General features: G+C 46.3%; 44 protein-coding genes, 2 other RNA genes and 1 pseudogene (2 of these 47 running past the window's edge). 23 read left to right on the top strand and 24 right to left on the bottom strand.

Features of this window, described 5'->3' with window-relative positions; all coding sequences use genetic code 11:
* The 3 genes in view from DW947_RS06325 to DW947_RS06315 are tightly spaced (at most 36 nt apart) and all read right to left on the bottom strand, a layout consistent with a single transcriptional unit that may run on beyond the window.
* Window positions 1–698, bottom strand: the 5' portion of a protein-coding gene (locus DW947_RS06325) for a 2-aminoethylphosphonate--pyruvate transaminase (RefSeq protein ID WP_117962754.1). It extends 391 nt beyond the left edge of the window; the window shows 698 of its 1089 coding nt (coding positions 1–698); it begins with the start codon at window positions 696–698; the stop codon falls past the left edge of the window.
* A gap of 36 nt (window positions 699–734) precedes the next feature.
* Window positions 735–1529, bottom strand: coding sequence for a phosphonoacetaldehyde hydrolase (gene phnX / locus DW947_RS06320; RefSeq protein ID WP_117878409.1), 795 nt, complete (start codon window positions 1527–1529; stop codon window positions 735–737).
* 17 nt (window positions 1530–1546) lie between these two features.
* Window positions 1547–3004: a DUF5690 family protein gene (locus DW947_RS06315; protein WP_117878407.1), complete on the bottom strand. Its 1458-nt coding sequence runs from the start codon at window positions 3002–3004 to the stop codon at window positions 1547–1549.
* Here DW947_RS06315 and DW947_RS06310 point away from each other — a divergent pair.
* The 5 genes and pseudogenes from DW947_RS06310 to DW947_RS06290 form a co-directional block, all read left to right on the top strand.
* Window positions 3005–3562: pseudogene (locus tag DW947_RS06310) on the top strand (hypothetical protein); the annotation flags it as partial. It lies immediately after the preceding gene.
* A 97-nt stretch (window positions 3563–3659) separates the two neighbouring features.
* A complete protein-coding gene (locus tag DW947_RS06305) occupies window positions 3660–5600 on the top strand; it encodes a heavy metal translocating P-type ATPase (RefSeq protein WP_117962734.1) in 1941 nt (646 codons plus the stop codon).
* Window positions 5601–5605: 5 nt separating this feature from the next.
* The gene (locus DW947_RS06300) at window positions 5606–6040 is read left to right on the top strand and encodes a Fur family transcriptional regulator (RefSeq protein WP_057089575.1); all 435 of its coding nucleotides are present in this window, start codon (window positions 5606–5608) and stop codon (window positions 6038–6040) included.
* Between the two features lie 71 nt (window positions 6041–6111).
* Window positions 6112–7752 carry a sigma-70 family RNA polymerase sigma factor gene (locus tag DW947_RS06295; RefSeq protein WP_117962732.1) on the top strand — a complete coding sequence of 547 codons (1641 nt, stop codon included), beginning with the start codon at window positions 6112–6114 and terminating at the stop codon, window positions 7750–7752.
* Window positions 7753–7833: 81 nt separating this feature from the next.
* Window positions 7834–8631 carry a class I SAM-dependent methyltransferase gene (locus DW947_RS06290; RefSeq protein ID WP_117962730.1) on the top strand — a complete coding sequence of 266 codons (798 nt, stop codon included), beginning with the start codon at window positions 7834–7836 and terminating at the stop codon, window positions 8629–8631.
* Window positions 8632–8830: 199 nt separating this feature from the next.
* On the opposite strand, the gene DW947_RS06285 is transcribed toward DW947_RS06290, so the two are convergent.
* Complete coding sequence (locus DW947_RS06285) at window positions 8831–9316, bottom strand: helix-turn-helix domain-containing protein (RefSeq protein WP_016272883.1); 486 nt, start codon at window positions 9314–9316, stop codon at window positions 8831–8833.
* 378 nt (window positions 9317–9694) lie between these two features.
* On the opposite strand from DW947_RS06285, the gene DW947_RS06280 reads away from it, so the two are divergent.
* Entirely contained in the window at window positions 9695–10987 is a 1293-nt protein-coding gene (locus DW947_RS06280; RefSeq protein ID WP_005680247.1) for a site-specific integrase, read from the top strand.
* Between the two features lie 2 nt (window positions 10988–10989).
* On the top strand, window positions 10990–12015 hold the full coding sequence (locus DW947_RS06275) for a hypothetical protein (RefSeq protein WP_005680245.1): 1026 nt from the start codon (window positions 10990–10992) through the stop codon (window positions 12013–12015).
* Between the two features lie 38 nt (window positions 12016–12053).
* On the opposite strand, the gene DW947_RS21535 is transcribed toward DW947_RS06275, so the two are convergent.
* Window positions 12054–12230, bottom strand: coding sequence for a hypothetical protein (locus DW947_RS21535; protein ID WP_005680244.1), 177 nt, complete (start codon window positions 12228–12230; stop codon window positions 12054–12056).
* Between the two features lie 6 nt (window positions 12231–12236).
* On the opposite strand from DW947_RS21535, the gene DW947_RS06270 reads away from it, so the two are divergent.
* The 8 genes from DW947_RS06270 to DW947_RS06230 all read left to right on the top strand — a co-directional run bounded on the left by DW947_RS06270 (window position 12237) and on the right by DW947_RS06230 (window position 20625).
* Window positions 12237–12545 carry a DUF3853 family protein gene (locus tag DW947_RS06270; RefSeq protein ID WP_005680243.1) on the top strand — a complete coding sequence of 103 codons (309 nt, stop codon included), beginning with the start codon at window positions 12237–12239 and terminating at the stop codon, window positions 12543–12545.
* An 11-nt stretch (window positions 12546–12556) separates the two neighbouring features.
* Entirely contained in the window at window positions 12557–13624 is a 1068-nt protein-coding gene (locus tag DW947_RS06265; RefSeq protein ID WP_005680242.1) for an AAA family ATPase, read from the top strand.
* A gap of 286 nt (window positions 13625–13910) precedes the next feature.
* Entirely contained in the window at window positions 13911–14879 is a 969-nt protein-coding gene (locus DW947_RS06260) for a toprim domain-containing protein (protein ID WP_005680241.1), read from the top strand.
* Between the two features lie 184 nt (window positions 14880–15063).
* Window positions 15064–16410 carry a MobV family relaxase gene (mobV, locus tag DW947_RS06255; RefSeq protein ID WP_005680240.1) on the top strand — a complete coding sequence of 449 codons (1347 nt, stop codon included), beginning with the start codon at window positions 15064–15066 and terminating at the stop codon, window positions 16408–16410.
* Between the two features lie 323 nt (window positions 16411–16733).
* Complete coding sequence (locus tag DW947_RS06245; RefSeq protein WP_181981452.1) at window positions 16734–17858, top strand: GIY-YIG nuclease family protein; 1125 nt, start codon at window positions 16734–16736, stop codon at window positions 17856–17858.
* A 27-nt stretch (window positions 17859–17885) separates the two neighbouring features.
* The gene (locus DW947_RS06240) at window positions 17886–18065 is read left to right on the top strand and encodes a hypothetical protein (protein WP_005680237.1); all 180 of its coding nucleotides are present in this window, start codon (window positions 17886–17888) and stop codon (window positions 18063–18065) included.
* 37 nt (window positions 18066–18102) lie between these two features.
* Window positions 18103–18717 (top strand): hypothetical protein, encoded by a 615-nt coding sequence (locus DW947_RS06235; RefSeq protein WP_117588463.1) that lies wholly within the window; start codon window positions 18103–18105, stop codon window positions 18715–18717.
* Between the two features lie 18 nt (window positions 18718–18735).
* Window positions 18736–20625, top strand: a complete 1890-nt coding sequence (locus DW947_RS06230; protein ID WP_005680235.1) for a WG repeat-containing protein — start codon at window positions 18736–18738, stop codon at window positions 20623–20625.
* 103 nt (window positions 20626–20728) lie between these two features.
* Here the strand turns inward: DW947_RS06230 and ssrA (DW947_RS06225) are convergent.
* Window positions 20729–21126: a transfer-messenger RNA gene (gene ssrA, locus DW947_RS06225) on the bottom strand.
* A 210-nt stretch (window positions 21127–21336) separates the two neighbouring features.
* Window positions 21337–21735, bottom strand: a transfer-messenger RNA (tmRNA) gene (gene ssrA, locus DW947_RS06220).
* A gap of 820 nt (window positions 21736–22555) precedes the next feature.
* On the opposite strand from ssrA (DW947_RS06220), the gene DW947_RS06215 reads away from it, so the two are divergent.
* The 3 genes from DW947_RS06215 to DW947_RS06205 all read left to right on the top strand — a co-directional run bounded on the left by DW947_RS06215 (window position 22556) and on the right by DW947_RS06205 (window position 27733).
* Window positions 22556–25384 carry a beta-glucosidase gene (locus tag DW947_RS06215; RefSeq protein ID WP_117962728.1) on the top strand — a complete coding sequence of 943 codons (2829 nt, stop codon included), beginning with the start codon at window positions 22556–22558 and terminating at the stop codon, window positions 25382–25384.
* A gap of 101 nt (window positions 25385–25485) precedes the next feature.
* Complete coding sequence (locus DW947_RS06210) at window positions 25486–26613, top strand: lactonase family protein (protein ID WP_117704017.1); 1128 nt, start codon at window positions 25486–25488, stop codon at window positions 26611–26613.
* A gap of 70 nt (window positions 26614–26683) precedes the next feature.
* Window positions 26684–27733, top strand: a complete 1050-nt coding sequence (locus DW947_RS06205) for a DUF4831 family protein (protein WP_016272886.1) — start codon at window positions 26684–26686, stop codon at window positions 27731–27733.
* A gap of 7 nt (window positions 27734–27740) precedes the next feature.
* Here the strand turns inward: DW947_RS06205 and DW947_RS06200 are convergent, their stop codons facing one another.
* The 15 genes from DW947_RS06200 to DW947_RS06130 all read right to left on the bottom strand — a co-directional run bounded on the left by DW947_RS06200 (window position 27741) and on the right by DW947_RS06130 (window position 43518).
* Window positions 27741–28094: a PqqD family protein gene (locus DW947_RS06200; RefSeq protein ID WP_005831929.1), complete on the bottom strand. Its 354-nt coding sequence runs from the start codon at window positions 28092–28094 to the stop codon at window positions 27741–27743.
* A gap of 19 nt (window positions 28095–28113) precedes the next feature.
* Window positions 28114–29505, bottom strand: a complete 1392-nt coding sequence (locus tag DW947_RS06195) for an MFS transporter (protein ID WP_005832845.1) — start codon at window positions 29503–29505, stop codon at window positions 28114–28116.
* Window positions 29506–29658: 153 nt separating this feature from the next.
* Window positions 29659–30048, bottom strand: a complete 390-nt coding sequence (secG, locus tag DW947_RS06190; protein ID WP_009038088.1) for a preprotein translocase subunit SecG — start codon at window positions 30046–30048, stop codon at window positions 29659–29661.
* Window positions 30049–30052: 4 nt separating this feature from the next.
* Complete coding sequence (locus tag DW947_RS06185; RefSeq protein ID WP_005831938.1) at window positions 30053–30826, bottom strand: hypothetical protein; 774 nt, start codon at window positions 30824–30826, stop codon at window positions 30053–30055.
* A 4-nt stretch (window positions 30827–30830) separates the two neighbouring features.
* A complete protein-coding gene (locus tag DW947_RS06180; protein WP_005831940.1) occupies window positions 30831–31355 on the bottom strand; it encodes an LptE family protein in 525 nt (174 codons plus the stop codon).
* A complete protein-coding gene (locus tag DW947_RS06175) occupies window positions 31342–32592 on the bottom strand; it encodes a sigma-54 interaction domain-containing protein (RefSeq protein WP_005831941.1) in 1251 nt (416 codons plus the stop codon). Before DW947_RS06175 ends, DW947_RS06180 begins: the two co-directional genes overlap by 14 nt.
* A gap of 1 nt (window position 32593) precedes the next feature.
* Window positions 32594–33691, bottom strand: coding sequence for a 4-hydroxythreonine-4-phosphate dehydrogenase PdxA (gene pdxA, locus DW947_RS06170; RefSeq protein WP_005831943.1), 1098 nt, complete (start codon window positions 33689–33691; stop codon window positions 32594–32596).
* Between the two features lie 5 nt (window positions 33692–33696).
* Window positions 33697–34752 (bottom strand): DUF4837 family protein, encoded by a 1056-nt coding sequence (locus tag DW947_RS06165; protein WP_016272888.1) that lies wholly within the window; start codon window positions 34750–34752, stop codon window positions 33697–33699.
* A 69-nt stretch (window positions 34753–34821) separates the two neighbouring features.
* A complete protein-coding gene (gene rlmN, locus DW947_RS06160) occupies window positions 34822–35862 on the bottom strand; it encodes a 23S rRNA (adenine(2503)-C(2))-methyltransferase RlmN (RefSeq protein ID WP_022401941.1) in 1041 nt (346 codons plus the stop codon).
* Window positions 35863–36013: 151 nt separating this feature from the next.
* Window positions 36014–38152, bottom strand: a complete 2139-nt coding sequence (locus tag DW947_RS06155; RefSeq protein WP_016272890.1) for a SurA N-terminal domain-containing protein — start codon at window positions 38150–38152, stop codon at window positions 36014–36016.
* A 122-nt stretch (window positions 38153–38274) separates the two neighbouring features.
* Entirely contained in the window at window positions 38275–39531 is a 1257-nt protein-coding gene (locus DW947_RS06150) for a hemolysin family protein (protein WP_005831951.1), read from the bottom strand.
* A gap of 4 nt (window positions 39532–39535) precedes the next feature.
* The gene (gene lptC / locus DW947_RS06145; protein ID WP_005831952.1) at window positions 39536–40162 is read right to left on the bottom strand and encodes an LPS export ABC transporter periplasmic protein LptC; all 627 of its coding nucleotides are present in this window, start codon (window positions 40160–40162) and stop codon (window positions 39536–39538) included.
* A 4-nt stretch (window positions 40163–40166) separates the two neighbouring features.
* The gene (locus DW947_RS06140) at window positions 40167–41492 is read right to left on the bottom strand and encodes a tetratricopeptide repeat protein (RefSeq protein WP_005831953.1); all 1326 of its coding nucleotides are present in this window, start codon (window positions 41490–41492) and stop codon (window positions 40167–40169) included.
* A gap of 45 nt (window positions 41493–41537) precedes the next feature.
* Entirely contained in the window at window positions 41538–42800 is a 1263-nt protein-coding gene (locus tag DW947_RS06135; protein WP_057089747.1) for a hypothetical protein, read from the bottom strand.
* Entirely contained in the window at window positions 42787–43518 is a 732-nt protein-coding gene (locus DW947_RS06130) for a type III pantothenate kinase (RefSeq protein ID WP_044468995.1), read from the bottom strand. Before DW947_RS06130 ends, DW947_RS06135 begins: the two co-directional genes overlap by 14 nt.
* Before the next feature lie 505 nt (window positions 43519–44023).
* On the opposite strand from DW947_RS06130, the gene DW947_RS06125 reads away from it, so the two are divergent.
* The 5 genes from DW947_RS06125 (at window position 44024) to DW947_RS06105 (ending at window position 52029) form a co-directional block, all read left to right on the top strand.
* Window positions 44024–45244 carry a DUF4105 domain-containing protein gene (locus DW947_RS06125; protein ID WP_044468557.1) on the top strand — a complete coding sequence of 407 codons (1221 nt, stop codon included), beginning with the start codon at window positions 44024–44026 and terminating at the stop codon, window positions 45242–45244.
* Window positions 45244–46812: an alkaline phosphatase family protein gene (locus DW947_RS06120; RefSeq protein ID WP_119958471.1), complete on the top strand. Its 1569-nt coding sequence runs from the start codon at window positions 45244–45246 to the stop codon at window positions 46810–46812. Before DW947_RS06125 ends, DW947_RS06120 begins: the two co-directional genes overlap by 1 nt.
* Window positions 46813–46909: 97 nt before the next feature.
* The gene (gene secA, locus DW947_RS06115; protein ID WP_005831963.1) at window positions 46910–50245 is read left to right on the top strand and encodes a preprotein translocase subunit SecA; all 3336 of its coding nucleotides are present in this window, start codon (window positions 46910–46912) and stop codon (window positions 50243–50245) included.
* A 170-nt stretch (window positions 50246–50415) separates the two neighbouring features.
* Entirely contained in the window at window positions 50416–51516 is a 1101-nt protein-coding gene (locus tag DW947_RS06110) for a DUF6340 family protein (protein ID WP_057089743.1), read from the top strand.
* 66 nt (window positions 51517–51582) lie between these two features.
* Complete coding sequence (locus DW947_RS06105) at window positions 51583–52029, top strand: hypothetical protein (protein ID WP_016272898.1); 447 nt, start codon at window positions 51583–51585, stop codon at window positions 52027–52029.
* Window positions 52030–52135: 106 nt separating this feature from the next.
* Here the strand turns inward: DW947_RS06105 and DW947_RS06100 are convergent, their stop codons facing one another.
* Both DW947_RS06100 and DW947_RS06095 read right to left on the bottom strand, forming a co-directional pair.
* On the bottom strand, window positions 52136–55138 hold the full coding sequence (locus DW947_RS06100) for a glycosyl hydrolase family 28-related protein (RefSeq protein WP_022401936.1): 3003 nt from the start codon (window positions 55136–55138) through the stop codon (window positions 52136–52138).
* Window positions 55139–55167: 29 nt separating this feature from the next.
* Window positions 55168–57671: the 3' portion of a glycosyl hydrolase family 28-related protein gene (locus tag DW947_RS06095; RefSeq protein WP_117962725.1), read on the bottom strand. It continues 511 nt past the right edge of the window; 2504 of the gene's 3015 nt are visible here — the last part of the coding sequence; its start codon lies beyond the right edge, outside the window; its stop codon occupies window positions 55168–55170.

The raw sequence follows: 57671 nt of genomic DNA, 5'->3' as shown, positions 1-57671 counted from the left end.
TCCATGGCTTCCCATTGGTCGTAAATGTCGAGAGAGAGTGACTTGGAGACGCCCTTGCAGTGCAACAGCTCGGAACGGCGGGCGATGATGAAGCCAAACCCCGGAACACCCTGGATGCACTTGTTGGCACTGCTGATGAGGAAGTCTATGCCCAGTTCGTGTACATCGAGGGGAACACCGCCGAAGCTGCTCATGGCGTCTACAATCAGTTTCTTGCCGTGCATCTTGACGAGGTGGGCTATCTCCTTGAGGGGATTGAGCACGCCGGTAGTGGTTTCGCAATGCACCACGGCAACGTGGGTGATTTCGGCATTGTGCGAAAGATAGTCGTCGACGTAGCTGACGGAGACTTGCTCTGTTTCGTCAAAAGCAAGCATGTCGTACGAGATGCCGTGATACTCGGCGATGTTGCCCATGCGGTCGCCGTAGGCGCCGTTGCTCAGTATGAGGAGTTTGTCGCCAGGCTTGATGACGCTACCGATGACGGCTTCCACACAATACGTGCCGCTGCCTTGCAGGAGGATGGAAGTATAGTCGCCGGTATGCTGGGTGGCGAGGGAGACGAGGGACTTGCGGATTTCTTCCACAATGTGGAGGTTGTAGTCTTCGTCCCAGGTACACCAGTCGGTCAGCATGGCTTCCTTGACGGTTTGTGAGGTAGTAAGGGGGCCGGAGGTAAGGAGAATGTAGGGTTTCATATGCATTGAGTTTTTAAGTTTATACGTTTATAAGGGTTACAAAATCTCAAGTTTACGGTTTATCTCGGCGATGACTGCGGGGAGCTCGGCAATGGTATCGACCACATAGTGGGCACCGGCGGCAAGCATGCGGCGGCGGACATCGGCCTTACGGGCTTCGAGCTCATCGGCAGGCAAGGAGGAGACTTCCTCTTGTGTCAGTCCCAGTTCGTTACTGCCGAGGACTACGCCGACGGTCCATGCTTTGGCATTGATACCCTCCTTGATGTCGGCGATGGTGTCGCCATACTTCAACACACAATCTACGGAGGGGATGGCGAAGTCTGCCATATTCTTATATATCATGTAGGGAGCAGGACGGCCTGCAGGCAACCCGTCGGGAGTGACGCAATTATCTACCGCATAGCCTTTGGCTGTGGCGGCAGGCAGCACAACATCCATCATAGAGCGGGTATAGCCGGTGGTGGAGCCAATGCGGATACCTTGCGCACGCAGTGCGGAAATCGTTTCCACCACACCGGGAATAGGGTCGGTATAATCTTCGAGCGAGGCAAACAACACCCGTTGGAATTCGGCATAACGTGCCTGCACGTCTTCCTCACCAGCGGGACGGCCGAATTTCCGTTCAAATTCCGCACGGACACGCTCTATATCGAACAGCGCACGGATTTCTTCTACTTTGGTCAGCCCCATGTGCGCACGTGTTTCGGCAGCAGTGACGGGAACGCCGATGGCCCGAAAGCTCTCGACAAAGGCGGCGACGGGAGCAAAGCAACCGTAATCGACGGCAGTTCCTGCCCAGTCCATAATGATACATTCAATTCTTTTCATACGATATATTATTATTATTATTCAGTCTCAAGAAGCAAGGAATTGCCCGGCCGGGACCAACGGCGCAAACGGAAAAGGGAAGAGCCCAACGGTCCCGAAGCATTCTCCTTGCGATAGCGCTGCACCAGGTAGACAGCCGAGCATAGGAAAGCCACGCTGCACACAATGCCGACATAGCCCGACATCAGGTTATAGAAATCCAGCCAGTTGATGTCCGGATTGAAGAATTCCTTGAATACCAATACCACCACCGTACCGGTATACCCGATAAAATCGAGTGTGACAATAAAGAACCCCACATTCCCCTTGATGCGGAAGCAGGCGATGAAACGCTCGAAGAACAACGTCTGGAAGCTGAGGTAAACAGTATAGAGCGACAAACTCTGGAGGAACAGCCACGTCATGGGTGGCAGTTGCAACCCATCGTAATTGAAGGCCACGAATCCCAAGGTCGCTGTGCCGCACGTCACAAGCACCAGCAGCAGGCACAGCACCTTTATATTACTCCTCACCGCGGACATCAGCCCGAAAAGCAACAAGATAATCAGTGTCACCACCGCATCTACCTTGGCAAATGCCCACGACGACAGCTCCGCCGCCTCCACATCCAGAATCTTCACCAGGAAGTCCTCCTTGATGTCCTGCAAGACGGTGATGAACAAGTTTGCCGCAAACAGCATCAGCAATACCGGCATGAAGCTCTTGAAGAGGTCCGCACGCGCCCTGCCGTCCAGCGTCACCCGTTCCGAGCGTAGTGCCCGGTCTGCCGCGGTAGGTTGCGGCATTCTCGTCATCAGCCAGCCCAGCAACGACAGCAGCGGGAAGGCAAAGGCACCGATAAAGGCAGGCATCCAGAACTCACTGATGTGGAGATGCTCCATCACAAACAGCCCGACGGACTTTGCCGTGCCCGAACTGATGGCAATGCTCAGCCCCATTAGGCTCGCCAGCAGGTCCGTCACCCGCCGCCCCTCGAGGAAACTGAAAATCACTCCCCACATGCATCCCAACGAAAGCCCGTTGAAGAACAGCGCAAAGACATTCAGCGGTCGGGGCAACGCTCCGAACAGCACCAGCGAAAGCTCGGCCACCGCCACCGAGAGGATGATGAACTTCAGACGGTTCTCCTTCTTCAGTTCCGAAATTACCTTGATGCCAATCAGCTTGGAAATAAAATAGCCGGAAATCTGCACGGTGCTGGTTGCCGTCTTGTAATCCATCCCGAAGAAGTCGAGCCCGTCGAAGCCCGCAGCCGTAAACGGCTTGCGCAGCGCATAGACCAGTGAATAGGAGAGCAAAGCCGCTCCACCCGCCCAAAGGATGAATAAGGCATCAGCCAGTCTCTTGCTCTGTATTATCTGTTTTTTCTCACCGTTGAACATAGTGTGTCGTTTAAGTTGGTTCTTGATTTCGGCGGCAAAGATAGAGGCGGGTGCTGACAGCAAAAATGAATTTCCATTATTAATAAACTTCATGAGATGCTCCACTCGGCGCAGGAAGTGTACAATTACAGCGGCATCTACATCAGTTACAGCCTCTCTTCCTCCTCCAATGCCTTAAAGGTAGAGCCTTACCTGATAACCCCTGCCGACAGCAACGACCACGTCAAAGTGGTGCACATGAGCGCCTACAACACCACCCACTTCGGCACTGCTGTCTTCAACAACCACCAGAATGCCTATATCTTCTTCAACGAACGCGAGGCGCCCCAACTGGCCTTGTTCACCATCTACCTGCAACTGCCCATGTACGACTTTCCCCACCTGCTCAAAGGGCTCTACCTCTGTCTGGACTACAACCGCAACCCCATAGCCCGCCGCATCCTCTTCATCAAACACTCGGACAGCACCTCCATGGACGACTTCCTGGAACTGAAAGGCCAGCTCATCCCCCAAGACCAGCTGACCGACGAGCAACGCCCCTACTACAACTACACCTGCCAGCCGGGCGACTTCATCAAAACCTGCTCCGTCCCCTCTCCCCTGCTGAACGAGAAAGACCTGGAACGGGAGAAGCGGATGCTGGAAATCTAAGACAGCCCGGACAGTCCGGGAATTTTCACTTTGCAACCAAGTTGCATCTCCTTTCCGCTACCTTTGCTGCAGAAAATAGAAAATAGGAGGAAACAATATGAGTTGCAAATGCTGCTGCACACACGGACATACAGCGATACAAGAAAAAAGAAACAGTCTGCTGAAAGATTATTGGAGAATCATCCTCTCCGCCCTATTGCTCTTCGGAGGGCTCATCCTGAATGCTACTGACACCACCTTCTTCAAGGGAGAGTATGTACCTTTTATATGGTACTTGCTTGCCTATCTCCCCGTAGGCCTCCCGGTGATGAGGGAAGCCTGGGAAAGCATCCTGCAAAAGGACGTGTTCAGCGAATTCACCCTTATGTCCATCGCCACCCTCGGCGCCTTCTATATAGGCGAATATCCCGAAGGCGTTGCCGTCATGCTCTTCTACTCCTTGGGAGAGCTCTTTCAGGACAAAGCCGTAGACAAAGCCAAGCGTAACATCAGCGCCCTGCTCGACGTACGTCCCGAAACGGCAACGGTCATCAGAAACGGCAGTACACTTGTCGAAGCTCCCCAACGTGTGCAGGTAGGCGAAACCATCGAAGTAAAAGCCGGAGAGCGCGTCCCCCTGGACGGAACGATGCTGGACGAAGTTGCCGCCTTCAACACCTCCGCACTGACGGGAGAAAGTGTTCCCCGCAACATCCGCCAGGGCGGGGAAGTGCTTGCCGGAATGATTGCGACCGACAAAGTCGTACGCATCCAAGTCACCAAACCCTTCGAGAAAAGTGCTCTTTCCCGTATATTGGAACTGGTGCAGAATGCCTCCGAGCGCAAAGCGCCGGCAGAACTTTTCATCCGTAAGTTTGCCCGTATCTATACGCCCACCGTCACCGGACTGGCGGCATTGATTGTACTGCTCCCCTTCCTCTATTCGCTGGCAGATGCACAATTCTCGTTCATCTTCAATGACTGGCTATACAGGGCATTGGTCTTTCTGGTTATCTCCTGCCCGTGCGCCCTCGTCGTAAGCATTCCGTTAGGCTACTTCGGAGGCATCGGCGCCGCCTCCCGCCTGGGTGTCCTCTTCAAAGGTAGCAACTACCTCGATGCCATCACCCAAGTCGACACGGTGGTATTCGACAAGACGGGTACGCTGACCAAAGGCACCTTCGATGTACAATCCTGCCAGGCACAACCGGGAGTTACGGAAGAGAAGTTGATACAGCTTGCCGCCTCGGCAGAGCGAAACAGTACGCACCCCATAGCCAAAGCCATCGTAAGCTATGCCAAACAAAGAGATATAGAGCTGATTGCCACAACGGACGTTACGGAGATTGCCGGCCACGGACTGCAAGCCACTATGGATGGAACGCGTGTCCTGGTGGGCAACACCCGCCTGCTGACTAAGTTCGGGATAGAATATCCCGATGAATTGTTATCAATTGTCGATACGATTGTGGTCTGCGCCATCGGAACAAGATATGCCGGTTATCTGTTATTATCAGATACATTAAAGGAAGACGCCGTCAACGCCGTCAAAGAATTAAAAGCTTTAAATATCAATAATATTCAGATATTATCGGGAGACAAACAAGCCATTGTTACTAACTTTGCAGAAAAGCTAGGCATCACCCAGGCATACGGAGACCTGCTGCCGGACGGAAAAGTGAAGCACATCGAAGCACTCCGCAGCAACCCTGCCAACCGGATAGCCTTTGTGGGTGACGGCATCAATGATGCCCCGGTTCTTGCCCTTAGTCATGTGGGCATCGCCATGGGCGGACTTGGCAGCGATGCCGCCATCGAAACCGCCGATGTAGTGATACAGACAGACCAGCCTTCGAGAGTGGCTACCGCCATTCATGCGGGCAGGCAAACCCGCCGGATTGTCTGGCAGAACATCTCGCTGGCTTTCGGAGTGAAGCTGCTTGTCCTCATCCTCGGTGCCGGTGGAATCGCCACACTTTGGGAAGCTGTCTTTGCCGACGTAGGCGTCGCCCTCATTGCGATAGTGAACGCCATACACATACAGAAACTTATTAAATAGAAAAAATGGAAGAAAAGAAATATTTGGACCTATTGGCCAAAAGGGACATACAGCCCACTGCCATCCGCATCCTGGTATTGCGCACCATGATGCAGGCAGGCCGTTCCGTCTCATTGCTCGACCTTGAAACCATGCTGGATACGGTGGACAAATCCACCATCTTCCGTACCCTTACCCTATTCCTCTCCCATCATCTGATACACAGTATAGATGACGGGACGGGGTCCTTCAAGTATGCCGTGTGCAGCGACAGTTGCTCTTGCGACGTAAGCGACCTGCACACCCATTTCCATTGCGAGAAATGCAACAAAACCTTCTGCTTCACCAACATTCCCACTCCGGTGGTGAAGCTGCCTCAAGGATTTACACTGAACAGCATCAACTATGTACTGAAAGGCATTTGTCCGGACTGTGCAGCAGAAGCCAACCGGGAGGCTTAGTTAAAAAATAAAAATCCATGCAGTCATTCATGTTCTTCTCTATCCTTAAGAAATAACATTGAGACAAACACATGGATACAAAAGCTCTTGTCACTTTATGCCAGAAGGGAAACGGGCAGGCCTTGAGCCTGCTCTACGAAAACTATTCAGAGAAAATGCTGAAAGTATGCCTACGCTATATTCCCGACCCAACGATAGCCCAAGATCTTCTTCACGACGGTTTTGTCATCATATTCACTTCCATTCATTCGCTGCGCAACCCGGAGAAACTGGAATACTGGATGAAAAAGATTATGAGAAACCTGGCACTGCAATACCTCAACCATGCCAATGCCAACCCCACCATCCCATTGACAGATATTCCGGAAGAGGAAGAGCCTGCTGAAAATCCTTTTTGTCCGGATTTCATTTCGTACGATAAGATGCTGGATATAGTGGAGAGCCTTCCGGAGGGCTACTGCAAGGTATTTAAACTGGCAGTACTGGAAGGATTGTCCCACAAAGAAATTGGAGATTTACTGGGTATAGCGCCACACTCCTCTTCCTCCCAATTGTTCCGGGCGAAAATTTTACTTAAAAAGATGCTGGCAGGATACCGTGTATTCATTGTTTTGACAGTATTGCTTCTCTTTCCAACGCTGTATGACTATCTGTACAGAGAGAAAAAGAGTATCAGGGAAAACCGTTTGTCCAAAGTTTCTTCCAGGCAAGCCGGGAGTACGCAACAAACAAAGAAAACCGATACTCCCCGAACCGACGAACAATGCCATACCAAAGAAAATCTGAACAAAAGGGAACGAATCATCCCTCCCGTTCCAGTTTCCACAGAATGGCCCCTTGCCATACCCACAATGAAAGATAGTATCCACAAATATCCCATACCTTCTCCATTCACCGGACAGACCATCACCAACCGACAGATGGCTTTCGTCTTCTCCCCTTCCCTGATGCCGCCAACCCGCAAGAAGAAATCCGGAAAATGGAAGTTGATGCTGGCAGGTTCACTCGGACCGCAACTGGCACAGAACTTATATAAGCTGATTGCCACTCCACATACCGACGGCATTTCAAGTGACTTCCCTCAACAAGTCAGCACGTGGGAAGAGTATTATTCTTATCTGCACACCCGCTATCAGCAGGGTACTCTGGGAAAAGATTCCATCGGACTCATGCAGATTGCCCAGAATAACAGCGGCAGGATTGTTGAGAACCAGCAACATCATGCCCCCATCGTCGTGGGACTCTCTCTCAGCAAGAAATTGAATGAGCGTTGGAGTCTGGAAACCGGATTGCAATATACGCTTCTCAGGTCGGAGTTCACTACCGGCGAAGCATTCCGCATTCAAGACAACCAGAAGTTGCATTATATCGGCATTCCTCTCCGGCTTTCCTACCGTTTCTGGCATTACAAACGTTTCTCCAGTTATGCCACGGCAGGCATGCAGGTGGATATCCCCATAAAAGGGACACTCCAAAGCTTCCATGTCACGGACAGTATTCCACACAAGCTCGACAGCCAGCCGGTAAGTGCTCCCTGGCAGTGGTCGGTCAACACAAGTATAGGCATACAATATCGCCTCACACCCCAGGCAGGCATCTATCTGGAGCCGACTATAAACTATTACATCCCCGACGGCAGCCAACTGCGCACCATCCGAAAGGAACATCCGTTCACATTCACCCTCCCGGTAGGTCTCCGCATTTCCTGGTAAAAAAACGATGCGCCACGCAGTCTTTTACCCGACTGATTATCTATTTATATGGATAATCAAACTCAAGAAGGAACAAAGAACATGCAGAAACGACATACCGACCGGGAAAGCTACTTTGGTGAACAGTCACAGACCAGCAAGAACTATTATATCCCCTACATAAAGGAAGTCATCGGACACATCCCCGATAAAGTGCTGGAAGTGGGCTGTGGAGAGGGAGGCAATCTGCTTCCTTTTGCCAAAGCCGGTTGCCGGGTGATGGGCGTAGACATTGATGCCATGCGAATAGAGCAAGCCAGGACCTTCTTCACCCAAAGGCATCAGCAGGGACAGTTCATTGCCACCGACATTTTCCAGCTTGAGGACAAGGCTACGAATTTTCCCCTGATTCTTCTACACGATGTGATAGAGCATATCAGAGACAAAGAACGGTTCCTCTCCGGCCTACAAAAGCATTTGTCTGCCGATGGAGCTATATTTGTAGGGTTTCCCGCCTGGCAAATGCCATTCGGAGGCCACCAGCAGATAGCACACAGCCGCATTGTTTCACACTTCCCTTTTCTCCACCTCCTTCCCCGCACTTTATACAGATGGATATTAAGACTATGCGGCGAGCAGGAACACGCAATTACGGAGCTACTGGATATAAAGAGCACCGGATGCACCATCGAACTGTTCAATCGCATCGTCCGGCAAGCCAACTATCAAATCATTGACCGGAGACTGTACCTTATAAACCCACATTATAAAATCAAATTCGGCTTGTCCCCACGAAGGCTCAACGGAGTTATTGCTGCTATCCCGTATATAAGAAACTTCTTTTGTACAAGTTGCTTTTACATATTAAAGAAAGGGACTAAAACTGTTAATCACTACTGATTTCCCAGCTTTAGAATTGATTCCGAACCATCAATTTAAGATTATATATTCAGAAGAAACCATTAATTTTTTGAATAGCTCTGATGAAAGAGTGGGTGTAGAAACCCTCATAAACTAAAAAATCCCCCTCGCTGCAGATGGTTGTAGCGAGGGGGATTTCAATAAAAGAGGAACTTGCACTTCTTCCCTTTTAATGTTTTTACATCGTTACTTGGTTCATTACAGCCTCGTCAGGTGTCGTTCCTATTTCATCGGCAAATAATATGTGGGTGATAGACCCTCTCGGGGTCGGAGTTTCGATTTTAATTCTTTGACCTTGGTACATCTCCGGAATATCAACCAGCTTACATCTATGGGCTTCGTTATTGCCAAAACTGACATAATAGTCTTTCCCTATTACCAGCTTTACAGGTTTACGTTGAGAGAAATGAGTCGGACAAACAGAGCTATCCACTTTTATATCTATCACAAAACCAAGAGCGGATGTTACCTTAGATAGTATATCAATGCTCACATTATAAGCCCCTTTCTCTATCTTGGCTATATTAACACGATTAACACCACAAAGATTAGCCAATTCCTCTTGGGTCATATTTCTCTTCTTGCGAAGAATGGCTAACCGACTACCAATCCGTTCACGTTCTTTCAAAATCTTCTCTGTACATTTTCCTTCGTGAATTTTCATAAATCTGTTGCAGAATTTAAAGTGTTGCCCCCACTTCTAATAGTTATTGGTTTTTGAACAGACAAAAGTAGATATTAATTTTGAATTGTAGCACATTTACTACAACTATTTTCTAAATGAATATAAAAGGTAGGGGGAGTAGAAGAAAAGAAAAAGCCCCTGAATTACTGGAATTCAAGGACTTACAAACTTCTTTTTACTATATCCGTGGAGCTGGAGGGTGTCTCTCGAACCTTTTTATAAAATTTCACAGGATATCAAATATCATGTAATCAGTTATTTATCTCTTTCTTTCATTAATCTAAATATCTCTTAATATCATTGTATATCTCATTTTTCGGGTGTATTTTTGGGTGTCATTTTCAAACACACCCAATTATGAATATTAAAAGAAATATCATTTTCGCACCGGAAAGCCGCAAAAAAGACGGTATTCCAGTCACAAAGAATGTGCCAATCCGTATGCGTGTTATCTTTGCCAGTCAGCGTATCGAATTTACTACGGGATATAGAATCGATGTAGAAAAATGGGACACAGACAAGCAACGGGTTAGAAACGGTTGTACCAACAAGCTAAAGCAAAGTGCATCCGAAATCAACGCCGAACTATTACGGCAATACACCGAAATACAGAATGTGTTCAAAGAATTCGAGGTGCAAGATGTAATACCCACCCCTGCACAAATTAAGGAAGCGTTCAACCTAAAGACAAAAGGGGAAAAGAAAGAAAACCATGAGGAAAAGCAAAAGGTTGAATTAGACTTCATGAAAGTTTTCAATGAATTTGTAGCAGAATGTAGCAAACAAAATGACTGGTCTTCCTCAACCCTCAAAAAGTTTGCAACAGTCAAAAAACACATTTATACATTTGACCCTAATACTACGTTTGACAGTTGGACGGAAAAACATTTCAATGACTATATAGAATTCTTGCGTACAGAAAAAAACATGCGCAACACTTCCATTGCCAAACAAATCAAATTCGTAAAATGGTTCTTACGTTGGAGTAATCGAAAAGGGTATCACCAAAACATGGCTTATGATAAATTCACGCCTAAAATGAAGAGTGCACCCAAAAAAGTGATATTCCTCACCCAAAATGAAATAAATAAACTAAGAACCTGCCCAATACCACCAACAAAGAAATACCTTGAAAGAGTAAGGGATGTATTGCTATTTTGCTGTTTCACCGGATTACGTCACTCCGATGTGTATAATTTGAAACGTAGTGATGTTAAAAACGGTCATATCGAAGTTATTACCATAAAGACGGCAGACAGTCTTATTATTGAATTAAATGACCACAGCAAGGCAATACTCGAAAAGTACAAAGGTGTGCCGTTCCCTAATGACAGGGCATTGCCAGTTGTAAGCAATCAAAGGATGAACGAATTTTTAAAAGAACTGGGACAACTGGCAGAAATAGATGAACCAATACGAGAAACATATTATAGAGGAAATGAACGAATAGACGAAGTTACACCTAAATACGCATTATTAAGTACTCACACCGGAAGACGAACATTTATCTGTAATGCTTTGGCACTTGGCATTCCAGTACAAGTAGTAATGAAATGGACGGGACACAGCGATTACAAAGCGATGAAGCCCTATATTGATATAGCGGATGAAATCAAAATCAACGCTATGACTAAATTTAATCTGATATAACTATGGACGAAAGAATAACATCAATGATACCCCACTACGGGAAACTCAACAAGATATATACCGAAATAATGTCCGGCGGCAGTTTCTCTTTTGAGAAGCAGCAATTCATTTCCGGCTTTTACGGAGAGTACGGGGACACGCAGACATTTGAAACCGCACTCATCAGCCTCATGCTTGAAATGGACGCCGCACACTTCTCCATATTGCTGAACAGCCTGAAACGTGAGATTGAAAGCAACATCTCGACTTACAACGCCTGCAGGGAGTTTTTCGACCGTCTCGATACCGAATACGTCTGCCGACGGCATGAAAGCCGTTTTGACTGGGACATCGACAGACAGATGAAAGTCACAAACGGATATTACCGGGAACTCATGGAAGCCAACGGCTCTTTGGAAGCGGTAGGCTTCAGGGAGCATGACCGTCAGGAAGAGGAACTGCTGGAAAGAAGGTACGAACGGTGCAAGCGGGAATACGACAAGGAAAAAGCCAAACTGGATGAACTGTACAAACAGAAGGAGCAGGCAAGGCGGGAAGCCCTGCAATGCCTGAAAAACCGTTGCGGGGACATTTGCAGACTGGGCGGCTCACTATTGGCAATCCTTGAAAAATACCTGACCGACCAAAAGAAAAAGGAGGGAGAGGAAAAGGAAGCCGCCACCACACCGACAAGCCAACCCGCCTACTTCCCCATGAAACTCTTGTCAGCCGTTTACGAAAGATGCAACGGCGAGCAGTTCGAAGCCGTTTCAGAACTGGACTTCTACGCCAGCATGAACCTGCAACCGTGCGAAGGCAGACTGAAAATAAGACCGAGGGAGAAAGCCCGTGTATGCTATCTCATTTTCCTTATGGGTGAAACGCTGCCCAAGCCGGACAGAGAGAAATGGAAAGAGGATATCATGAACCTGCTGGGAATAGACGATGCATACTACAAGTCCAAATACAAGGCACCCGTTCCCCGTACCGATTTAGCCAGTGACAGCAATCAGGAATTCGCAAGGGAAATGCGGTCAATATTCCGATAGTCGGTGATATGCAACGACATTCCACGACACGACCACTTTTACCACTCAAAATAATTTCCACCACCCTTTATTATCTTCTGATATTTAGTGAGATAGCGTGACACCACAATCACGCTATCCACATCCTTACCACCCGTACCCGGAACTAACTTTGCACTGTTCGAACGAGGTAAAAAGCCCATGCGCAGGGCTTGCAGTACAAACGTTAATTTCATTCTGATATGGAAATTAGAGACCTTTTATCAAAGCCCGTATGGCAGATGACGGGTGAAGAGTTCATATTCCTGAACCGGCACGCCTTACAGGGAAGCGAAACGAAGCCAACCCAACCCGCAGCCGACAAGGAAAAGAAGTACGTGTACGGGATAGGCGGCATAGCCCGGCTGTTCGGGTGCAGCATACCCACAGCAAACCGCATCAAAAAAAGCGGGAGGATAGACAGAGCCATTACGCAGATAGGACGCAAAATCATCGTCGATGCGGACATGGCGCTTGAACTGGCAGGACGCAAAAGCGGGGGACGCAGATAGGGAGGTGCGGTATGGACAACAAGGAAAGAAACATCACGCCCGAAGAGGCGGTAATCCTATGGCAAGCCTCACGGCTCGACCTTTCGGAAGACTACGAGAAGGCACCCGAAATCCTGAAAGTGCGGGGTTCCGTCATCGGCACGCTGGGGAATTTCAGCGCGTCAATCGGGAAAGCCAAGAGCAAGAAGACGTTCAACGTCTCCGCAATCGTGGCGGCTGCGCTGAAAAACGGGACGGTACTAAGCTACACGGCTGAACTGCCCGAAAACAAGCGGAAAATACTCTATGTGGACACCGAGCAAAGCACCTACCACTGCGCAAAGGTGGCAAAGCGGATATTGCGCATGGCGGGACTGCCCGCAGACAGAAACCATGAAGACCTTGAATTCCTCGTCCTAAGGAAGTACACGCCCGAAGAGCGCATAGCAATCGTGAGGGAGGCAATCTACCGCACCGAGAATATCGGGCTGGTAGTCATTGACGGAATACGGGACATGGTGCACGATATCAACAACCCCGGTGAGTCCACAACGGTAATCTCCTATCTGATGACATGGACGGGGGAAAGGGACATCCACATCCATACTGTCCTGCACCAGAACAAGGGGGACGAGAACGCAAGGGGGCACATCGGAACCGAGCTAAGCAACAAGGCGGAAACCGTGCTGCAAGTGGAGAAGGACGAGAATAACCCCGACATAAGCACGGTCAAAACCGCACACATCAGGGCGGTGGACTTCGAGCCGTTCGCATTCCGTATCAATGAGGAGGCACTGCCCGAACTGCTGGACGGCTACCGGTTCAAGGAGAAGGAGCCGGGCAAAGGGAGGAGGAAATTCGACCCCTACAAGGACATCACCGAGCAGCAGCACCGCATCGCACTGGAAGCCGCATTCACCCTGAAAAACGAATACGGCTACAAGGAACTTGCGGGAGTATTGAGGGAAACCTACGCCACTGTGGACGTCATACTTGGCGGAAACAGGGTGACAGACCTCATTACCCTATTGAAGAACAAACGGATGATAGTGCAGGAGAACGGCAGGAAATACACCTTCAAGCCCGATTTCCACTATTAGCGGTATGGCATGGGAACCACTTTACTTTAGTCCCGTACCATATATATACGGAAATAAAGTAAAGTGGATATAGCCCGTAACATATAGAGAGGTACGGGCGAAAACAAAAAAAAGATGTTCACACCGCCTGACAGGAAAAACAGCACGGGCATGACAGCCCGGAAACCGCTTTACTTTAGTCAGGGTGCATATATATAGCGAAATAAAGTAAAGCGGATGCAGCCCGCAACATGCAAAAGGCACGGGCGAAAACAAAAAAACAATATCCACTTAAACAGAAACCCACATGAATACGAATGAAGCGAAGCGGATACGCATTGAGGAATATCTGCACAGTCTTGGCTACAGCCCGGCAAGACAGCAGGGCGGCAGCCTATGGTACAAGTCACCTTTCAGGGACGAGTGCGAACCGTCCTTCAAGGTGAATACCGAACGCAACCTATGGTATGACTTTGGCGCGGGCAGGGGCGGGAACATCATCGCACTGGCGCAGGAGCTCTACGCATCAGACAGCCTGCCCTACCTCTTGGAAAGGATAGCGGAGCAGGCACCAAACGTGCGCCCGGTCTCCTTCTCTTTTGGCGGGCAACCTTTCTCCAAACCGAGCTTCCGACAGTTGGAGGTGGCGCCGCTTTCTTCCCCCGCCCTATTCTCCTATCTGCGGCAGAGGGGGATAAATACTGAACTGGCAAAAAGAGAATGTTACGAGGTGCGCTATCAAACCGACGGCAAGCCCTACTTTGCCGTCGGTTTTCCCAACCGTTCGGGAGGCTACGAGATACGCAACAAATTCTTCAAGGGGTGCATAGCACCGAAGGACATCACCCACATACGGCAGGAACAGACGAAGGAGACCTGCTATCTCTTCGAGGGCTTCATGGACTACCTCTCCTTCCTCACCCTGCGGCTGGAAAGGTGTCCCGACCGCCCCGAACTTGACGGGCAGGACTACATCGTGCTGAACTCTACTTCCAACCTTTCCAAAGCAATCCACCCACTGGGCGATTACGAACGCATCCATTGTTTCCTTGACAACGACAAGGCGGGAATGGAAGCCGTTCAGGAACTGCGGGAGGAATACGGGATGCGCATACGGGACGCATCGCACATATACGGAGGCTACAACGACCTGAACGACTTCCTTTGTAGTAAACGGTCAGGACAAGCGGAACGGTGGCAGGAGAAGCCGGAACCGGAGAAAAGGCAACGGCAGGCAAGGCAACCGGAGAGGAAAGGCAAAGGCATCGGGATGTAACCGCACATGCCAACGGAAGGCTTTAAAAAAGCCATAGCTCATTAGGGCTTTTTCTTCACGCAATGCACGCATCGCTAAAAAAGCCCCAATGAGCAAAAGGGACGCCGCCCCTTTTGAAACCCCGTGAGCCATGCGGCATGGAAGCAAGGCAGGGGAAGTATTAACCGAAAAATGTATTACAGTTATGGGATATGCAGTTTTGCATTTGGAAAAGGCAAAAGGTGCGGACGGCGCAATGTCCACGCACATAGAGCGCACCGTACACCCGAAGAATGCGGACAGAACGCGAACGCACCTGAACCGGGAACTGGTACAGTTCCCCGAAGGGGTAAGGAACCGTACGCAGGCGATAGCGCACCGGATAGAGACGGCAGGCATCAAACGCAAGATAGGTACCAACCAGGTAAGGGCAATCCGGGTGCTGCTCACCGGAAGCAACGAGGACATGAAGCGTATGGAAGAGGACGGGAGGCTTGACGGCTGGTGCAGCGACAACCTGAAATGGCTCCGGGAAACATACGGCGAGCGGAACCTCGTGTCGGCAGTCCTGCACATGGACGAGAAGACGCCGCACATACACGCCACCATTGTACCGATAGTGACCGGGGAGCGCAGGAAAGCCAGACAAGACGAACAGAACGGGAAGAAGAAGTACAGAAAGAAGAACACGCAGGATGTGCGGCTGTGCGCCGATGACGTCATGGCAAGGCACAAGCTGAAACACTATCAGGACACCTACGCACAAGCCATGAGCAAGTACGGCTTGCAGAGAGGCGTGGACGGTTCGCTGGCAAAGCACATACCGACCTCGCAATATTACAAGGAACTGGTGGAACGGCAGGACAGCCTGCAGGAGAACATCGAAAACCTGCTGGGGCTGGAAGAGGAAGCGCAGAAGAAGCTGAAAAAGGTCAAGGGGGAAATCAACGTGCAGAAGATGAAGGGTGCGGCGGTGAACGCAACCACAGCCATAGCGGACGGGGTGAGTTCTCTTTTGGGCGGCAGCAAGGTCAAGAGGCTGGAAGCGGAGAACGAAAATTTGAGGCAGGACATTGTGGCTCTGCAAAAGCAGGTACAAGCCGAACAGAGGGAGCAGACAAAAATGGAGAACCGCCACAACAGCGAGATAAACAAGATAGACCGGAGCTACCAGCAAAAAATCAGGGAATACGACAACAGACTGGAACAGATAGACACCTATTTCCCTATCGTGAAGGAATTGTTGCCCATAGCCGAACAATGCCGGGAAGTGGGGTTTACCGAGGAACTGACAAGGCGGGTTGTCAGCCTGCAACCCGTGGAGTTCAAGGGAAGGCTCTATTCGAAGGAACACAAGGAGAAGTTCAGGACGGAGCACTCGACGGCAACCGTGGAGAGGAACCCGCAGGAGAAAGGGAAATTCCGGCTGTGCATTGACGGCATGCCCATACTCGAATGGTTCAAAATGAAGTTTCAGGAACTCAAAGAAAAGCTGGGTGTAAGCCACACCCAAAAAGAAGAGAACAAACCGAAAAGAGGGTTGAGATTGTAAAACGTAATAAAAAATAGGGGCTTTGGTTTCATTTTTTTAGCTGTTTTTTGTATTTTTGTATTGGATTGAGTATGCTCTTTCCAAGACATATTAGAATTTTTAGAAGCGTTATGCTTATCTTGTAGATGAAAACGTAGGAAATTTTCAAAGAGTACAAGGATAGCATAGTGGTTCTCACGCTATAGCGTGGGCTGCTATATCCATATCTGTACTCAAGGTATTTTCCTACGACCTTCATCTAAGACGTGGCATGCAGACCCACGCTTCTTTTTGTATAACTCTGCTTAGTGGGGTCTCAGGCGGCTATATATGAAACCAACAACATGATTTCACAAGATGAATTTTCTTTATTTGACCCTCAAAAAATGAGAGCTTCAGTCTTACCTGACAAGCCCGGTAACTATATCATAGTATTACGTAGTACGTCCTCATTGCCCATAAAAGTACAAATTTCCACCACTCCTATACTAACCTTTTTTGATTACAAAAAAGAGAAATACAATGTCGTGTATGTAGGCAAAAGCAGTAAAAGTCTGCGTATTCGTGACTACAAACAACATTTCACTGGCACTGCCGGAAATTCCACAATTCGCAAATCATTAGGATGTTTATTGGGATTCAAACTGATTCCAAGAGACATAAACTCTCCCCAAAACGGAAAAACTACATTTGGTGAATTTGACGAGCGTACACTGACCGAATGGATGAAAGACAACCTGCTACTTTTTTATTATGCAAATAATGATTATGCAAATGTTGAAAAAGAATTGATTCGCATATATAATCCCCCGCTTAACTTGCAAGGAAATTTCAATAAAACTAATCTTGATTTCCGTAAGGAGCTTTCTGCGCTTCGTTCATGCACTTCGGCGAAACAAGCCCCAATACCAAATAACCAATTAAAACTAAATACCTATCCACAACAATTGCAATGCAGCAATTGTGGTATAAATCTAACAATTGATGAAGGGTTAAAAAATGAGAAGTACATTAAATGCCTTTCTTGTGGTTGTATTATTCAAAATCCCATCTACATACAAAATAAAAAAAATAAAGAACGCCGACAATGGATAGCGGTATTGATTTTTCTTGTTGTGGTTATAATTTTCAATATTTCAAATAGAGAATACAGCACTTCTTCAAAGGGTAACAATAGAATCGAAAACTACGGGAGCAACAAAGGACCATCTCAAACAAAAGCTATGGCAGGAGTAAGGGTCTATCTTAAACGGCATTATCTTAAAGACCCTGATAGTTATGAAGGAATAAGTTGGGAAGCCTTTGGTATATATAATAAAGACAATAATACTTATTTTGCTCTTCATAAATATAGGGCTAAAAACAGTTATGGCGGTTACGTGGTGGAAGAGAAACTTTTTGTATTGGATTCTGACGGGAATGTTATAAAAGTTGTAGATGACATGAATGAAGTCATTAATGGTTATTGATATAAACAATGAACAAACAATGAAGTTATGAAGGAGCAAAATGCTGAAAGACTTTCTGAATATGAGAAAGCCCAAATAGAGTTTGCAAAAGGTAAAGCGGAGTTTCTACAAGGATGTGGCGGTTGCCTGATGATCCCAATCATCATTATCATTCTACTTTGTATAGTAATTTTAATAGGTCTAATTGCTTCTCCTTTTATGGATTAATCAAAAAATTTAATTCTAACTTAAATAATATGGCATTATGAAAAAAATTATTACTTCTATTTTCATTTTGATGTTTTATCTTGGTTGTTCACCATCACAGAAGGATGTACTGTTTGCAAACGCTTCCGATGAACAAATCATAGAATGGGGTAAACAATACGTAGTCCATTCCATTGAGGATAGTTTAAAAGAAGGAGAAAGTTACAAAATAATGGAATGGATTTTGGCAGAAAAAAAGACAAGTATTCCCGTTGAGGTATGGCAAATGGATAATACATATAAAAAAGATTCAATATCAGAATGCGTCAAGCTATTAGATACACGAGGTATTTTCGATGAACTCGCATTTATAGGAAATGGTGATAGCGCATTTGTAGCCTTCGCTGTTGCATATACAATAGATGAAAAGAATGGGAATAGTTCATTCTTAGAAAAAGTTTTTACCCTCGATAAAAGTGGTAAAGTGTTGGATTGTAGCGATTACCTCAGCCCTTCTCAAAAGAGAAAACAAATAGAAGAAAATTTTAACAGAGCTTTGGAACAGATGGGGCCTATTCTGATTCAGACGGTAAAGGAAGGTGCAGCTATGGCTGGTAAAGATACAAGCAATGTAACAAGTATAACGATTAATGGAAAGACATATTCCGAATAATTTATAATATTACGTATTATGAAGACAAATGAACGTATTTTAAGAATCAACAGTGTTTTGCAAAATCATTTTATAAAACATCCTCAAAGCGGAATGGTTCTTGCAAAAGAGTTTATGCCTCTTTTCATAGAGAATGGCATTTTCAATAAAGATTATAGGGAAGGTTTGCCCATTCGAAAAGTTCTGAGAGCTTTGGATACTGAAAATTCATTGGACAAAATCCCCTATGTTCATGCCGAAAGGAAATCTAAAATAACCAATTGGTATTTTCGTCCTTTGCTTTTATCGCTTGTGATATTTATGGGTATGCTTTCGAGTTGTTCATTTAAGTCAAATACCGATTTCCCTGAAGTGACCCATGTAGCTTTCCAAAAAGAAAAACATGGGAAATGGGGCATGGTTGGAGTTAATGGAAACATCTTGTTTGAAAACAAATTTGATAAAAGACCGTCTTATGCAGTAAATGGAGTGTTTAGAATTCAGGATTATGATACAAATCAATATCTTTACTATTCCGCAACTCCAACTCCTAAATTGATAGGAACTCCAAAAGGTTATAAGCAAGGAGGCATATGTAGCGAAGGAATAATTCCTGTTGTTTCTGCAGATGAACGTATTCACTATCTAACAGAAACGGGAGAAACTGCTTTTTATTTGCTTCCGTATCAGGGGAAAGAATTCTTATGTGTATCTCCGTTCTTTACGGAGCAACGTGCTTGGTTTCGGTTAGAAAATCGTAAATGCGGATATATAGATCCACAAGGCAATGTTGTGATAGAACCTATTTATGATAACGCTTTCCCTTTCCATGAAGGAAAAGCTATTGTATATAACAAAGAAGCTGACAAATGGTTAGTTATCGACCCCAATGGAAAAGAGTTATTTGAAGCCAGTTCCAATGGGTACCAACAATATTCATACACCTTTTTTGAAAACGGATATTGTTTAATAGAAAACTTCTTACTCAATGAAAAAGGCGAAAAAGCACAGAGATTCCCTTCTAACATTTACAGTATTTCACCTTTCATTGACAATGTTGCCTTATTTCAAGACAGTAAAACTGGATTATGGGGACAACTTAACATAGAAGGAGAAAGTATCGGAGAACCTAAATATTCGCGAGCTTTAGGCATTATAGACGATTGGATATATGTTGCTGATACAATTGCCAATTTAAGAGATGAATGGGACAATCAATATATGAATGTATATGCAATAAACTCTAAAGGTGAAATTAAAAATAAAATAGAAAACGTTTCATGTTTTTATCCATTATCCCAATATGCTATAATGGCAGAAAATGAGAAATATTACTTTGCTGACAAAAAAGGGAATCCGATAGACAACAACTCTTATTACAAAATTTCAGTTCCCCCATTTACAGATGCTCCCAGTTATTCACCCTTTTGGTCTTCTTTAATAGCACCTCATTCCATGTCTGATTATGATGCTTGGGGAGTTGCTACCGATTATATAGATGAAAAGAAAACATTGGCATCAATATTCGATAAGCTAACATCCGACGGCATTGACAGCTTAAAAATTGGTCAAACTATTTCAAGAATTATGGATTTATATAATATAAAGCAAATGCCAACAAAAGGAATGGTTGACTTACATAATAGAGATTGGGGTATAAATCAAGTCTTTGCGACATATTCCGTTGGTATTCTTCATGAATGTAAGTGTGCAATTGTGATTAAAGTAAAGATTAATGTGAGTGCTTCTCCGATAGGTGATAATCCAAAGAAATTGTTTGATGCTATACCACAATATCTTACAGAAACTTTGGGATTAAAAAGGGAAGATGAAACCCTTTATCGATCTGAAGATGCTTGTTATGATATTGTTTATTATGAAGGAGAGGATTCATTCTTTTTAATGTCTAAAGCGATAACAGAGAAATAGTTAAGAAACATTCATATAAATCGAACACTTAAAAATATTCCCGTACAGAACATCAAATTCTGTACGGGAATACTTTTATACATAAAAAATAATTATCTAAGTATCGTGGACCTGGGGAGAATCGAACTCCCGTCCAAACGAGGAAACCATATGCTTTCTACATGCTTATCTTTGCCTAAAATTTTCGAACATAAGCAAGACCAAAGCCACCAACTTATGCCTTATCCTCTAAAATTTCGTAAGAGTTACGAGGAAAAACTCAAACTATTCCCGATTTTACTGTGCCACTTTATCAAACGCTTCGGAACAAGAGCTTTTGAGTGACATCTCGTTTCTACCACTTTGGCGGAAATAAAGCTAATCTACTATACTTCGATTAAGCAGCGAGAGCATAATTTTCGTTGCCAGATAAAATTTTGATAACTGATATTTAAGTGGAAATTACCGACCCACTGCATGCTTACATACCATTCCAACTCGCTGTCAATTCCAGTCAAGCCCTAATGATGTTTCAAAGATAGGAAATCGCCTTGATAAGAACAAACAAAATGATAAAAATTAAAATAGAATATCACAAATCATCACAATAGTTAATTTATTTAAGAAAGGCAGATAGCTTTTGATATAAAGAATGATAATCAGACTATCATTTTTTATTTCAGGGTGCATTTTGGGGTGCAAACAATATAAGCACCTAATTATCAATATCATTTGTGGAGCTGGAGGGAATCGAACCCTCGTCCAAACGAGGAAATCATAAGCTTTCTACATGCTTATCTTTGCCTAAATTTTCGTGCAGCGGCAGAACCAAAGCCATCAACCGTTGCCTTATCCTCTAAATTTTCACCCGCGCCACGAGGCTGACACGAACTATCCCCGATTTGACTGCACCACTTTATCGGAATGCTTCGGAGCAACAGCTTCCGAGTGATGTCACGTCCCAGCACCTGGTGCCGGGATTAAGCTTCAATCTACTATACTTCGATTAAGCAGCGAGAGCGTAACGAGTTTCGCCAGATAAAATTTTGAGGACTGAGATTAAAGTGCAAATCAACGACGCACTGCATGCTTACTTACCATTTCTGCCCGCTGTCAAATCCAGTCAACCCCATGACTTTGTAACGGTCTGAAATTTAAAAGATTGCGTAACTCATTGCTAAGTAGGGAGGGTGAAAAAGGGATAAATGCTACTTTATTTTTCATCCTCTACCGCTTTCTTTGGCCCAAAGATACATATTCTTTTATTAGCAATCACCATATATTTACAAATATTAGCTAATACTGACTTTTCGTGATAAAAACAATAATCTTCCATACATAGAATATGTGCACCCCATTGTCATCAATGTTCAAACAGCTACCAAAGCCAGTATCCGTTGACGGAATTACCCCCTGCAAGAGGGAATATCTATCTTCTGTAATGGATATTTGCACAAAAGAGATGGGAAGTTAACGGAAAAAGTCTCTGAAGTTAACTGAAAAACCGGAAAGAATTAAGGAAGCAATCTATCCCAAACTTTGGTTTTTCCATACCCAACCTTGGGATGTCTAAACCAAGGTTGGGTTTAGACATCCCAAGGTTGAAAAGAAAGTTCTTCCGTACAAGCAACAATTCCGCCAACAGATTCCTATTATATAAATACACCCTCGTTTAACAGATGTAGCCGTAATACTTGTATACACCGCGATTGCATCTACTTTTCAGGTTATTATAGTGTTCTCTCTTTCTTTTTAAAAGTGAATGATATGTTTCGTCTAATAATGATTTGAATTCCCCGGTAGCGTCTTGGAGGATATTTTTAGTAAGAGGAAGACCCTTCGGACAATAAAAGCCGATACTTCGGACTATTTTATCCCTTTATTTCACACATTAGCCGTATTTTTGTCAACAAAAGAAACAATAATAACCAAGAGATTTTTAGAACATATCATGAAGAACCTTATTGCCCTAACCCTGCTGCTTGGAGGAAACACACTGCTCTGCGCACAAAAGCCTGCCAAAACACCGGCAACCTACAAGCCGGTGAAAAGTGAAATGTACCGCAAAGGTTGGATAGACTTCAACAAAAACGGAGTGAAAGACGTGTACGAAGACCCCTCCGCCCCGCTCGAAGCACGCATCGAAAACCTGCTGCAACAGATGACGCTGGACGAAAAGACCTGCCAAATGGTCACCCTCTACGGCTACAAACGCGTACTGAAAGACGACCTCCCCACCCCCGAATGGAAAGAGCTGCTCTGGAAAGACGGCATCGGCGCCATCGACGAACACCTGAACGGCTTCCAGCAATGGGGGCTGCCTCCCTCGGACAATGCCTACGTCTGGCCCGCCTCGCGCCACGCCTGGGCACTGAACGAGGTGCAACGGTTCTTTGTGGAAGATACCCGTCTCGGCATCCCCGTAGACTTTACCAACGAAGGCATACGCGGCGTGGAAAGCTACCGCGCCACCAACTTCCCCACCCAACTGGGACTGGGACATACCTGGAACCGTGAACTGATTCGCCAAGTAGGACTCATCACCGGACGCGAAGCCCGCATGCTGGGCTACACCAACGTCTACGCCCCCATCCTCGACGTAGGACGCGACCAGCGCTGGGGACGCTACGAAGAAGTTTACGGCGAATCTCCCTACCTCGTAGCCGAACTGGGCATCGAAATGGTGCGCGGCTTGCAGCACAACCACCAAGTGGCCGCCACCGGCAAGCACTTTGCCGCTTACAGTAACAACAAAGGCGCCCGCGAAGGCATGGCACGCGTGGACCCGCAAATGTCGCCGCGCGAAGTGGAAAACATACACATCTACCCCTTCAAACGCGTCATCTGGGAAGCCGGCATGCTGGGCGTAATGAGTTCGTACAACGATTACGACGGCATCCCCGTGCAGGGCAGCTACTACTGGCTCACCACCCGCCTGCGTGGCGAAATGGGATTCCGTGGCTACGTCGTATCCGACAGTGACGCCGTAGAATACCTCTACACCAAGCACGGCACCGCCAAAGACATGAAAGAAGCCGTCCGCCAAAGCGTGGAAGCCGGGCTGAACGTACGCTGTACCTTCCGCTCGCCCGACTCCTTCGTCCTTCCCCTCCGCGAACTGGTGAAGGAAGGCGGACTGAGCGAAGAAGTCATTAACGACCGTGTGCGCGACATCCTCCGGGTAAAGTTCCTCATCGGTCTGTTCGATGCCCCCTACCAGACAGACCTTGCCGGTGCCGACCGTGAAGTGGAAAAAGAAGAGAACGAAGCCATCGCCTTGCAGGCATCCCGCGAGTCCATCGTTCTGCTGAAGAATGCCGGTGAGCTGTTGCCCTTAGACATCAACTCCACCAAGAAGATTGCCGTCTGTGGTCCCAATGCCAACGAAGAAGGCTACGCGCTGACCCATTACGGCCCCCTTGCCGTAGAGGTGACCACTGTACTGGAAGGCATTCAAGAAAAGACAAAAGGCAAGGCAGAGGTGCTCTACACCAAAGGCTGCGACCTAGTGGATGCCCACTGGCCCGAAAGTGAAATCATAGACGATCCTCTGACCGACGACGAGCAAGCCGAGATAGACAAAGCCGTAGAAAATGCCCGCCAAGCTGATGTTGCCGTCGTAGTATTGGGCGGCGGACAACGCACCTGCGGCGAAAACAAATCGCGCACCAGCCTCGACCTGCCCGGCCGGCAGTTGCAACTGCTTCAAGCCATACAAGCCACGGGCAAGCCCGTCGTACTGATACTCATCAACGGACGCCCGCTCTCCATCAACTGGGCAGACAAGTTCGTCCCCGCTATCCTCGAAGCCTGGTATCCCGGCTCCAAAGGCGGAACAGCCCTGGCCGACATCCTCTTCGGCGACTACAACCCCGGTGGAAAGCTGACGGTGACCTTCCCCAAGACCGTAGGGCAAATCCCCTTCAACTTCCCCTGCAAACCTTCTTCACAGATAGACGGCGGTAAGAATCCGGGACCTACGGGCAACATGTCACGCATCAACGGAGCACTCTACCCCTTCGGTTACGGCTTGAGCTACACCACCTTCGAGTACTCCGACCTCGACATCACCCCCCGAGTCATCACCCCGAACGAGTCTGCCACCGTCCGCCTGAAGGTGACCAACACCGGCAAACGTGCCGGAGATGAAGTAGTGCAGCTCTATATCCGCGACGTACTGAGCAGCATCACCACCTACGAAAAGAATCTTGCAGGCTTCCAGCGCATCCACCTCGAACCGGGCGAAGCCCAGGAGCTGTCCTTCACCATCGACCGCAAGCACCTGGAGCTTCTGGACGCCGACATGAAATGGGTGGTGGAACCCGGCGACTTCGTGCTCATGGCCGGCGCCTCTTCCGAAGACATCCGCCTGAACGGAACGCTGACCGTAGAAGACTACCAGACCCGTGCCAAAGCCATTGAAGCCCCAAAACCAGCAAAGCGTGTGAGTGCCAGCACCAACCCAGAGGATGCCGAAAACGTGCTCGACGAAAAAATCAATACCGCATGGCAAGGAAATAAGGGAGATTATATTACCTTTGCCTTAAAGAACGGAGCCAAGGTAGATAAAGTTGCCATTGCCTTTACACGTGACAACAACCTGCCGGCAACCTTCGAAATCCAGCTCTCGGGCGGTGGCGGACAGTTCCTCACCGTATATTCGGGCACCGTCAGCGAATACGGCAAACTGATTTCCTATCCGTTCAAAGGCACTACCGCCAGCGACCTCCGCATCGTGCTGAACGATGACCGCGTCAGTATTGCCGAAGTTAAATTTTAATGTGCTAATGTGCCAATATGCTAATGTACCAATGACCATGCAGCATATACAGCGCAGCCAATTAGCACATTAGCATATTGGCACATTAACACATTAAATTAATGAAAACACTTCTTTTCTGTATGCTCGGATTAGGTTTGACAGCATGTGGCTCTTCTCCAAAGGGCACTAACGGTGACCAGGACGAACTCGCCATGCTAATAGGTACTTACACGAATGGCTCAAGCAAGGGTATCTATACCTTCCGCTTTAATCAGGAGACGGGAACAGCCGTTCCGCTCAGTTCAGCGGCATTGCCCAATCCCTCCTACCTCGTCCCCTCGGAAGATGGCGAATTTGTCTATGCCGTCAGTGAAATGAACGACAGCACAGCAGCCCTCAGCTCCCTTGCCTTCGACCGGGAAACGGGAGAACTGCGCCTGCTGAACACCGTTCCCACCTTCGGCGCCGACCCCTGCTACGTGGCCACCAATGGCCGGGAAGTGTTGACTGCCAACTACAGCGGTGGAACCATGTCCGTCTTTCCTTTACAGAAAGACGGCACTTTGGCTCCTGCAGACACGCTCTTTCAAGGCTCTGCCACCGGTCCCGACGCCATACGGCAAGCCACTCCCCACATCCATTGCACGGTCTTTTCACCGGACGGAAAGTATATCTTCGCCACCGACTTCAGTGCCGACCGCATCCTGCGCTTTGTGATGCACCCCGACAACCCTATTCCTCATGCTTCTCTGGAAGCCGTTGGCATTGAGGCAGATTCCGGCCCGCGCCATCTGACATTCAGCCCTAACGGGAAGTTTGCCTATCTCATCACCGAACTGTCCGGTAAGGTCATTGCCTTCAGTTACGACGACGGCCGCCTGGAACAGATACAGACTATCACAGCCGACACCGTAGCCGCCCGTGGAAGTGCAGACATCCACCTCAGTCCGGATGGGAAATACCTCTACGCCAGCAACCGTCTGAAAGAAGACGGCATCGCCATCTTTGCCGTGAATCCCGAAAATGGGACCTTGGCAAAGGTAGGTTATCAGCCCACCGGCATCCATCCCCGCAACTTCAACATCACGCCCAACGGTAAATACTTGCTTGCCGCCTGCCGCGACAGCAATGTCATTCAGGTATACAAACGAAACGAAGTTACCGGACTCTTGGAAGATACTCATCAGGACATTGTAGTCGACATGCCGGTTTGCGTACAGTTCGTCAGCTCTGTTAATAATTTATAAAGCAATATTTAGCAAAGATAACTTCATTAACTTTGTCCCTTAGCTAAATCAGTCTAAACGAATGTACATTATGAAGAAGAATATATTGATGCTCTCAGCTCTGTTCTTGTCTATCACTGCCATGGCGCAAACAGACGTAACCACCGGTGTGATGCGTGGCAAAGACTACGGAGTGACTTATATGTTGCCCAAAACAGAAATAGAAATCGTATTGCAAGCCACCAAGCATACCTACACTCCCGGAGAATTTTGCAGATATGCCGACCGCTATCTGCGTCTCAACAACGTGTCTGCCGAACCCGAGGAGTTCTGGACACTGGATAAGATAGAAACCCGCATAGCCGGTGTACCGGATAAGGACAACGTCTATTTCGTGAAGATGAAAGACAAGACCGTAGCACCCCTTATGGAGCTTACCGAAGACGGAATTGTCCGCTCCATCAACATTCCGTTCAGCGGTAAGCCTGCTGCCAAGACGCCCGAAGCCAAAGCCACCGAAAGCAGCATTGACCCACGCAGTTTTCTGACGGAAGAAATACTGATGTCCAACTCCAGTGCCAAGATGGCCGAGCTGGTGGCCAAGGAAATATACAGCATCCGCGAAAGCAAGAATGCCCTCCTGCGCGGCGAAGCAGACAATATGCCCAAGGACGGCGCCCAACTCAAGCTGATGCTTGACAATCTGAACCAGCAGGAAACGGCTATGACGGAAATGTTCTCGGGCAAAATAAAGAAAGAACCCAAGACATTCACCATCCGGCTGACGCCTAAAGAGATGAAAGATGAGGTGGCTTTCCGTTTTTCCCGAAAGCTGGGAGTGGTGGCCAATAATGACCTTGCCGGTGAACCGTATTATATCAGCGTCACCGACCTCAAAAGTCCCGATGTATCTGCCACCGAGGAAGGCAAAAAGAAAGTGGACGGTGTAGCCTATAACCTTCCGGGCAAGGCACAAGTGACATTGATGTATAACAATAAGAAATTGTTTGACGACCAACTTCCCATTACCCAATTCGGCACCGTAGAATACCTCGCACCGGTACTGTTCAACAAGAATTCTACCATCAAAGTGCTGTTTGATACGGCAACGGGAGGATTGATAAAAGTGGATAGGGAATAAAGGAATTCTAATTCCGGATTGTCAACTGGATAAATCCATCCTTACGCAACTGCATTACGTAGGCGGTGACCCGGGGAATATAATTCTCTTCCTCCCCAAAGTGCCTGGCAAGTAGAGAGATGATTTCGCGCACGGTACGATGTCCATCTATCAGATTCCAGACAGCTGTACCGTGTTCTTCCAGCCTCACATGGATGTCAGGAGACATCCCCTTCGGCAATAAAAAACGACGCATCCATTCGTATTTAAACCGTGGGTAGGCGAGTACGGCGCACTCACCTTCCCATTCGGTTGTTATATGTCCACAGCGGACCGGAACAGCGTCCAACAGACTTACTTTTCCTTCGGGTATTTCCATCATACGGTATCCGCTTTTCCTATTATTTCTGAATATTAGGCTCTTCCAGCTTATAACCATACTTCTTGTCTGCCTTCTTCAGCAGTAGAGCCACTATAAGGGACAAGCAGGCAATACCGGTAAAAATGCACATAGGCACCGTATAGTCATACATATTCGTTCCATCTGGTTTCTTGCCGGATATACAATAGGCATCAAGCACCCACCCTATCAATGTAGGAATACCCCAAAGACCGATATTCTGGATAAAGAAAATCAATGCGTATGCCGTACCCAACTGGCTTACCGGGAATATCTTGGCCACAGCCGGCCACATGGCAGAAGGTACCAGCGAGAAAGCGATACCCAAAATTATCATCAGCACAATAGCTACCAGCCAATAGTTTATATCGGGAATAGCATAAATGAAATGCACACATATCAGCATGGCCGAGCCCAGCAGCATGATAGATGCGGACTTGCCCCGCTTGTCAATGAAACCACCAAAGACCGGAGTCAGAATCAGCGCTCCCAATGCCGGAAGTCCGGCAAATGTACCGGCCACATTCTCATTGATACCGTATTTGATAATCATCAACTCGGAAGCAAACTTCTGGAATGGGAATACACAAGAGTAGAACAATACACACAGCAATGCTATCAGCCAGAAACCGGGATTGACCAGAATATTCTTCACATCCTTAAAAGAGAACTTCTCTTCCTCATCTTCCGTACCGGCAGCAATGGCAGCAGCTTCCATCTGTTTGTCCAGCTTCTTGTCCATCACTGCAAAGATGAAGAAAGCAATCATACCGCCCAACAACAGAACCAAACCCAACAACACCGGTGTGGAAATACCGAAAGCACGGGCCAAAGGAATGGCTACGGCATAACCGGCTTGCGAACCGATACGTGCTAAAGCGACTTGTACCCCCATAGCCGTGGCAAGCTCTTTCCCCTTAAACCACTTGGCTATGATTTTGGAAACTGTAATACCGGCGACCTCCGCTCCTACTCCAAAAATGGAATAACCGGCAAAAGCAACAAACACACCCGTTTTATAGCCAAATATTTCATTGATTCCGAATAAAGTCGCGTCGGCACCGGCAAGTCCCGTCATTGCATAGTATTCAAGTGCTGTACCACCTACCATCAGGATAGTTGCCAGCTTTCCGGTGAAACGGATACCAAAGCGGTCGAGGATTAATCCTCCCCAAATCAACATCAGGAAAAAAACATTCAGAAAACTATAACCACCGGTAAAGAATCCGAAATCGGTACTCGACCAAGCCAAGTCCGTTTCCAACATTGTCTTCAACGGTGCTACCACGTCGTTTACATAATAAGCTGCCATCATCGTAAAGGCAACAATCACCAATGCCCCCCAACGGGTAGCCTTGGAATCATTCAATTTAAGTTTGAGTTGTTCTGTCATTGTACTATTTGGATTTCAATTTATTAATCAGATTGCATAAATTGCTGACAAAGGTAAATAAATACTTCATCAAAACGAAAAAAGGCTGACACCTTTTCAGTATCAACCTTTCTCTTATTTTTCCAAGCGGGAGTCATCCGCAATATCCTTATCTTATTCTGCTGCAGGGGCTTCTGCTGCAGGAGCAGGAGCTTCAGCCGGAGTTGTAGCTGCAGGGGCCTCCGATTGCGGAGCTTCTGTACCTACGGGCATGTTATAAGGATTAGTTTTTTCTTCTTGTTGCGCCTGTTCCAGAATCACATCACCGCCCTTGCCTGTGGAAGAAGGAATAGTGTAAGCAGAAACAATACTGAAGACTACCATGACAGCTGCCAGAGTCCAGGTTGCTTTTTCCAAAAAGTCCGTAGTCTTGCGCACACCCATAATTTGGTTGGATGATGAAAAGCCTGATGCCAGACCACCTCCTTTAGAATTTTGAATCAATACAATGAAGCACATCAGCACAGATGCAATCAGCATTAAGATAACTAATAATAAATACATTTTGTTATTTTGATTTAGCGTTAATAATCAATTTCTCCAAAAATCTGATTTGGTCTGCAAAGTAAGCATTTTTTTTTGGATAATTCAAACTTAATTTTTTAATAATTTCAAGCGCCTTGTCATATCGGTGCTGTTTTATATAGATTTTGGCTAAAGTTTCCGTAAAACAGCTATCGTCCAACTCTTCCGTTACCGGCGATACTGAGGGTTCTTCCTCTTCTTCAGTCTCTTCCTCCTTCTCTACAAGAAACTCCCTTCTCGTATCCGAGGCATCCGAAGACTCACTCTTTTGGATAAAGTCATCTATCAATTCATGCCCGCGCAGTTTAGGCACTTCCGACTCATCTTCTGCATCCACACCGGGTTCTTCCTGCATTAAATAGGCCGTATAATCCACCGCATAATCCAGCTCCGTATGCTGTGAATGCTCTTCGGGAACAGTAGCCAGAAATGCGTCAATCAAGGAAAGGGTACGGTCCACACTCGGCTCTTTCTCCAAATCGCCGGAAAACAGCGACGAGACCTTCCGGGATTTCAAAGTATAGCGGTCACCCTCTATAAAGTAAAACAGCACACGACGGTCTGCCACATACAACACAGCCTTGCGCAACTCCGCGCCAAAGTTGATGTCGTGCAGCAGATAGAGGTTTTTCAGATAGAGCAAACGGAGCGACTGGAAATAAGGATAGCGTGCCACCAATGTGCGAAGCTCGTACAAAGTATCCCTATTCAGCGTCTCGGGATGCTGAATCCATTGTTGCAAATGGGTAGGCGTCATGAGTTTACCAGTTAGCTACAGTTGCATTGAAAATCTGTTCGGCAATGTCTTTCACCATCAAGGTTATCAGCTGGTCCTGCACTTCGGTCAGCAATTTTGAGGAATCATAGGTCTGGAAAGCCGAGAACTGCTGTTCAAAGTCCTCCTCATGGTTCGTGTTATTGGTGTAACGCACGTTGACAGTCAGCGTCACCTTCACCTTCGAAGAGTAGCCGCTGGCATCCACCGATTCATTATATTGATTGTAGCCGGTTATTTCTCCGTCTATTTCCAGGTCTCCTCCGGAATTCACCAGTTGCAGGCGAGTCTGCTGAATGAACATATCCTTCATTTTCTGGTTAAATTCTGTTGCCAGCGGTGCATATACATACTCTGCCCGGTTCTGGAAATCGGCAATGGAAATCGTTTTTACCTTTGTATAGTCGATAGAGCTTATCGGAGCAAGTCCCAACTTCATACTACATGAATTCACCAGAAATAACAAGCTTACCAACAAGGAAGCAAATGCCGCTTTTTTAATCCAATCCATATTCTTTTATCTTTCTGTATAACGTACGCTCAGAGATATTCAAATCCTGAGCCGCACTCTTACGCTTGCCGTGATGTTTTTCAAGCGCCTTACGTATCATTTCTTTCTCCACTTCATCCAGGGAGAGTGACTCCTCCACATATTCTTCCGTATCCTGGAAATCATCGTCCACCGGAGTAACCGGCTTTACCGAAGGATGTATAATGGTGGGGACACTGGATGTTACCGGAGGTACCACCGCCGGAGTAGCCGGCGTATAGTAGGCCGATGTGGCAACCGCCGGATTGGCTACCGTTCCCCTTTCAGCCATAATCTCATGCACCAACTTTTTCAAGTCCGTTACATCCTGGCGCATATCAAACAGAACCTGGTAGAGAATTTCCCGTTCACTCCCAAAGCTCTTGTCCTCCTTCACTCCAAACAAGGCAGGCAGGCGCTGCATATTGTTCTGCTCAGGCAGATAGCCCTTCAGTATGGATGCATTGATTTCACGATTGGTCTCAATGATGGATATCTGCTCGGTGATATTCTTCAACTGGCGCACATTACCCGGCCATGAGTAGCCCAGCAACACTTGCTTGCCGTCTTCCGTCAGCTGAATGGCAGGCATACGGTACTTTTCTGCAAAGTCCGAAGCAAACTTTCGGAACAGCAGCACCACGTCTTCACCGCGTTCGCGCAATGGAGGGACCTGAATAGGAACTGTGTTCAAACGGTAATACAAGTCTTCACGAAAACGTCCGTCAGCAATGGCTTGCGTCAAGTTTACATTGGTAGCGGCAACAATACGCACATCGGTCTTTTCCACCTTAGAAGAACCTACTTTGATGAATTCACCGCTCTCGAGCACACGCAACAAGCGTGCCTGGGTAGGCAAAGGCAATTCGCCGACTTCATCAAGGAAGATTGTTCCGCCGTTGGCCTCACCGAAATACCCCTTCCGTTCGCCGATAGCCCCGGTAAATGCGCCCTTCTCATGACCGAACAGTTCTGAGTCAATCGTCCCTTCGGGAATGGCTCCACAGTTCACGGCAATGTACTGTCCATGCTTGCGCCGGCTGTACTGGTGTATTATCTGCGGAAAGCTCTCCTTTCCCACACCACTCTCTCCGGTAATCAGTACAGACAAGTCGGTGGGCGCTACCTGGATAGCGATATCAATGGCACGCATCAGCGCTTCATTGTTGCCGATAATGCCGAAACGTAATTTTACTTGTTGTATTTCCGCTTTTGTCATTCTACAAATCTTCTTCTACACTATCGAGTTTCAGTTTGTCGCTATCGTCACGTTTCTCGTAATATTGCTTGCGCAGCGGATTTGCATGTGCCTCTTTCTCACGCTGGCGGTTACGGAACACATCTATTGCCACATAGATAGCCTGCCGGAATGAATCTTCAGAGGCGATTCCTTTCCCGGCAATATCGTAGGCCGTGCCATGAGCAGGCGAAGTGCGTATCACCGGCAAGCCGGCAGTATAGTTCACGCCCTCGTCCATAGCCAATGCCTTGAACGGTGCCAGCCCCTGGTCGTGATACATGGCCAGGATACCATCAAAATGGGTAAAGTTATCTGAGCCCATAAACCCGTCTGCCGGATAAGGACCATAGCAAAGCATACCCTTAGCAGCCATTTCGTTGATGGCCGGAATGATAATCTCCTGCTCTTCAGTTCCCAGCAATCCGCCGTCTCCTGCATGCGGATTCAGCGAAAGCACTGCAATACGCGGTGCGCTGATAGCAAAATCCTGCTTCAAGGAGCGGTTGAATATCTTCAGTTTTTCTTGTATCAGTTCTTTGGTGATGCTTCCGGCTATCTCTTTAACGGGAATATGTCCGGTCACCAATGCTACCCGGAAGTCATCTTTCATCAGAATCATAAGGGCCTTCTCGCCATCTCCCAATTTTTGCTCTATATACTCCGTATGTCCGGGGAAGGCAAACTCCTCCGACTGGATGGTATGCTTGTTGATGGGAGCTGTGACAATCACGTCTATCATTCCCTCCTTATATTCCTCAATGGCTTTTTCCAGTGCACCAAGTGCAGCTTTACCAGCTTCAACGTCAGGTTTAGAGAACTCAACCTTTACTTCATCATCCGTACAGTTCACTACACTCAAGCGATTGGGAACCGCTTCGGAGGCGGAGTTGACGATACTGAAGTTGGTAGGCAAGTCCAATGATTTACGATGATAAGCTGCCACTTTAGGCGAACCGTAGATAATCGGCGTGCACAATTCCAGCATCACCGGGTCTGCAAACGTCTTTAAAATCACTTCATACCCTACACCATTAATGTCGCCTTGTGTAATGCCGACTCTTATTTTGTTGTCTTCCATTTTTATTACTTATTATTAGTAGTATCTTTTGAGGTTACGCCTACCGGAATTTCCGTACCTTCCTGCTTGCTGCCGGGCAGTTTCAAGGTATAGAGCGAAGCCTCCATCTGACGTACCAGATTACGTTTCATTTTATCAGGTGAATAAATAAATATTTCAGATACGATAATACGCTGATTGGCCTTGTCCAAACGTACATGCGATACGAACGGACCGCCCATGAAGTCACCCTTTATGCGCCACAAGCCGCGGGCCTCCAGTGCATAGTCTCCCTGCACACTGATGGGGCGTACATCGGTCATCAGAGAATCCGTCGACATATACATGCCTTCACGGGCACCAGGGATATTAACCTTCATCACGGAATCGCGTTTATGAACAAAATATTCTTTAGTAAACGTATCCTTATCCGTATAAGGATAAGAGTAGATTACAAAGTTCTGGTCGCCGGTAGCTGCATTCGTACCTGCCCAGAAGAAGTTCTCACCCTCCTTGGTAGATGTCAGTTCGCCCGGCACCCATACATCGCAATCGAACTGGCTTTTCACCTTCGTTGCTATATAGTCGCTATGCTTGTCCTTCAATACTGAAATCTGACGATTCATTTCCGCATGGGTAAAGAAATCGATGATTACCTGCCTATTCTCCTCCACAAATTTCTCGAACGAAGCCTCGTCCGGTGCCTGAATAGTGAGAATAGACTGAGGAGCAGCATATACATTCCTTGCATACTTGAATTTAGGCTGGGTATAGAGGTCCTTGTTCACATCGACAATAATGATATTGCGAATCAGTTTTAAAGTGGCATCATAATTGGAAGGGGCAGTATACATGATTCGGAATGAACGTTCTGACTGGGGAAGCCCCGGAACATCAGAATCAAGCACATCGAAAAGCGCCCTACCGGCAGGACGTTCCCACAAGCCGGGCTCCACCACTACCAGAACTTCATACGCACGACCACTGGAGGTCGGAGTAAACACACCCTTTTTACCACCACCGCAAGCGGAAAAAAGTGTCAGTACGAGAACCATACTTAAATAAAACAAGTGCTTTCTCATATCTCTATCATTTTAGTTTTCACAAAGCTACGAAGAATGCGTAATATCCTCCCTACCTAAGTTAATAATTTATATTAATTCTTCTTTATTCTCCTCCTGCTTGGCAGTGGACAACATGCCACAAGCGGCAAATATATCCTCTCCACGCGATGACCGTATAGTGGTAAACAGACCGTGCGAAGTCAGATAATCACGGAACGCAGTCATGGTTTCCATATCAGCCCCTTCAAGATTCACTCCAGGTATGGCATGAAAACGAATCAGGTTAATCCGGCAGTCCAGCCCGCGTAGCAGCTTCAGAAGTTCCTTTGCATACGGTAACGAGTCATTCACTCCTTTGAAAACAATATATTCAAAAGATAGTCTGCGCTGTTTGCTAAAATCATAGTTTCTTAACAATTCCACAATCTCCGTGATGGAGAACGCCTTCTCTGCCGGCATCAGTTCGCGGCGTTGCAAAGGTATCGGCGAATGAAGGCTGATAGCCAGATGGCAGTCCGATTCCTCAATAAAACGCTGCAAGCCCTTCTTCAATCCCACAGAAGAAAGTGTAACACGCTTGGGACTCCACGCATACCCATAAGAGGCGGTCATTATTTCCAGCGCTTTCAATACCTCGTCCAGATTATCAAGTGGTTCACCCATGCCCATCATTACCACATTGGTAAGCTTGTCCCTTTCGGGCAACGAATTGATTTGATTAATAATCTGGTTGGATGTCAGATTGGCAGTAAAACCTTGTTTGCCGGTCATACAGAACTTGCAATTCATCTTACAGCCCACCTGAGAGGAGACACAAAGCGTAGCCCGGTCTTCGTCGGGTATATAGACAGCTTCCACGAAATGCCCCTCGCCTGCCCGGTACAAGTATTTCACCGTACCGTCTACAGAGCGCATGGCATCTACCGGCGCTTCGGCACCTACCTCATAGATTTCTTTCAGCAATTCCCGATGCTTCAACGAAAGATTGCTCATTTCGTCTATAGAAGTCACCTTCTTGTCATACAGCCAGGAAGCTATCTGCTTGGCAGAGAAACCAGGCATTCCCAGATTCTTCACCACATTCTGCAATTCAGAGAGCGTCAAGCCCAATAGAGGTCGTTTCTGCATATCGTTTTTCATTAAAACAAAACTCTTTCAAGAATGCAAAGGTAGGAATAAAGTTGCACAAAGACAACGGAGAGTATAGAAAATGAAATGTACAGAGAATGAAAAAGCCGCCCGGAAATACCGGACGGCTTTTCAATATGTTTTTTTATTCTTAGAAGAATAAATAACGTTGGTCTTTTACGTTGGCTTTCAGATACAAGTCACTGATGAACTGGCTTGCCATGCGTGCGTGCATGTTAGCCAAGTTAGCCTCTTCAGTTTCCTTGTTGAATGTTTCGTTCAGTTTCTCTTTTGCATAAGGTTGCAGAACGAATACACCACCATTACCCTTGATAGGAGCACTCAGCTTGTTCACTTCGGCAATAGAAGCGTATGCGCCTACCAGAGGTTCGCTGCTACGCAATGCCGGGATATAGGCAGGAGCAGAGAAAGTAACGTGCTTTACAGAATCACTAACAGCATTTGCCATATTCTTGTACTGCTCGAACGAAGTTGCATTGGCAGCCTTCATATCAGCCATAATCTTCTCTGCTTTCTTATCACGGAGAATTTCAGCTCTCAACTGGTCCTTTACCAAAGCCAGTGGGCGATAACCTTCAGGAACAATACTTGCAACACCTACTACCAGCATACGGTCGCTCTCGCCACATTCGTACAAACCGGAAACTTCACCGGCCTTTGCCTCAAACGCCCATTTCAAAGCATCTTTGGTACCTCTGATACCACCGATACCATGTTCAGAGCTGTACAAGTCGGCTCTATCCAACAACTTATAACCGGCATCTTCCGCATTGGCAATCATTTTCTCTAAAGTATTGTTTGCAGCGATAAACTGGCTGAATTCATTGTATGCCTTACTGTAAGTTTCCTTACTGAATTCTACCGGACGCTTGATAACGGCTACCTTATATTTATCCTTGACAGCCTTCTTGTTGGTTACCTGCAAAATGACATTTGCTTGTCCCAACGCCAGATTGGTCAGTTCGTTCTGTCCCAAAGTAGTGACAGCAGTAATATATTTCAAGTTGTCACCGTCAATCTGTGCGCCTTCGTAGTTAGCTGAAGAGATCCAGGTAGGCTCACCGGTCTGACCGTACTTCTTCGCAATTTCAGCAAAGCTGGCACCACCCTTAATAGCATTGTAGATGCTGTCGGCTAAAGTCTTCGTCTTTTCAGCATCTTCGGCAACTACCTGAATCTGACGGAACTCGATAGAGTCCGGCATAGCAGCAGTAGCCAATTTCTTGAAAGAGTTAAGAGTATTGTCCGATACGTTATAATAAGGTCCGAATACACCACCCACCGCAACAGAGTCCAAACGGGCTGTCACATCAGCAGGCAGAGACTTAGTAGTGTAGAACAAGTCTGTATAAGGAGCTTCGGAACCGGTAGAACGGATAAAGGTAGTATAGTCAGAAGGATTGGCAGTAAGTTGTTCAGTGTATTCTTCCATTTCCTTCTGGAGAGCAGCTCTGTCTTCTGCACTTGCAGTAACTTGCACATCAATGAACTTGATATTGCGAGTTTCCACATATTGCTTGAACTGTTCTTTCTTCTTGTCGTATGCAGCTTTCAAATCGGAATCCTTGATAACGATGGTAGAGTCAACGATAGAAGAATAGGGAACTGCAGCAAGCAGCAGGTCTGACTGCTCTACTCTTGCATCAAAAGCGTCCTGAGCTTCTACCGGGTTGGAGAAAAGAGATTTTGTAATCAAAGCCTGATACTTCTCCTGAAGACGTGCCTGGATAAGGGACTTTTCGAGGAAAGACCAGAACTTGTACATGGATTCATAGTATTCTGCATATTGTGAAGGCATCTGTGCCTTATTCATTTTTGAATAGTCCACCAAGAACTTCTTCAACATATCCTTATCAAACGCACCGGTCTGAGGATTACGGAACGGAGTCTGTTGCAGCATCGGATGCACACCGGCATTAATGATAGCCTGAATCTCAGCCTTCGATACAACCAGACCGAGTTTCTTTGCTTCCTTTTCAATCAGCTTATTATTGACGTATGTTCTCCATACTTCATCTTTGATTTGGTTTGTCTGCTCATCGCTCAATGCACTGTTGCCACTGGAGAACTTGATGACTTCTGTATATTCTTCTACCAATGCTTGAAAATCCTGAGCGGAAATTGATTCCCCGTTCACTTCACCTACGTCTTGTGACTGGTGTGGCTGAAGCACTTTCCACGCGTCACCTGCGATGAAAGCAAACAGCGCCAAACCAATAACAATCACCAATAAAGGTCCTTTAGACCGAATGTTTTGTAATGTTGCCATTTTAGTTAATATGATTTATTTGTTTATTATTATTTTCCTAACATGTTCATTTTAGCGCACGAAGATACAAAAAATGCTAATACGCATCCATTTATTCTTTAAAAAATTACGCCTAAATGAAATTATTCAATGACTTTCAGTCTTACCAACTCAATTTTAGTGGCTGTTACCTTGATTATTTTAAACTGATAATTATCCACTTCAATCACTTCATGCAGTTTCGGGAAACTTTGATAACGGTTCAAAATCAGACCGCCCACTGTCAGATAATCATCCGATTCCGGCAGGTCGAGCCCGAAAGTCTCATTTACCTTTTCTATTTCCAGACGGGCCGAAAGCACATATTCACGTTCACCCAACTGCTTACACACATAGGATGTGTTATCATGCTCATCCTCAATATCGCCAAAAATTTCTTCCACCAAATCCTCTAAAGAGACGATACCCGCCGTACCACCGAATTCGTCCACCACTACAGCAATCGTTTTTTTCTGTTGCATGAACAGTTTCATCAGTTTGTGGGCCGACATCGTTTCGGGTACAATAGGCACTTCCTTCACGTTATTCCTCCAGTCCACCGGATTCCTGAACATCTCCGACGAGTGAATATATCCCACCACATTATCTATATTTCCATCATATACTATGATTTTGGAAATACCCGACTCCACAAAAAGACATTTCAATTCTTCCAATGTAGTGGTCAGATCTACAGCTACCACCTCTGTACGCGGTACAATACAGTCGCGTATCTTTATATTCGAAAAGTCAAGCGCATTTTGGAATATCTTTACCTCTGCATCCAGTTCTTCTTCACTTTCCGCATTCTCTATGCTCGACTGGATGAAGTAATCCAAATCCACTTTGCCAAAAGCCTTGGCCGACGCCTCCTTGTTTACTTTCATCCCAAATATCCGAAGGAACAGATACGACAATCCCGATGCAAACTTTGAAACAGGAAACAGAATGACATAACATATGAATAAAGGAATGGCACATACCCTCAGCATCAGATTGGGATTGATTTTAAACAAAGTCTTCGGCAAGAACTCACCGGTTACCAAAATAATAAGAGTGGAAATTACAGTCTGCACCAACACCATTACAAAATGATTGGAAATAATTCCGGCAAGAAGATTCACCTCTATGATTTGTGCCATCAAGATACCATAAATGACAAGCGCGATGTTATTACCCACCAGCATGGTCGAGATGAAGTTATTCGGGTTGCGAAGGAAATAGGAAATGATACCGGAAGTGACGCCTGACTTCCTTTCCATCTCAAAGCGCAGTTTATCTACGGAAACAAAGGCAATCTCCATTCCTGAAAAGAAAGCAGAGAAAGCCATGGTTATCAATAAAAAAATAACGGTATCCATTTTATCAATTTATGGTATCAGTCTGCAAGCTGTCTGCTGCGGCAGTCTCCTCGTCAACATAGAAGATACCCTCCGGCTTGCGAATCGTGTAAACAGTCATCTGCTGATTGGATTCAAAGCCATGTCCCGTAATGATACGGTCAGGCTGCTCGATACGGATAAACTCATCCGAATAAATTCTTTGTGCCCGCTGGTCCCAATACAGCAGCTCTGTATCAAACTGCTCACCTTTCAAATTCTGTATATGCACATTCCCCATCAGTTTCCACAACTCCTCCTTATTAAAGAAGTAGGCTGTATCAGCCTTGATACTTGCCTCCACTTGGAAGATAGAGTCGAACTTCTCCAAATAGACCCCCTTTTCAAAAGCCCAGTAAGGAGGATTCTTCCGGTCAAAGACCAGCCACTCTTCCGTATTGATGCGGTAACGCGTTACACCGGAATCAGAAACCAGTGTAGTCACCCCGCGGGTATCCATCACTGCCATAGAGTCACGCTCGGTAATGGCATCTCCCAGCTCCTTCTTCTTCCCGGAACACGAAGAAAATAAAAGAAGCATAACCATTGCCCCAAGGACAATGGTTATGCTCGCATTTTTATGATAAACAATGTTGATGGGTTGTAGCAACATGATTTTATCTGATAGTTGTAGATTCACCTATCCATCCACCGATAGTGATACGGTCACCAGCTTTGTAACCCAACATAAAGAGGTCTTTAGCCTGGGGAGTGTGGCGGGAATAAGTACTAATCAATTCGTTAGCACGTTCTGTAACTGAAGGATCTACAGCTTTAGCTCTCTGCAGCTTGTCAATTACTACAAAGTAAGTACACTTATTCAGAGCAGGCTCATCGGTCCAGTTAGGATTGGAGCCGTAAAGCTGTGCCAGTAAAATATAAGGCTCTCCATAGTTCTCCTTAAAGCTCATAGCCTTTTGGCAGTAGCTTCTTGCCTGAGAGAGTTTCTTGGCCTGCATCAAGGCTGCGGCAGTAGCGTATGCCATTTCAGCCTTCTTGTCATTATCTGTTTCTTTAGCCAATGCTTCATCAAAATACTTCACGGCATTGTCATAGTCACCTTTCTTATAGTACATGTATGCTACACCTACAGCTGCATCGGCAGTCGGGTCAATCTGATACATGTACTCAGATGCCTTGAAGTAAACTTCGCTTTCGTTGCACTTCATCAATTTCAGGATGTTCAATGCCTTCTTCAAGAAAGCGGAGTCAGTCTTGCTTGCTTCCACCTTAGGACCATAGATATTCTGCAAAGATTCACAATCAGCTACACCACTCTGAATGAACATGGCCACGAGGTTATCCTTGATAGCTTGCAAGTTAGCCTTCTTAGCTTCCTTGGTTTCAGCAGCAAGTGCGTCATCTGCATACTTGGAAGCATCAATATAATCCTGGAAGAACTGGTCGGTATGATTATCATCAGCCTTTACCTTCTGCATGGAAGTATCCAGGAAATAGTGCAACACCGCACCTTTGGAACCACCCTTTTCAGCATGAACAGATTCTTTCAGCCAATTATAAGCCGTATTAAGGTCCGGAGCAGGAGCGAACTGAAGATAATCCACAGCTTTGGCACCCAAGGCATCAGCCACACTCGGCACGCCCTTCATTCCCTTACCAATGAATTCAGGAATGTACTTCATTCTCAAATCATATACATCCATCAACTCATCAAAATACTTCTTGTAATCAGCAGAATTTCTATCCTTAATCTGACTCAAGAAACCCACTAAAATCTTCTGAGCATCTGTAAATGTGTAATACCGCAGTGTAGGACAATCCTTCAATACAGCCATACAAGGAGCGTATGCATCCTTAAAGTTACCAGCTCTCACTGCTTCATGAGAGATACTACTGTTCGAATTACAATTTTCAGTCTGTGCGAAAGTGCTGGTCACTCCACCCGAAAGGAGCAAGACAGCCACAAGCGTCTTAATTTTCATTGTATTTAAATTTTAGTTGTTATATTTTTGTCTATTCAATTTCCATTAATCCACTTTACGCTTGAAGAACCAACGTTCGTTAAAGGTTACTCCGATACAAATGCGCAATGTATTTTCGTTCAAGAACGCTGCTTGGGTTCCTTTGGTTCGCACGTATTGCGCAGAAAGGCTCAATACAGAACGGGTTCTCGGTATGGGTAATCCAAAACCGGCAGTAACACCATATTCATCAGCGGCACGTACACCGTCTATCTTATAATAAGGTTTGGAATAATAAGCTCCCAAACGATACTTCACATGAGACAAATAACTTCTTCCCATAGGATTCGGCAGATACTCTGCACCAACGGATATTCTTCCACGGTCGCAAAACGCCTCGTCATTGTTCATATAGCTCACTTTGCTCCAATTCTGGAACATCACATCCGCTCCTACCGTCAGACGATTGTCGTACACGTACGTCACACCTGCGCCAAATGTTGTCGGAATGCCGCAAGTAACAATAGTATCCCTCGTTGCCGAAGTAGCTCCCGTATTGCTATCACCAGTCTGCGTAACTTCGTACGCATCGTTACTCAAATCATGCCCCGGAGAAAAGACGACTCCCAACGTTGCAACATGCTTTTTCCCAAACTGATGGGTGTACTGCGCTCCAAAATCCAACTTATAACTCTTTACAGCCACATTAGACTGTATTGTAATAGGAAATACACTTGAACTGGACGGAAAGGTTTCCGCAGCGGTCCTTGTTATATCTCCCCAAAGATACGAAAAATTCGCACCGACAGAAAGATTTTTAATTATTTTAAAGCCCGCACCTAAATAAAGCTGATGCAGACCTCCTTCTCCCGAATAGCTTACCGTCGTAGATTTGTCTGGGAATTCCGTATCTTCCCGGTACTCTCCCATGCTGTATCCCACATTCGAATAAGGCAACAATCCCAAGCTTATGGCAGCCCATTTACTTGCACGAAACTGCATCGTGATGTAATCAAAACTGGAATTCTTGGCATTTCGTTTCAGAGTACCGTTACTGAGGTTTGTATTCTGTAAAGAGACTGCTCCATCAAAGATAAAAGTCAGCGAATCTACCGCCGTATAGGATGCTGGATTAGCGAAGTTTGTCTGATACTTGTCTCGTAAACCATAGGCAATACCACCCATCGCCCTGCTGTTACTTGAGCCTTGTTCAGATAACTGTCCATATCCATATCGTGTATAGGGAGAATTTGTATTATTTTGAGCGACTGCCGCTCCTGATAATATCGTGAGCAAGAGCACTAACAGTGTTTGTCTATAGCCTGTCATTATTATAGTTTAAAATTCTATTTAATCCTTTCAACACTAAAAATCTGTCTGCAAAGATGATACTTTTTAAGTTTGTATCAAAAGAAAAATCATCCCCGCCCGTTAAAAAAACCAAAAGTTCAGGATATTTATGCTTCATAGCCGTAACGTAACCTGAAATTTCATATTCAATACCCTTCAGTACTCCGGCACGGATAGCTGTATCGGTATCCTTCCCCATGGGCACCATCCGCCCCTCAAGAGCCACCATTGGAAGCCGTCCGGTAAACTGATGAAGCGCCTTGAAACGCATCTGCAGGCCGGGAGAGATATTCCCGCCATGATAGCGGGCAGCAGCATCAACAAACTCATAAGTGATACAGGTACCGGCATCAATCACCAGTATATCCCTGCCAGGAAATTGCTCATTGGCTCCTACCACCGCCGCCATACGATCATACCCCAGCGTCCGGGGAGTTTCATAGAGGTTTTCTACCGGAAGAGAAGTCTTTTCATTGAGCCACAGAATGGGGACAGCCATATCTTCCAGTTGCGACAACACCTCTCTACTCAAATCAATGACAGTAGCCACTATCGCTTTTTCAATCGTATATGTACGGCATACTTCAGGCAACCGTTCCAACGTCAGATTGGAGTCATACACCACCTCCACGATACGTCCACCATCAAACACCGCCATCTTGGCGATTGTATTTCCTATATCAATAATGAGATTCACCGTATTGCATAAATTTAGCGGCGCAAAGATATAACATTAATATTGAAATTCAGCAGAAACCATCTCTTTATTAGAAGAACAACTGCACAAGAATTCTTATTCACATCCACACCAAACAACCACAATGCCACTTTTACATTCTGTTGAGATTTATTAAAGCCGCAACATCATACCACAACCACCTGATTATCAATACAACTAAATGCGCTACATTCAGTATACGACTGAGCCCTATTCAGTATACGATTGAATGGCATTCAGTATACGACTGAATCAGGTTCAATATACCACTATTTCTTGCACCCGTATCGTTTGTAAATAGAAAATACCTACCACTCGTACTCGACAGTTGATTCAAAACAACCAATAATGCGAATTAAGAATTGTATCAAGTTCATAATTAAAAAAGATTCTTCGGACACAGATGACCGGAATAACGCGAATAACCGCTTTAGTTCCTAATCACAAATTGGGATAATATTAGTTTTTTCCGTAAGTTTGCAGCATGAAACGAAGCCTACTTATACATATATATATAGTAATCTTTTTCTTCTGTTTGCCTTCAGCAAATGCCCAGGTGACACAACAGCAAAAGACTGCTGCAACAGACTCCGTACGCGTCAGCCTACTGACTTGCGCTGCAGGAGGAGAGATTTATTCCCTATTCGGACACACTGCCATACGATACGAGAACTATACACGTGGCATTGACGCCGTCTTCAATTACGGCATGTTCAACTTCAACGCCCCTAACTTCATCTTCCGTTTTGCCTTGGGAGAAACGGATTATCAACTTGGAGTAACCGATTATGAGCATTTCGCCGCCGAATACAACTATCTGGGACGCGATGTCTGGCAACAAACGTTAAATCTAACAGAAGAGGAAAAAGAACGCCTGATAGCACTATTGACAGAGAACTACCGCCCTGAAAACCGAGTATACCGCTACAATTTTTTCTACGACAATTGTGCCACCCGCCCGCGGGACCAGATAGAGCGTGCCATCAACGGCACTCTGCAATACGCTGACAATATGACTGCTAACAGTACGGGAATCTCTTTCAGGGATTTGCTGCATAAATACAGTGAAGGCCATTTGTGGTCACGTTTCGGCATGGACCTATGCATGGGCAGCAAAGCAGACGAACCCATCAACCGGCGGCTGGCAATGTTCGTCCCCTTCTACATGCAGGAGTATTTCAATAAAGCGCAGATTGTGGACAAAGAAGGACAAGCACGACCACTGGTTGCCAAAGAAGAAAAAATCGTAGTAACGGGTAAAACACCAGCCGACTTCGTCAGCAGAGGCATCACACCGATGCAGTCGGCTTCGCTATTACTGATACTTGTAGCAGGCATCAGCATTTACGGCATACGAAGAGGGAAAACTCTTTGGGGCATAGACCTCATACTCTTCTTGGTTGCCGGAATGGCTGGATGTATACTGGCATTTTTAGCACTATTCTCACAGCATCCGGCAGTAAGTCCCAATTATATATTATTTGTATTCCATCCATTTCACCTTTTCTGCCTTCCATTCATGCTATCCAGGGTACGAAAAAGGGAAATAAGCCGCTATATGCTGGTTGACTTTGTAGTTTTAACACTTTTTATAGGGCTTTGGACAATAATTCCGCAGAGAATTCCGCCAGCAGTATTACCTTTGGCACTGTGTTTGCTGATACGTTCTGCAAGCAACCTCATTCTAACATACAAACGAAAGTAATGAAAAAAGGACTGATAACTTCCATACTCGCACTTACATTCAGTGGTCTGCAAGCCCAACCGCTGCCTGCCTCCCCAAAGCTGGTGGTAACATTGACCATTGACCAGTTGCGTACAGACTATATGGAAGCATTTTCGTCCTTATACGGAGAAAAGGGGTTTAAGCGCTTACTGCGTGAAGGTAAAGTATTCCGTCAAGCAGAATTTCCTTTTTGCGGAACGGACCGAGCCTCGGCCATTGCCGCCATCTATACCGGGACAACACCGTCCATGAACGGCATCATTGCAGAGCAGTGGCTGGATGCAGGTACACTACGCCCCATAGACTGTGTAGAAGACCCCAACTTCATGGGCAACTATACCGACGAAAGCACTTCCCCCTCCCTATTACTGACCTCCACCATTGCCGACGAGCTGAAAATAGCTACCCGCAACAAAGGTCTGGTCTACGCCATCGCACCTTTCCGCGATGCCGCCATATTGGGTGCCGGACACGCGGGGAACGGTGCCTTCTGGCTTAATAACAATACCGGAAAATGGTGCAGTACAACTTATTATAATGAATTTCCGTGGTGGCTGAGTCAATACAACGACCGGAAATCTCCCGACTACCGTATCAAGGATATGGTATGGACACCTGCACTTCCTTTTACCAACTATACATTTCTGCCCGAATGGCGCAACGAGCCATTCAAATACAAGCTGGATGGTGAACGGACAAACAAGTTCCGCCGCTTGATAACCAGCCCTTTCATCAATGAGGAAGTCAACCTGCTGACCGAAGAGCTGCTGAATAAGAGCACTATCGGACAAGATGACGTGCCCGACCTATTATCGCTGACTTACTACGCAGGAAATTATAACCACCGAAGTACGCAGGAATGTGCCATGGAAATGCAAGACACCTACGTGCGACTGGACCGTAGTATAGCTTCCTTATTAGAGCTCATAGAACGTAAAGTTGGGCTCCACAACGTACTTTTCTGCATCACCTCCACCGGCTATGCCGACCCGGAAGCAGCCGACCCGGGCGTATACCGGATACCGGGTGGTGAATTCTACCTGAACCGCTGTGCCGCCCTGCTAAACATGTACCTCATGGCATCCTATGGCGAGGGACAATATGTGGAAGCTTATTATGACCAACAAATCTATCTCAACCATAAACTTATTGAGAACAAGCAGTTGAGCCTGACTGAAATTCAAGAAAAATCTGCCGAATTTCTGGTTCAGTTTAGTGGCGTGAGCGAAGTATATTCAGCTCATCGCCTGCTTTTGGGCCCCTGGTCACGGCAAATAGAACGTATACGCAATAGTTTTCATCGCAAGCGCTCTGGCGATTTGCTCATTGAAATACTCCCGGGCTGGACTATCATGCAGGAAAATAGTACTGATAACCGTGTAGTACGTACGGCCGATATTCCTGCTCCCCTCATTTTATTGGGAGGAGGAATGAAGGCTGAAACCATCCGTACCCCCATCAGTATTGACCGCATTGCCCCTACCTTGGCAAGTGTAATGCGCATCCGCGCCCCTAATGCAAGTACAGCATCTCCCCTTGACTTTTGATTCTAAAATAATCTGTGCAAATCTGGATAATCTGTATAGAAATCAGTAACTTTGCACGCTCAACTAACTCAGCAATAATAATAAAAACAAATATATAATGGGATTTAATGAATTTTTAAGCTCGATTTTCGGCAACAAATCCACACGCGACATGAAAGAAATACAACCGTGGGTGGAGAAAATCAAAGCCGCTTACCCGGAAGTAGCCAAACTCGACAACGACGCCCTACGCGCCAAGACAGAAGAACTGAAAGCCTACATCCACGATTCGGCAGCCGAACAACGCGCCAAAGTGGAAGAACTGAAAGCCAGCGTTGAAGATACCGAACTGGAAAAACGCGAAGACCTCTTCAACCAAATCGACAAAATCGAGAAAGAGATATTGGAGATTTATGAAAAAGCGCTGGACGAAGTATTACCCACCGCTTTCTCTATTGTAAAGGAAACAGCCAAACGATTCTCTGAAAATGAAGAAATAGTGGTTACAGCTACCGATTTTGACCGCCAACTGGCTGCCACTAAAGACTTTGTACGCATCGAAGGCGATAAAGCCATCTACCAGAACCATTGGATAGCAGGTGGTAACGATACTGTATGGAACATGGTACATTATGATGTACAGCTATTTGGTGGTGTGGTTCTACATAAAGGTAAGATTGCCGAAATGGCAACCGGTGAAGGTAAGACATTGGTAGCTACCCTACCGGTATTCCTCAATGCCCTGACTGGTAACGGCGTGCACGTGGTAACAGTGAACGACTATCTGGCAAAACGTGACTCCGAGTGGATGGGTCCTCTTTACATGTTCCACGGTTTGAGTGTAGATTGCATCGACAAGCACCAGCCCAACTCTGATGCCCGTCGCAAAGCTTATCTGGCAGATATCACGTTCGGTACAAACAATGAATTCGGTTTCGACTACCTGCGTGACAACATGGCTATCAGCCCCAAAGACCTGGTACAACGCCAACATAATTATGCCATTGTCGATGAGGTGGACTCAGTATTGATTGATGATGCCCGTACTCCGCTGATTATCTCCGGACCGGTTCCCAAAGGCGATGACCAACTCTTCGAACAGCTCCGCCCGCAAGTGGAACGTCTGGTAGAAGCTCAGAAAAAACTGGCTACCCAATACCTGGCCGATGCCAAGCGCCTGATTGCATCAAACGATAAGAAAGACCAGGAAGAAGGCTTCCTCGCTTTGTACCGCAGTCACAAGTGCCTGCCCAAGAACAAGGCACTCATCAAGTTCCTCAGCGAACAAGGCATCAAGGCCGGTATGCTGAAGACCGAAGAAATCTACATGGAGCAGAACAACAAGCGCATGCACGAGGTGACTGACCCGCTGTACTTCGTTATCGAAGAGAAAATGAACAGCGTGGATTTGACGGACAAGGGCGTAGACTTGATTAGTAGCAATGTAGAGGACCCCACTTTCTTCGTACTCCCCGATATCACAGCGCAACTCTCTGCCTTGGAAAACGAAACAGAGCTGACAGACGAACAGCGCCTTGAAAAGAAGGATGCCCTGATGACCAACTATGCCATCAAAAGCGAACGTGTGCATACCATCAACCAACTGTTGAAGGCATACACCATGTTCGAGAAAGATGACGAATATGTGGTAATTGACGGCCAAGTGAAGATTGTGGATGAGCAGACGGGACGTATCATGGAAGGACGTCGTTATTCTGACGGTTTGCACCAAGCCATCGAAGCCAAAGAAGGCGTGAAAGTAGAAGCTGCCACCCAGACTTTTGCCACCATTACATTACAGAACTATTTCCGTATGTACCACAAACTATCCGGTATGACCGGTACGGCAGAAACAGAAGCCGGCGAGTTGTGGGACATCTACAAACTGGATGTAGTGGTTATTCCGACTAACCGCCCCATTGCCCGTAATGACATGAATGACCGCGTTTACAAGACAAAACGTGAAAAATATAAAGCAGTCATCGAAGAGATAGAAAAAATGGTGGCAGCAGGACGCCCCGTACTGGTGGGTACCACTTCTGTTGAAATCTCTGAAATGTTGAGCAAAATGCTTACCATGCGTAAGATTGAACATAGTGTATTGAATGCCAAACTGCATCAGAAGGAAGCGGATATTGTGGCTACTGCCGGTTTGAAATGTGCTGTAACCATCGCTACCAATATGGCCGGCCGTGGTACCGACATCAAGCTGAGTCCGGAAGTGAAAGCTGCAGGCGGTCTTGCCATCATCGGTACAGAACGCCACGAATCACGCCGTGTGGACCGTCAGTTACGTGGTCGTGCAGGACGTCAAGGCGACCCGGGTTCTTCTGTATTCTTCGTATCTTTGGAAGATGACCTGATGCGTTTGTTCTCCAGTGACCGCATTGCCAGTGTAATGGACAAACTGGGTTTCAAAGAAGGTGAAATGATTGAACACGGCATGATTTCCAAATCCATTGAACGTGCGCAAAAGAAAGTTGAGGAAAACAACTTCGGCATCCGTAAGCGTCTGTTGGAATATGACGACGTGATGAACAAGCAACGTACAGTAGTCTACACCAAACGCCGCCACGCTTTGATGGGCGAACGTATCGGCATGGATATCGTGAACATGATTTGGGACCGTTGTGCCAATGCCATTGAAGCGCCCGACTACGAAAACTGCAAGATGGATGTGCTCCAGACACTTGCCATGGAAGTACCTTTCACCGAAGAGGAATTCCGTAATGAGAAGAAAGAAAAACTGGCAGACAGAACTTTTGACGCTGCCATGGAACTCTTCAAACGCAAGACAGAACGTATGGCACAGATAGCCTATCCGGTCATCAAACAAGTATACGAAACGCAGGGACACATGTACGAAAACATACTTATCCCCATCACAGACGGAAAACGTATGTACAACATCTCCTGCAACCTGAAGAGAGCTTATGAGACAGAATGTAAGGAGGTGGTGAAGTCATTCGAGAAATCCATCTTGCTGCACGTCATCGACGAAGCATGGAAAGAAAACCTGCGCGAGCTGGACGAGCTGAAACACTCCGTGCAGAATGCAAGTTACGAGCAGAAAGACCCGCTGCTGATTTACAAGCTGGAATCTGTGAACTTGTTTGATGCCATGGTGAATAAGATTAATAATCAGACTATCTCTATCTTAATGCGTGGACAAATCCCGGTACAAGAGGCTCCGGCTGAAGCCCCTGAGGCTCCCCAGGCTCCCCGCCAAGTAGAGGTGCGCCAGGCTGCTCCGGAACAACGCCAGGATATGAGCAAGTATCGCGAACAGAAGGTTGATTTGAATGACCCGAACCAGCAGGCCGCTGCGGCACAAGATACACGTGAACAACCAAGACGCGAACCTATCCGTGCCGAGAAGACCGTAGGACGCAATGATCCTTGTCCTTGCGGAAGCGGTAAGAAATACAAAAACTGCCACGGACGGAATGCATAAAGCAAAGCTATAAAATGATAAGGCGATAGGGTGATAAGATGATACCGTCAGGTATCTTTTATCACCCTATCACTTTTTCTCCTACCACATTATCACATTTTTTATTCGTTCCAGCTTTTGAATATTCAGCTAAAAGAGTACTTTTGCTCCAAAGAACAAAACCAAAGACTATGACCAAATATCACTATTGTCTGTTATTGATGGGGTCTCTGCTGTTAGGCAGCTGCCAGAGTGTAGAACAACTGTCCATTGATTATATGCTTCCGGCAGAAGTCAGTTTCCCGGCAACACTGAAACGTGTGGCTGTTGTCAACAACATGCCAAACGTACCGGACAACAAACTCATCATCACTGAGGAAGAACAGAAAAAAAGCGAGAATGAGGTGGCACGCCTCACCAACTACTACAATGGAGACGCCGCAATAACAACCGAATCCCTTGCAGAGGCCCTTGCCAACGAAAACTACTTTGAAGAGGTTGTGATATGCGACTCTGCCCTCCGGAGTAAAGACATCAATCCCCGCGAAAGCACATTATCGAGAGATGAAGTACTGGAACTTACACAGAATTTGGACGTAGATTTCCTGATAGCCCTGGAAAACATACAAATGCGTTCCAATCGCAAGATAAGTTATATGCCCGACTGGGGTGTGTTCCTCGGCACAGTGGATGTAAAGGTATATCCTACCGTCAGAATATATTTACCTAACCGCAAAGGTCCTATGGTGACCATCAACAGCAATGACAGTATTTTCTGGGAAGAGGCAGGAAATGGTGAAGCGTCAGTACGTTCCCGCCTCATCAGCGAAGAAGACATGGTGAAGCAAGCATCTGAATTTGCAGGAACGGTTCCGGTAAGACATCTACTCCCCTATTGGAAAACCAGTAACCGCTATCTCTTCAGTGGTGGTTCTGTAAATATGCGTGACGCAGCCGTATATGCCAAAGAAGAAAATTGGAGTAAAGCAGTAGAGCTCTGGAAGCAGACCTACGAAACAAAAAAAGGAAAACAGAAAATGTATGCAGCCTATAACACCGCTTTGGGCTACGAAATGCAAGACAGCATAGATACTGCCTTGGAATGGGCATTAAAAGCGCAAACCCTTGCCCGTGAGAAAAGCAAGACAGACAAAAAAGAGACAGGCGAAATACATGATGGAACCATCTCCTATTATATCTTTATCAGCATGTATGTAGACGAATTGGAGAAACGAAAAGAGGGAATGGCACGCCTGAACATGCAAATGAACAGATTTGATGATGATTTTTAGTCAAATGATGCAGAGATAACCGTTTTTTTTATACCTTTGAACAACCATTAAGAAAAGAAAGTTATTATGAAGCTCAGTCAATCGTCATTAGCACTCTTGGAGGACACTCTTAAAAAAGCAATCGGCAAATACACCTGCGGTTGCGAACAGACTATCGTTACAGACATTCATCTGCAACCGAATCAGAATTCGGGCGAACTGTCTATCTTTGATGATGAAGATGAAGAGCTTGCCAATACTTCCATTGAAGAATGGATGACATACGAGGGGGATGATTTCTACGAAAATGTAGAGCGTATCTTGTCCTCACTGCTCTGCAACATGAAAAATGAAGGAAAGTTCGACAAGCTGACTATCCTGAAACCATTCTCTTTTGTACTGGTGGATGATGATAAAGAAACAATAGCAGAACTGTTGCTGATGGATGATGATACTCTATTGGTCAATGAAGAGCTACTGAAAGGATTGGATGAGGAACTGGATTCTTTTCTGAAAGAGCTGCTGGAAAAATAATATTCCAAACAATCAGCCTATAAGGAAAAGAGACCTTCTTATAATAAATTAGCCCCTGCGATATAAAACGACCGCAGGGGCTAATTCTTTTTTACCTATACAATACCTAACGTATCTTAATTCCATAGAAAGAACTTGAGGTGGTAACAAAAAGCATATCCTTCTGCCTTCCACCAATTGCCAAGGAAATCGGGCGTTCTTCTATCTGAATACGTCTCTGCTCTTTACCATATTTGTCATAGACAAATATTTCACCATCAGCAACATAGACATTTCCGTCAGCATCGGTCACATTACTGTATTGGCCATAAGGACATATTATTCCTTGTTCTGTCAAACGGCCATCCCCACCAACGGAAAGTTGTACTGTCGTTTTATTCATCTCATTTACAATATAAACCGGTTCTGACTGACCGGGAACTGTAACAGTCAAAGCACAAGAACGTCCCAAATCATAGGTATCCGGAATAATTGTCACGCCATCCGGAGCGACAAAACTATACTCAGGCATACTGGCAACCACCTTGTCAAAGTCACCTCTCCAACGACTGGAAGGGTGAATGACTTTCTGTATATTCTTCATACCGGCTGTAACGACACGTGGCATAGGCTTCATCGTAGCATCCACGTTATCCGGATTAAAAGAATACCCCCAAGCACTCCAGCCACTGTTACCCCAACCACTGTACATCGGATTATCATCCGGCAAGCGCACTACCGTTTCCTGCTTGCCGTTCACCAGATAACCCGGCTGAGGGTCATAGCGGAAAATAACCAGCAGATTGTCTTGCGTATCAGTAGTCAATGTAAAAGGCTTCCAGGGATAATCGGCTATCAAAGTAATCTGCTCCGTGTCTGCCGACCATTTATAGATTTTCTTCAGACGGTTTTCACAGAAGTAGATATTTCCTTTACTGTCGGTAGTAGCTCCGGAGGCTAGTTCAAAACCGGTAGCCAGCTTCACTGGCTTGTCCATGACCGTGCAGGAAGGGCGAAGGCTCTTCTCGCTACCCAAAACAGTGAGACGGGCAAAGTCCCACGAATAAACGGGCAACTTCTTATTCATATCATATATAGGAAACTCTATGACTGGTAATATCTGCGTATAATTGTGCATATTACGGAAAGTGATATTCTTGCAATCCCATATGCGGAAACCTATCCTCTTCGGCATAAAGGCACGGATTACGCGATACATCCACACATTTACCATTTCGATATTTTGACAGTTGGACATTTCTGCCATATAACAATCAGGCCCTTCACGACCTTCTTCCTCAAACTGGAAAGCATAAATTTTCCAGTTGGCCACATTATGGAAACGGGCTTCAGTACGGACATGATGCTCCAAAGACATGGCATAAATACGTCCCGGAGTCTTCGTTTCGCTAATATAAAGCCCACTGGCAGCATACGTACTGGCTGTCCAAACATCCTTAATTGTCCCGCCACCATTGTTTGTAATCCACAAACTCCAATACTGGTTGTCCCAAGCCATATCCTTACCGGTCTCCATGACCGGAGAAGACGGAGAACTAATTCGACGCTCGCCCCTGCGGTAAGACGACTGTCCGGAAGCATTCGGAGCCGGTTTGCGCAAGGTGCCGTGCCCGCCTACAAACTTCACATCATTCAAGTACGAACGCTCACCCGCCATCCATTTACAGCCGACAGCACGGTAATTATACGCACCGGTATTAATACCTATACCATTCAGTACGTCGTCGCCGCCTTCGGAAGATTCAACCAAAGGCACAGGCACGCCGAAACCACTGAATGCAGGCTCGCTTTCCTTCAACAGAAATTGAGTCCCAAAAGGATGCAGCCCAATCAGCTTAGTACCGGGAGACAGCTTCAACGTTCTCGTCAGGCGATACCAACCCTGGGGCACATAGATGTTTTTATGCAAAGAGACAGCTTTCTCAAAAACTTCCGTATCATCAGTCTCGCCATCACCTTTTGCCCCTAAGTCTCGGATATTGACCCATGTCTCCATTGCCGGAAGAACCGGAAGGTCCTTGCCAAGTGTAACCGGCAGTTTTGCCACCGGCTCTATTTCACATATTTCCCTGAAAGAAGAAGCATCATTCAAATCCTGATACACCAGACCGTAAGTAAACTCCTTGACTCTGTACATTTTTGCTTTTCCGGCAACTTTCTTTCCACTTTGAGCATAGCCCACCAGTACGGGAACATTCCTGCAATCCACATTCACCAGATTCAATTGCGAAAAAGTATTTCCCTCTACGCTCACCCTGACACCGGCTTCCGAAATATTCTCCCACAACGAATTCTCCACATGAAGGCGGTCTGCCAGATTCTCTGCCATTTCAAAGGCAACGGGCGTATTCTTCACATGCATATTGACGATGGCAAACCCCACCTCTTTTGAATAGACAGCCGCCTTTCTCTGCCCCTCAAAGTAAGTATCGACCATCATCATAGGCCATCCCGGAGAAGTCCTGGAGGAAATTATCCCATATTCACCGCCATAAAACCTGACGTCTTCCAGTTCATTGCCAACATCATACATGCCGGCTTTTCCCGAACCAATCCGAATGTCGCAATGATTGATAAATCCATGCTGGGCAAAATGCGCACGAATGGCGACGGCTTGAGGATTACCTTTGTCTATACGGAAATCCACATTGGACACCGCACTATAGAAAGTACCTGCACCAGCATCCGAAGGCTTCCTGCCCTCTTGTGCCAGCCCTCCCGTAAACCATATCATATAATTTTGAGTAGTCTGGAAACCGGGTGTATCGGCTCCCAAATAAATCACCGGCCGTTTCTTCCCATAACCAATCAGCCGAATGGATGAGGGAATTTGAATCGTCTTGCTAATGCGATAATTTCCTTCCGGCAGAAACAGTATCCCAAAATTCTTTTCGCGCTTCACCTGATTGATTGCCTCTTGAAGTGCATCGGTCACGTCGGACTTTCCATCAGCCTTGAAGCCGTAATTCTCCGGGGTAAAGTAGAATGCTTCCGGATCGTCCGGTCTTTGCGTATAGGTGGAACCACCCTCTGCCGCCCACCCGGACGGCATATTACCGATAATCCAACAGACTATCAGCAGGTATCTCATTATTTGATAATTTCTCATTACACAGATTGTTTTAATATGGATTTTCCTTATTTAATACGTACACCAAAGAACTTGGAACGGCCTGTGACAAACAATGTATTGCCATCCTTACCGCCAAACTGTAATGTGGACGGACGTTCGGGAACACGAATCATCCCTTTCTTCTTGCCATCCTTATCAAATACATATATTTCTCCGTCAGCCACATACAAGTTCCCTTCCTTATCTACAGCAGAACCAAATTCGCCCTGCTCCACAAAATAGCTCAAGTTGGAGAGCGTGCCGTCATTGGCCACATCCATCTTCACCATTCTGCGGTCATATTCATCAGATGTATAGAAAGGCTTTCCCGGATAGGCTTCCAGCAGGGAAGAACTACGTGACAAGTCGAAATAATGAGGAATGATAGTTTTTCCATCCGGTGCCAGGAAGCACATTTCAGGAACATAGACCGACACCGCATTGAAATCGTGGAAGTCTCTCCAACGGTTAGAAGGATAAAGAGCCTTATACACGTTCTTCACTTGACCCATCGGAACACGCGGCAACAGTTTGATGGTCTCTTCCGGATTTTCCGGGTCAATGGAGTAGACTCTCATTGTATATGCGGAATTACCATATCCGCTGAAAGAAGTACCTTTTGTATCAGGCATTACCGGCATTTCCTCCGGCTTACCATTAATCAGATATCCCGGCTGCGCATCATATCTGAACAATACCAATAGATTATCTTCTGAATCAAAAGCCAGGTTGGAGGGTTTCCACGGGAAATCTGCCAGCAGCGACAAGCTGTTTGTCTCTACCGACCACTTAAAGATACGACGCATCCGATGGTCGCAGAAGTAAATGTTACCTTTACTGTCGCGCGCAATGCCTTCGGCAAATTCCAAATCGGAAGCCAATTGGTTCACCTTACCTATTTCATTGCCTAACGATTGCTGATGAGGTTCTTTTCCGGTTACAATCAAGCGAGAAAGTTCCCACGGGCGGATGTCAATGTCTTTGTTGACATCGAACACTGCAATGTTATTCGTATATTTAATCTGAGAATAGTTATGCAGGTTCAGAAATGCGATGTTCTCGCAATTGCGGATACGTACAGAACTGTGATACGGTTCATTGACACGGATAACGCGGAACATATACAAGTTTGCAAAGGTCACATCTTTGCAGTCGTCCATCTCTATCGGTTGGCAATCGGTACTTTCGCGGCTCTCTTCCTCGGTTTGCATGCAATACACCTTCCAGTTGGACACCTTGCTGAAACGTACTTCATTTCTTACATGATGCTCGATGGACATGGCATAGATACGCCCCGGAGTAGAAGTATTGTTGGCATAGAAACCATTGGTGGCATATGTGCTTGCTGTCCAGATATCTTTAAAGGTGCCACCACCGTTGTTGGTCACCCACAGACTCCAATACTGGTTGTCCCAAGCAAGATCCATGCCCGAAGCCGCTACCGGATTATCGGGAGAACTGATACGAGCCGGTCTGTTCCACCGGCCACGTGGTTCCTCAACACCCGGTTTAGGTTTCCATAAACCGCCATGCCCGCCTACAAACTTCACGTCATTCATATAAGAATCTGCATTTGCCATCCACTTCACACCTACAGCACGATAGTTATAACCGCCGGTATTGATACCAATGCCCATCAGCATATTTGCACCGCCTTCCGAAGATTCCACCATCGCTTTCGGACCGCCAAAACCACTGAATGCAGCAGTACTTTCATCTAGCCGGAACTGAGTGCCAAAAGGATGCAGGCCTATCAACTTGGTATCGGGCTTCATCTTCAAAGTTTCGGTAATGCGATACCAGCCCTGGGGCACATAGATATTATCGTACTTGTCAATAGCCTCCTGGATGACCTTCGTATCATCCGTTTCCCCATCTCCCTTTGCACCGAATTCGCGCAGATTTACCCATGTTGTCATTGCAGGCAGTGCAGGGATGTCCATCAGTTGGGCAACCGGCATCTTCTGTATCGGTTCAATATCAACCAACGTTTCATATTCCGGCATATCCACCATGTTATCCATCTGCAAGCCGTGGTCGTATGACTTTACCTTATAGATTTTATGAGCAACATGGGTGGCCGTATTGCTACGGGTATATTTCGCCAAGGTCGGTACATTCTTACAATATACATTGCGGAAGGTTATCTGATTGTTGCTGTTGTTCTCGTTGGTAATCACCACTGCCGGACCACTTACATTTTCAAAATAGCTGTTTTCCAAAAATAACTTGTCGCAATAATTAGGGTCAATATCAAATACAGCCGGAACATTCTTGGCATACAGATTCACCATTGCCAAACCGGACTCCTGGCAACGAAGAGCAGCTACACGCTGTCCCTCAAAATAAGAGTCGACCATCATTACCGGCCATCCGGGAGAAGCTTTTGTCGTATAAATGCCATAATCTCCCCCGTAAAAAGCAACGTTTTCCAACTCATTGCCCACATCGAACAGACCAGCCTTGCCTTTACCTATGTATACGGCCACATAACTGATAAAACTGTGTTGGGCAAAGTGTGTGCGTAGCG

The sequence above is a fragment of the Bacteroides sp. AM44-19 genome (assembly GCF_003603395.1).
Taxonomy (GTDB): Bacteria; Bacteroidota; Bacteroidia; order Bacteroidales; family Bacteroidaceae; genus Bacteroides; species Bacteroides uniformis.
Note: the sequence above shows the minus strand (reverse complement) of the source record. Positions and strands in the feature narration are given on the sequence as shown.

Bases quoted from the DNA above. Each gene is read 5' to 3' on its own strand.
- phnX (WP_117878409.1), bottom strand. From the start codon at position 1,529: ATGAAAAGAATTGAATGTATCATTATGGACTGGGCAGGAACTGCCGTC.
- DW947_RS06315 (WP_117878407.1), bottom strand. From the start codon at position 3,004: ATGAAGTTTATTAATAATGGAAATTCATTTTTGCTGTCAGCACCCGCC.
- DW947_RS06305 (WP_117962734.1), top strand. From the start codon at position 3,660: ATGAGTTGCAAATGCTGCTGCACACACGGACATACAGCGATACAAGAA.
- DW947_RS06300 (WP_057089575.1), top strand. From the start codon at position 5,606: ATGGAAGAAAAGAAATATTTGGACCTATTGGCCAAAAGGGACATACAG.
- DW947_RS06295 (WP_117962732.1), top strand. From the start codon at position 6,112: ATGGATACAAAAGCTCTTGTCACTTTATGCCAGAAGGGAAACGGGCAG.
- DW947_RS06290 (WP_117962730.1), top strand. From the start codon at position 7,834: ATGCAGAAACGACATACCGACCGGGAAAGCTACTTTGGTGAACAGTCA.
- DW947_RS06285 (WP_016272883.1), bottom strand. From the start codon at position 9,316: ATGAAAATTCACGAAGGAAAATGTACAGAGAAGATTTTGAAAGAACGT.
- DW947_RS06280 (WP_005680247.1), top strand. From the start codon at position 9,695: ATGAATATTAAAAGAAATATCATTTTCGCACCGGAAAGCCGCAAAAAA.
- DW947_RS06275 (WP_005680245.1), top strand. From the start codon at position 10,990: ATGGACGAAAGAATAACATCAATGATACCCCACTACGGGAAACTCAAC.
- DW947_RS21535 (WP_005680244.1), bottom strand. From the start codon at position 12,230: ATGAAATTAACGTTTGTACTGCAAGCCCTGCGCATGGGCTTTTTACCT.
- DW947_RS06270 (WP_005680243.1), top strand. From the start codon at position 12,237: ATGGAAATTAGAGACCTTTTATCAAAGCCCGTATGGCAGATGACGGGT.
- DW947_RS06265 (WP_005680242.1), top strand. From the start codon at position 12,557: ATGGACAACAAGGAAAGAAACATCACGCCCGAAGAGGCGGTAATCCTA.
- DW947_RS06260 (WP_005680241.1), top strand. From the start codon at position 13,911: ATGAATACGAATGAAGCGAAGCGGATACGCATTGAGGAATATCTGCAC.
- mobV (WP_005680240.1), top strand. From the start codon at position 15,064: ATGGGATATGCAGTTTTGCATTTGGAAAAGGCAAAAGGTGCGGACGGC.
- DW947_RS06245 (WP_181981452.1), top strand. From the start codon at position 16,734: ATGATTTCACAAGATGAATTTTCTTTATTTGACCCTCAAAAAATGAGA.
- DW947_RS06240 (WP_005680237.1), top strand. From the start codon at position 17,886: ATGAAGGAGCAAAATGCTGAAAGACTTTCTGAATATGAGAAAGCCCAA.
- DW947_RS06235 (WP_117588463.1), top strand. From the start codon at position 18,103: ATGAAAAAAATTATTACTTCTATTTTCATTTTGATGTTTTATCTTGGT.
- DW947_RS06230 (WP_005680235.1), top strand. From the start codon at position 18,736: ATGAAGACAAATGAACGTATTTTAAGAATCAACAGTGTTTTGCAAAAT.
- DW947_RS06215 (WP_117962728.1), top strand. From the start codon at position 22,556: ATGAAGAACCTTATTGCCCTAACCCTGCTGCTTGGAGGAAACACACTG.
- DW947_RS06210 (WP_117704017.1), top strand. From the start codon at position 25,486: ATGAAAACACTTCTTTTCTGTATGCTCGGATTAGGTTTGACAGCATGT.
- DW947_RS06205 (WP_016272886.1), top strand. From the start codon at position 26,684: ATGAAGAAGAATATATTGATGCTCTCAGCTCTGTTCTTGTCTATCACT.
- DW947_RS06200 (WP_005831929.1), bottom strand. From the start codon at position 28,094: ATGATGGAAATACCCGAAGGAAAAGTAAGTCTGTTGGACGCTGTTCCG.
- DW947_RS06195 (WP_005832845.1), bottom strand. From the start codon at position 29,505: ATGACAGAACAACTCAAACTTAAATTGAATGATTCCAAGGCTACCCGT.
- secG (WP_009038088.1), bottom strand. From the start codon at position 30,048: ATGTATTTATTATTAGTTATCTTAATGCTGATTGCATCTGTGCTGATG.
- DW947_RS06185 (WP_005831938.1), bottom strand. From the start codon at position 30,826: ATGACGCCTACCCATTTGCAACAATGGATTCAGCATCCCGAGACGCTG.
- DW947_RS06180 (WP_005831940.1), bottom strand. From the start codon at position 31,355: ATGGATTGGATTAAAAAAGCGGCATTTGCTTCCTTGTTGGTAAGCTTG.
- DW947_RS06175 (WP_005831941.1), bottom strand. From the start codon at position 32,592: ATGACAAAAGCGGAAATACAACAAGTAAAATTACGTTTCGGCATTATC.
- pdxA (WP_005831943.1), bottom strand. From the start codon at position 33,691: ATGGAAGACAACAAAATAAGAGTCGGCATTACACAAGGCGACATTAAT.
- DW947_RS06165 (WP_016272888.1), bottom strand. From the start codon at position 34,752: ATGAGAAAGCACTTGTTTTATTTAAGTATGGTTCTCGTACTGACACTT.
- rlmN (WP_022401941.1), bottom strand. From the start codon at position 35,862: ATGCAGAAACGACCTCTATTGGGCTTGACGCTCTCTGAATTGCAGAAT.
- DW947_RS06155 (WP_016272890.1), bottom strand. From the start codon at position 38,152: ATGGCAACATTACAAAACATTCGGTCTAAAGGACCTTTATTGGTGATT.
- DW947_RS06150 (WP_005831951.1), bottom strand. From the start codon at position 39,531: ATGGATACCGTTATTTTTTTATTGATAACCATGGCTTTCTCTGCTTTC.
- lptC (WP_005831952.1), bottom strand. From the start codon at position 40,162: ATGTTGCTACAACCCATCAACATTGTTTATCATAAAAATGCGAGCATA.
- DW947_RS06140 (WP_005831953.1), bottom strand. From the start codon at position 41,492: ATGAAAATTAAGACGCTTGTGGCTGTCTTGCTCCTTTCGGGTGGAGTG.
- DW947_RS06135 (WP_057089747.1), bottom strand. From the start codon at position 42,800: ATGACAGGCTATAGACAAACACTGTTAGTGCTCTTGCTCACGATATTA.
- DW947_RS06125 (WP_044468557.1), top strand. From the start codon at position 44,024: ATGAAACGAAGCCTACTTATACATATATATATAGTAATCTTTTTCTTC.
- DW947_RS06120 (WP_119958471.1), top strand. From the start codon at position 45,244: ATGAAAAAAGGACTGATAACTTCCATACTCGCACTTACATTCAGTGGT.
- secA (WP_005831963.1), top strand. From the start codon at position 46,910: ATGGGATTTAATGAATTTTTAAGCTCGATTTTCGGCAACAAATCCACA.
- DW947_RS06110 (WP_057089743.1), top strand. From the start codon at position 50,416: ATGACCAAATATCACTATTGTCTGTTATTGATGGGGTCTCTGCTGTTA.
- DW947_RS06105 (WP_016272898.1), top strand. From the start codon at position 51,583: ATGAAGCTCAGTCAATCGTCATTAGCACTCTTGGAGGACACTCTTAAA.
- DW947_RS06100 (WP_022401936.1), bottom strand. From the start codon at position 55,138: ATGAGAAATTATCAAATAATGAGATACCTGCTGATAGTCTGTTGGATT.